A 57671-nucleotide genomic window follows, 5' to 3' on the forward strand; every position below is an offset into this window, starting at 1 on the left:
ATGGCCATCTATCGCTTCAGTGCTCAAATCATTTCACGCTCACAGGGACGAAGTATTGTTGCTGCCAGCGCCTACCGAGCGGGTGAGGAATTGGTTGATGAGCGCACGGGCGTTATCTACGATTTTACCGATAAAAATGAAGTCGTTCATAAAGAAATTTTATTACCTACCAACGCACCTCTTTGGATGAGCGCTCGCTCGCAATTATGGAATGCCATAGAGCAGCATGAAAAACGAAAGGATGCACAACTTGCTCGCGAAGTCCAACTTGCTCTTCCCCGTGAATTAAGTATTACGCAGAATATTGAACTAGTGCGTGAGTTTGTTAACACTGAATTTGTTGCACGCGGCATGGTGGTAGATGTGTGCTTTCATAACCCTACAGGGGAAGATGGGCTTACTCAACCCCATGCGCATATTCTTTTAACATTACGTGAAGTAAATGAAGCAGGATTTGGTCTTAAAGAAAGGACCTGGAACGATAATGCCTTACTCGAACATTGGCGCGAAGAATGGGCTAACTTGGAAAATCGCCATTTAGCATTGCATGGCGTTGACCAACGGGTAGACCACCGTAGCTATAAAGAGCAAGGCATACCCTTAGAGCCTCAATACAAAATAGGACCTAAGCGTGCTAAAGAGCGTATGGCGCGCCTAGCTGACCACCAACGAATTGCACGTGAAAATGGACAGTTAATTTTTGAACGTCCTGACATTGCTTTAGATGCAATAACCCGAAACCAATCTACCTTTACTCATCAAGATTTAGCCTGTTTTATTAACCGCCATACGGAAGATGCTAACCAATTTAAATTGGTGTTTGAGCGGGTTAAGTCCTGTGATGAAATGGTGCTTTTAGGTCAGGATGGTCAAGGAAGACAGCGCTTTTCAACGCGCACTATGTTGGCTATTGAAGCGTCCCTGATGAACCATGCCGATAGACTCCATCATCATATGGGACATGACGTCAATGACAGCGCAATCCGCAATGCCAAACTAAATCGTACATTATCCCAAGAACAAGAACTGGCACTGGATTATGTAACATCAGCTGGCAATATGAAGTCGCTTTTAGGTTACGCAGGTACTGGGAAAAGCTACCTTCTAGGCGCTGCGCGTGAGGTTTGGGAGCAATCAGGGTATCGCGTACAAGGGGCCGCCCTTTCAGGCATTTCAGCACTTAATTTAAGAGATAGCTCAGGTATTGAATCAAGAACCATTGCTAGCCTTTTTTATCGTTTGGACAACGGCATGCTCACGCTTAATTCACGCGATATTTTAGTGGTAGATGAGGCAGGCATGCTGGGCTCGCGCACCATGGAACGTCTGACCCGTGAAGTCGATAACGCTCGTGCAAAACTCGTGTTAGTCGGTGATTGGCAGCAACTGCAAGCCATCGAAGCAGGTGCTGCATTCCGCGCAATTGCAGAAAACTATCAATATACAGAACTTAATCAAATCAGACGGCAAACAACACCCTGGCAAGTTGACGCCTCACTTCACTTAGCGCAAGGCCAAGTAGAGCAGGCATTGCATGCTTATGATTCCTATGACCATATCCATCGGTTTAAAACCACAATAGAAGCCAAACAGGCCTTAATTGAGCAGTGGAATGATGTCCGTATTGCCTCGCCTTCCGACTCGCAAATTATCCTCGCCTACACCCGAAATGATGTGAAAGAGCTCAATGACATGGCGCGCCTCGTGAAGCGAAAAGATGGTGAATTAGGTGAAGAGGTCGTCTTTAATATGGCACGTGGAGAACGCGCCTTTGCAATCAATGACCGCGTTTATTTCTTACAAAGAGAAGACCGTCTAGGTGTTATTAATGGCACGTTAGGCACCATTGAAGGGATTAATGCCAAATCGGGTATGATCACTGTCGCACTAGACTGTGATAATTTAAAGAAGACGCCTCCACGCGTTAACGTCAATACCCATGACTACAAACATTTAGAACATGGCTATGCAGCGACCGTGTATAAAGCGCAAGGGGTAACGGTTGACCGAGCCTATGTGTTACCCACAACCCATTATGATGCCCACTCAACGTATGTCGCGATGACCCGTCATCGTAAAAGTTGCGAACTCTTTGTCAGTCGGGAGGTATTTGCCGAGGATAAGGTATTGGCTCAGGTGCTTAAGCGCAACCGTGCCAAAGACGTAACATGCGACTACACTCAAATGACAGGTGAATTTGCAAGACAGCGCGGGGTTGCTAGTGAAAAAATACCGGCGCGGCCGCCAGCGTTGGATGAGCCGTGGAGAACATCAGAACACGCACTTGAATCTCTGATGAATCACGTCATGGGACGAGATATTCAGTTAGAGCAGAAAAAGCTCGAGGCGTTTGAGCGCGAGTTTACCAAAGAAAATCCAGATATTGCACGTCACCTTGCTAATAGTCTTCTTTCAAATGCAGATTACCAAGCCAAATCATTAGCAGCGTTGCTCTCGCCATACAGCAAAGCGCTTGCAGGTAATCAACTTACCTCACAACAACATGCAGAATTAATCAGTTTAATTGATAAATTACCCCTTGATTCGCAGAGTATGAATGCATTTAAAAAGGACTATCCTGAACTTGCCAAGCAGGCAGAGCAGTTTTTAAAAAACAATATTCAACAACGCGTGCGCATAAAAACGATTGATAAAGAATTAGAACGATAAAAGGTAACCTATGTTAGACAGAGATGACGATGACGTGCTACACGCGCCCCAATTACCTATGTCCCTTGTAAACCCCATAGAAAGTGATTTTCATGAAACGCTGCAACACCTTAAATCAGTGGTCATGTTACTCAAAGGGCTTTATGGGCAACTGAATGAAGAACGTGAAATAATTACGCTTGCTTCAGGTCAAATGGCGCATTCTGTCAAACAATTTGAGCAATATCTCAAGCAGTTTGAGTTATTTGAAAAGTCATGCAAGCACGCGATTGTTGAACGAGTTAAAACCGAATTAAAGCAATCGATTCAGGAAAACGCCCAGACGATAGCCAGCCAAGTAAGGGATATGACTTATGAGCCTATTAGCCACAGCATTAACGCGTTGTGCCAGTTGAGTTCAGACTTATCTAATCACCGTGCGCACCTTGATCGCTCAAGATTTTGGGGTGCAGGATTGTTTTTTGCCGCGGCATTATTAGGTGGCGTTGTCAGTGGATTAACACTTCATTATTTAACAGCGCCGTCTCAAGAGATAAAAGTGAAGTTAGCCGCCGGAGAAGCGTTAATGCGCTCATGGAGCAAATTAACGAAAGCTGAGCGAGAAAAGATATTCCCATCAAAAAGCTAAATGAAACGTCTGTCTTCCTGCCTATCCAATAAAGTTTTAGAGCTGGGTAGGATAACTTAGCGATCTGAAGCTTACCTTCTGATGCATAACCTACAAAGGCTCAAGATTAAGTTCCTCGATGTTTTGATACTCGGCATCTATTTTGTTTTTTGTTAGTGTTTTGCTCCCCATATAGTCGCCTACTTCGGATTCTAAATTGTCCTCAAATGGGGCTAATTGAGAGAAATTAAAGGCTGCTGGCATGCTGCGTTCAATAAAACCCTTATCTTTTGTTGCTCTAAAGCCTAAATCAAGTGATAACGCCGTAATTGGATAGTGTCCTGGTAAACGCACAAAGCAGTGTAGGTCTTTAAGTTCCATAATTTGCGGATAGGACACGATTGGGCGTGTCACCCGCTGGCTCCCAAGCGAAATGCCATCCCTAATACTGTTAGCGCCATAAGAATAGTTTTCGCGTGATTCTTCGATCTCCTCTTCTCCAAGTTCTGAAGCCACGAGACGCGCCATCTCTGCGCTGGGGCTTCGAAAGAAAAAGCGCGTATTTAATAAATCGAAAATTTCTTTAGCACCTGCCTGGCCGTAAACTTTGGTAAGCTGTGAAAAACTTTGCATGCCTAAAAGAAAGCAACCACCAAATTTGCGTACCTCAGCAATCGTCTCACCAAGGAGAGGCAATTTATGGAGGCTTGGTAATTCATCACAGATAAACCAGATTCGTCTGCTTCTATCAGGTGCTAGGCTCAACAGGGCAAGGGATGCTTGGGCTAACCACATCGAAATTAAAGGTTTGAGTGACTTATGCGTTTCACCATTGGATGAAATAAAAAGCCAGCCTTTTTGTTGTTCATCAAGAATGTAATCCCGAATAGAGAAAGGCTTCTTCCCCTCTTGATTAAGTTCTGCCAATGCCGAGAAAGATTTCAAATAGGTTGTAAGCGTTGCACGAATAGAAATAGCGGTTTTTTCAATTTTACCACTGACAAGAGTGGCTGCTGGGGTTCCTTGTAAATGCTCTTCGAGTGCCGAAAACTCATCGGTTAAAATCAATTTCAAGAATTTTTCAAGTGAGCGCTCAGGGTGATGGCGCATCACTGCGCTTAAGCATGAAAAAACGGTTCGTGACGCATTGACCCAAAAGGGATCTGATTCTCCATGCATAGGAATTGCGCTTTCAGCCATGTTTTCAAAATCAGAATCGCGGGGTGCCTCTAGCCACATATCCCAATTAGCACAACGCTTATCAAAAGGATTTAAAATGACATCCAATTCGTTTTGATAATAGTGCGGAATAAACGAACAACCCTTATCATAGACAATCACCCGATCGCCTCTTTTTCGAAGGCAATCCATTATTTTCATGATGAGCTGGCTTTTTCCAGTGCCTACAGTGCCATGTACTAGCACATGCTGGACTTCACTGTCTTTGATAAGGGGAAATTTATCAATCGTAATATCTGAATGTGCTTTATCACAAAAGATTTTCTTTTTTACTTCAGTGGCATTTTGAAGTTGACTGCCACGAACAAATTGGCTTGCGCTTTGTGTTTTTCCCCGTTTAATAAAATAAGAAGCTAAACCTAATCCCAAAATAAAAGAGAAACAAAAAGCCCAAAAAGCAGACTTGCCAAGACTATTAATCACCTGGTTTGCAGTATCTTGATAGTAAGGATAGTGTAAAATTGAATCAACCGTTTGTTTATACGTTTTACCATGGAATGACAGTTCAAAAATATGATTTTGGCCTACAACTCTTAAAAAGTGGGCATAATAAAACGCTGCTGTATGCGTTATTTTTTCTAAAGGAATAAAAAGCCAGGTGAGAAAAGCCGTAAAAATAATCCAAAGAAAAAGACAAATTAGACTCAATGTTTTGGTAATTTGATCCCACATGCGAAGATTGTGGAAACTGATTTGTCCGCCACGCGTGTAGTGTTTGAAATTAGGCTCTTTGCTCATCAGACACGCTCTTTTTCTTTATAAAAGAAGTTAGAAATGGCTTTTGACAGCACACTCACCCCAATTCGGCTTACCTCCATATTAACTGCTATGCTGGTTGCAATGGCTGCTATAATCAAGCAGGGAATACTTGAGAAAAATACAACATCCTGTTCAAAGAGCGGGATAAAAACAAATGTAAACACGCCAAAAATTAAAAAGAATCCAGTGAAAGCCCATTTCGTTTTTTTAATAAGGTATGCACCAGTTCGAAGCTTTGGGCTGATTTGAAGTTTGAAAATGATGTAATTTTTAATAAAGCCTAAGCCAAACAGCGACATCAGTAAGGATGAAAAGAACACACCAAATACCATTTTTGCTGTTAGCAAAGCATGCTCATCAAGGCGGGCCTCTTTGTATGTAAGTTCACGTTCTTTCTTGCGTTTAACAAACCCCTCTTCCCATCTGCGCTCTTTTTCTTTTTGAATTAGTTTAAGTTCCTCTTCACTGGCATCAGGAAATTTCCATCTTAGATCATGCAGGGTAGCGAAGCTATGACGACTTAAATCTTCCCTATTCTCATGCTCCATACTGGATTTTTCCCATCGCTCAGCATGAGGTGCATAATCCCACGCCTGTATCGTGATAGCAAAAAAACAGGCTGCAGATTGAATTGCAAGAAGTAGCGCAAATAAAAAGAGCCAACCACTCAACAAGCGTCCGTAGTACGCGCTAGCGGAAATAATGCTTAAGTCCAGATGCTTTAGCGCCTCCAAATCTGTGGCGAGAACCTTTTCTAAATCGCCCATCATGTCATTTTCCTCCTTTAAAAAACTCACTTATTGTCTCTTTTCCTTTATCCACGGCATGCCCTGGAATAACGCCGGTTGTGGCATCATATTTCCAAACTGGTTCTTTTTCTTTGTATTCGTTCATGCGCATGGCTTTCGTTTCCAAAATATGTTCAGACGAACTTAGTTTTTCATTCGTTTTATGGTGCCTATAAATCTCATTTACTTGGGCATCGACCTGGTTCACTAAGTTATTTTTCCTGTTATCATCAATACCGATTCCCAGTGTTTTAATACTATTAGCTAACGAATCATTCTTTTTTTGATAATTCGTTTCCATGTTATTACTTTTCAGGTTTAAAGCGTTGCTTTCATTCTGATAAAATACGTCCAGCGCATGAGATGATTCTTGCGGGTTATATTCTGCGATTAATTGCTCACGCTTAGAATTAACAAATGCGCTCGCCAATCCTTCTAATTCCTGTATTGACCTCATATCTCCGGGACGCGCAAACAAGTGATCGCGATGAGCCTTACCCACCTTGGATGCAACAAACGATGGAAACGCTTGATTGAGATCGGACGTAATTTGCTCGGATTTTGATTCCACATAGTGTTTAGCCTCTGCAATTCGCATAGCCCGAGCATGAGATACATCATAGTTATGACTTCTATTTTCAGCCTCTCTTATATCAACGCCTATTTGATTAGATAGCGAGGCGGCTTCTGAATGAGAGTCATCAAAATGATGGGTTTTAGCGAACTGTGAAACATACTGGCTTGCTTTATTAAAATCTTCGGCCTCCTGTGCAGAAACGACCTTGTCATAACCCTCTTGTGCTCGATAAGCATTAGTTGAACTGCGATTGTAGTTAAGGTGCACATCCCCGCCCCCTTTAATACCAAATATTCTTCCAGCAATACTTTTTTGAAGGTCAATGCCAGTTGAAATACCATGGCCACCACTAGTCATGGCGGCAAAAGCATCTTCTTTGCTTATGCCATGACGATTAGCAACATCCTCGGCAATCCGTGACATTTGAGAGAGCGCACTGGAATATTGAGCGGAATCAGAAGAACTAATTCCATCGCCAAGACGCATATCGTGCCCAGATAATTGAGACAGGGCGAGTGCGCGATGAGCAAAATTACTTAAAGCGGATTGATAGGCTTTACCCTCATTAGCAGCTGCCTGCGTTGATTGCTCATAGGCCTGGTTCAATGAGCCTGTTAATGCTTTGGAGTCGGCAATATGAATATGACTTTTAGTCATGCCGGAACTCACATCAAAAACAGCATCACCACCGCCGGTAATAGTTTTTAATACCCCACTTCCTAATTGTTCTGTGTACATACCGTGCATGTGTGTCCAATTGGAATCATGTTTATTAGCTGAGAAATTATTAGCAGTCGTGTTATAAAAACTGGTTTGCCCAAGCCCAAATGAGGCACTGGCCGCTTCCCCTGCTACCGACATGCTGGAGCCTTGCATATGACTCATCATACTGGTTGCTAAATTACTAAACGCACCCCCCAAATTAGACACCAAACCATGCGATAAGAAGGGAATGAGCATCATCAAATACCCGCAAGCACCTGAAATATCGGCATGGAGCTCATCGATTTTATCAAGATTGACCATTGTAAATTGACCATACTCACTGGAAGAGGTTGCACCATAAATCGTCATACCGGCATTGAGAATTGCAAAGAGTACCGGCCAAAATTGCAAGGACATAAAAAACTGCAGGTAGCCGTAGATAATTCTTACGCCACCTGGTAAGGTAGCTAAGGCAATAATCAAGGGAAACACGCCAAATAACAAAAGGGTCAAACAGGTATGGGTAATGGGCAAAATCCAAAGTGCTTTTTGGCCTAGCACTTCCCAACTCCACCTGTGCTGAACTTGAGACTTGGTAAATTGCTGATTAACGACACCGGCCGTGGCATCGGTAAACGCCTGATAATGCGCCACCCCATCGGTCATCGCATTAATCATCATGCTTTGTAAAAAAATGTTGCTCGTTGTGTCTGTTAACCCTTGGTAGTAATCAAATGCGGATTTTAAATGGGTATTAAAAAGTGCTTCATAGGTTGTTTTTTTAGGTTTGCCAAACAAATTAATCCCAAAAAAGCGGTAAGCTTTTTTAATCTCATCGTCTAGTTTCTTACGTAAACTGTAGCGGCCAGTAGGCTTTGAAGCAAGTTCGCAAGTAACCAGTTTGTTATTGACATTAACCATGCGAAGCGGGGAGGGTTTTGCGCTAATGAGTTTCCAGATATCAGGAGCGTGAGTTAAATCACCCACACTGTATTTGCGATTGATGCGAATATCGCCTACGACACAATTTCTGAAATAGTTATTCATTTCTTCTTTGAGCATGGGATCTTTAATACGAAAAGCGCTCGAGGCTTGAATTAAGCGCGAACCAAAAAGGGCGCCTGTTTGTGTATATTTTAAATCATTAGGCATCGAAAGCAGCGCATCATAGCTTTGTGCCAGACCATAACCGATGGTGGTGAAAAGACTTGCACTTAGTGCAAACACGACAGGCACATTGCCTACCAGCTTTGGTGTTTGTGACGAAATATCATCAATCAGCACGGAAGTTTTAGGTAGCAGCACGAGATTAACAAAAAGCACATAGCCTAAAAACCAACGCGCAAATGCCATTGGGTCACGGGTTTTAAGAAAGCCTGCGGTTGCCATCACAATGCCTATTAAGGCCGTGACGCGCAGTAACCCTAAAAAGCTATCCTGCTTCATAAAGGTGCTCATGGCATTAAGCACGTGTTGGAATAATTCACCGCCTGCTAAGACATGAATCGTTATCATTTGCCACACTCCTTATGTCACGGTATTGCTCATGTTTGCAGCCACCTGTTTTTCAACTTGCGCCATCCTTTCAACGAGCGCGAGCTTCTCTTTCAATTTTCGACCTACTTTTGAGTCAAGCGAGGAAACACGCGTGGTGGCAATAGTGATTCGTTTTTGAATTTCTTTGACCAAATCAGTATTTAATTCAGAGCCTGCCGTTGCCATCTTCACTTCAGTAAGTAAGCTCGTTAAATAATTAGTGAGTAAATCCTGCGCAATCAGCGTCGAATATTCTTCAATGTCCACCGCACTACTGCCCATGTGCATGCCGTTTAAAACAGCTAAAAATTTCATCACCGGCAGGGAGGTTAAGCTCAAAAAATTAAGCTCGCGTTTGCCTGGCTTTTCATCGTCAATGAGCTTGGTGTTAATGGTGCGAATAATCTCTCGAACCTTGTAAGTAAGTGTTGATGCTTCAGGAATGGTGATGTCTTGCAAACTGACTTGCAGGCACAGGCTTTCCGCACTCACATCCTTACAGCGCCAAATTTTTGCAGTCGGGGCACCAAGTCCAGTTCCAATCAACGCATGAATTAACTCGGCATTCCCTGCCAACGAGGGCACTTGTGTCACTTTACCTTCTTTATCAATAATCAACGTGCCGGTTAAACTCATCACCATTTCGGCAAGCTCTCGGTCACTGTTTAAAAAGGATTTCGTCTTTAAGAGTGACCACACCAGGTTTTTGTTTAATACCACTTGCTTCTTACGGATTGGATCAGCGGCTGCTTTCTTCATGACATTATCAAAGTTACTCCCAGAACACGCCATGCGTGCTTGCACGTAATCACTGAACAGCCCTTCCTTTCCCATCGCAGCCTGGTCTTTACATATTTTTTGTTGGCTCTCAGCAGTCTTTGGCCAAATCCCGCCCACCATGTTTTGCGACAGCTGACAAGAATTAATACTTGCGTGATTTGCCATTTGCTCAAGCTGCTGTAAATAATCACGCACTTGCTTAAGCTCAGGCACGGTGGAGGCAAGCATCACATCCACGGCATACGCACCGGCATTGGTCATGACAGACTTTCCCAAATCCACTAATTTTTGATGACTCAAAAAACTCATGCTGCCGGTAAATAAATCAATCCCACCACAACCTGCCCGGTAACTCGGTAAATCTAACTGCACCAGCTGGTATTGACGCACTTGATTGCGCGCATACAACGAGCCGCCACCAAAAAAACCGGCCGCTTGTGCTTCGAAGGCTTGGGGGCTTGTGAGGTTAGCCGAATAGCCTAAGCCATTAAAAAACTTATCTAAGTCAAGGCTCACGGAAGCGTTTACGTTAAAGGACAGGCAACATAAACCAAAAGCTAAAATAAAATAGTTCACGGCCGACTCTCCCCACGCTCATGGGCAATTATTTTAGGCATCAGACTTGCCATACGCGCGTTAAGCTCGCTCTCAGTCATGGCGCCAAAACCCACGGGGTACAACGTTTGCGTTTTAAAATTTAAAATAAATAACGCCGGGTACTGAATGGCAAGGCCTTGAAAGGCAGCATTGACCCACTCGGTTGTGGCACTTGAGAAGTCAGGAAAGTCAGGCAACGCGTGATTATCAAATGAAAGCGGTAAAACTTGAGCGTGGTGACGCTCGCACCAACGCTTAAGGACTGGCGCAAATTGATGGCAATGGGGGCACGTGCTTGCATAAAATAAAATAAAGCCATGCGCGCTAAAAAAGCCGTTCTTTTTATCAGCTGCTTTTACCCTTAAGCCAACTGCCGCCCCTTCGCGCGTAGCAATTAGGTTAGTTAACCAGTGCGCATTTGCTGAATAAACAAAACCCGTGCTAAACAATAAGGCAAATACCACGCCTGTATACCCTTTCATACTTGCGCTCCTTTAAATTGAGTGGCGGCTAACACTAAACGCGCCATCAAGACATCTTGGGTGGTCAGCCCATAAGCCACTGGGGTGACCGATTGGCGCTTAGGATGTACTAATAAAATGGCTGGAAAATAACGCACGCCTAAGCGGTTTGCCTGCCCTTTATCAACGCGAGAACTTGTGAGCTCTGTGGCAATGACGCCATCGACACTAACGGGAATGAGTACGAAATGAAATCGCTGACAAAAATCAGCAAGAATAGGTATTTGTTTTAAGTCATAGGGACTTTTGCCGCGATAAAAGAGCAACAGCCCATGGGATTTGGATAAGCGGTTTACAATCTCTATGATTTGAGACTCTCGCACTTCATCGGTGATTTTGGCGCCAAGATTGGAGATTGGATGCGTCACTGCATAATCATATTCCGGATGCAGCAACATCGTTTGCTGAAAGAGCGCTTTAAACCGTGAAGACTCTTTAAGCCAGTAATCTTGGAGACCCAAAAAGATGCGCATGTCCTCTACTTTTTTGGTGTATCGTGCTTTATGAAGCGCCTCCATGGTGTAGAAGCGCAAAACAGCATCACGCTCGGTATAGCTTAAGCGCTCAAAAGGAATGCTTAAGGGTTTGGTCTTATCAATTTCTTTCCTTTCTTTTTCAATGTTGTACCAGAGAAATCCAGCCGGTTCCTTCTCAGCTGCTGCCCAAGCCTGTGTCATGAATAGACAAAGTAGCAATAGAATTTTAATCATGCGCCTTCCCCTCCTGATAAAAACGCCTAACCTTGGCTTCATGGACCAAGCTTGCTCCAGGTGCGTTAGGTAAGGTTTGCCGATGAATAAAATCGTCAGTGAGCGCTGACAAATCAAGTACGTCAAACTGAATACGCTCTAATTCTTCTGGCGTAAGTCCACGACAATCAGGCGACTTAGGCTTGCCAAAATCAATATGAAGTTGCTTAAAGCGTCCTTGAATTTGCACAATGCCTGCAAGTTTTGAGGGAAACACACAATACACATAGTGTTTATTACCACTGTCATTATAATGGCCAATTTTTTTTACTCGCTTATCCCGCTTTGCTTGGAGCAATGCTTTTAAATCCTTAGGACAATGGATAACCCATTTACCCCATCCTTTATCGTGACAGCAATCATGAGCACCAAAGAAATAAGACTCACAATCCTTCGCTTCGCCTTTAAAAATGGAAGGCTCGCCACTATTGACTTGATTGGTAGCCACATCACTCGCCGTATCCGCTAATGTTCCTAAGCGAGTTACTCCTTCCGGCATGTCGTCACTGGCTTCATCTAGCGTTTCAGCACACTCACCTTCTGCGCAATTTATCTTTGGTTGGCAAATGGTTTGTTTTGGAAAACACTGATTAACAGGACAGCGAAAGGTTTGTAAAAACCTATCACAATGCCTGTCGGTGGCGAGCGTACAGGTAGATTCGACGTGCGCGCACCCTTCAGAGAGCAAAGGCTCACACGTGCTCGTTAACCCATCAATGCACTGATAAACGGTATATTTTCCCCAACAAGGACGCGTAATCGGCACCCCATCTATCACGCGCGTGGCATAGGGCTCCAAACATAAATCAGAGGCAGCGACTACACAGGTCCCTTCTTTGATTTTCTCATCATATTGACTGCAATTGGCAGGCAGCCAATCGTCTTCAAATTGGCTTTCAATGACCGTTAACGTGACCGTGCCACCAAAGGCTCTCTCATCCCACAACAAATCAAAGGTAAGCGTTGGGTCTTGGCAACTGGGCGTTTTTAGCACAGCTAAAGGGATAGCGCCTTGCGTCACCGAGACTTCTAATTTCATACATTGTGAACTGACGCTGATAAGATTAGTCGCAGAACACAAGGGTGCCGGTGTCTCACCATCACACACACTTAGGTGAATTGTTTTGCGAAGTGCCTCATTGCCTGACTTATTCTCATAAAAGAGATAACGATTCACCGATTGAGTTGCCGTTTTATAACCAATGCTTAACGTGCTGCCACAGGTCTCCATGCGATAGCTCGTCTTGTCTTCACACGTTTTGGTCATAAAGTCCATTTGGCAGTGAGCAGGTTGTTCATAACACACCCCCTCTAACACGGAATCTGCGTGTGAGAGTAGGGCTTCGGCATATTGCATTTCTAAGGCCTTGGGGTTTGCTTTAAGATGGGGATGCGACGCTTGTGCAAGCACAGAGGCGGCTGTGTCATTCACGGCGGCCTGACTATGACCTAACTCGGGCAAAGGGTTTGTGCCTTCGGTAACGGGTATGCTTGCCTCCGGTGGGTTATCTGTATAGCCTCTCAACACCGTTTCTGGCTTAAACTGTTTTAAGGCATTGAGTGCTTGCTCGCGCGCACGCAAGGCATCCAACTCACTGGCATTGCCTGCAAACGCACTGTACAAGTAAAGGCAGCATACTAAAACCCAAGTTAGCTTACTCAAAAGACACCTCTTGCTTCGGTGACAGAAAAGCCACTGTCTCCCCTTCCTGCCATGCGCGCCAAGCCTTCTTTTAAAGGCAGATTGCCGTAAATCACATCAAACGCCTCACCGTTGGCAACGACTAAGGCAGGTACTTGCTGGATACCAAACTGCTCAAATAAGGTGGGATCAATTTGCAGCGTTAAGTTTGGAACACGCGCACTTAATGCCATTATTTTTAAGGCGGTTTCTGGCATTGAATCCTGGTACAGTCCGTTTAAATACACAGGAATGTGCAAAAGGCTACTTTCTTTTAGCGTCTCTTCTAAAAGCATCTCCGGCATGGAAAAACTCACAAAGACTGACACCGTGCTCGCACACAGTGAGGTCATGGCAAGACACCCAACAAGCACCCCCATTCCTTTGCTTAACATCATTTACTCCTGGTTAAAGAAACGTGCAATTACGTTTTCGCCACACCAAAAACCCGTACTGGTCAGGGGTATGCGGTTTAATTTTTCCAGCTTCCCAGGTAAGCGTACTGTGTCCTGATGGGTAGCAGTGCTTCCCGTCAGCCACCTGATTAACTAGCTCATAGCGGTAGCGCGATTTAGGCGTCATGGCATAATAGTGTTCCGTGCAAATCGCATTTGCATTTGGGCTTGAATCGGCAATCAACCACTCACGATGCATTTTGTAATTTAAGCGCTCCGTTAAGAGAAGTGCGGTTTGCACCGGAGATAGGGCAGCATTGACGTGTCCTGTCATTGGGTAATGGGTGCCTTGGCTGCCAGCACACCAAAACAGGCTATCCTTAGGCTTATTGGCTAAGGTTGATGACAGGGCATCAGCGCCGCATGAAACGGCTGCAATGGGGTTACCAAACAACATCGATTCGGGGCTTAACACAAAGCTCATTTCTGAATCTTGCCACGTGGGGTCAAGTTCCGTGAGGTAGGCCATGTCAAAATCGCCTTGCTGTAAGCAGCCAACAGACGTAATGAGATTTAACCAGTTAATGAGTGGGTATTTATACCAATGCACATGAAAAAAAGCGCGTTGCTGCCCATTGCCTACTGTGTGACGGCCGCCACGGCCTTGCTTTAAGCCTAAGTTTAAGCGCGTGCCGCCAAGATTTACGAGACAATACGGCGTATCGGTCACATCGGTGAGCGCCATAGGCTCCCAAAAGCCAATGTTTAACCCAAGTCGCATTCCTAGGGCCGTGGGGCAAACACCGATGGGACTGGCAGCATTGGGCGAGTCCGGCAGTGATGCGTGCACGGCGGTCGTGTTACTAATAGACAAAGGAAACAAGCAACGCCAGCACACATCGGCAATGGGATTGACAAAATGACCGGTGCATTGCTTGCCTTCGGCCAAACAAGACAGTGAAAGGCAAAGCATCAATAACAGGAATCTAGAGCACATCGCCATTTTCCTTAATTGCTTGTTCCACAACCGTTAAGCGATTGCCTGCTCGCTTGACAAGGGCCGGCACATGTAAAATGGCGAGCTTAGTGGTTATGCGCCCTGCTTGGTCGAAATAAATGACCGCTTGCAGCTTCTGTTCAGCAGCCTGAACGCTACCGCCTGTTAAAATGAATTTTGGATTGTTACAGGTTACTTTTTGCTGCGCTGCCCAATGAAGCTGCGCCTCATCTTCACTATTAAAAAATAACCAGCAGGGTTGATAGGCAGGCAGACGTTCAAGTGCATTTATTTGCGTTCCTTTAGCATACAAAAGGCGCCCACGGTCATCTAAGATGTCTGCACTTAATGTCACCTCAGGATAATAATCATGAGTGATTGAGCGGTCAGTTCGTTTAAGGCCTAAGGCAGTTGGCCTGTTTGCATGAAAAGCCACTGTTTGCACCCAACGCTGGTTAAGTGCGTCCAGTTCACCACTTGCCGTCAATGCCTGCAAACGCTCATAAATCAGCACTAAGAAACTTTTCTCTGCAACCGGAAACACCTCACCTACGACACCAAAAGATTTTGCAGACACCGACCCGCCCCACAGCATCATTATTAAGGACAAGAATCGCTTCATGATGCCTTCCTCATGGCCTGACTTAATTCAGCCGTAACTTCTGTAGTGACATCAAGGCCACCCGCCAGCACCAGTTTTTGGTCTAAAATCACTACCTGATGACGTTTGGTGTAGTGCGCTAAGGTTTGGCTTAAAACCGCGTGAAACCGCCGGGTTGTTTGCGCCACTTGGGCCTCGGTGGCTTTACGCTCTGCTAATTGTCGAATCAATTGGCCATAGACCGCCTCTTTGTTAAAAAACGCAATGCGCTCAGAAGGCTTAAGCGTATAAAGCGTCATGCTTACCAAAAGGACGACCAAAACTAACACTATCGCAGGAAGTATTAATCGCATAATTCCTCCCCATAGTAGTGGTGTGCCACCTGTTGTATGGTCTCATGAAGGGGTAGCCCTTGATTGACCAAGGTTTCAATGGCACTGACTTCTTCACCGGAGGTTGAAAAAAGCACGCGTAAAAAGGGGTCACAAAAATAACGATGAAACGTGGTGACGTTGCCAAACTGAATCATTAAATTAGAAAACCCTTGGGTTTTCGCCTCACCAAACGACTCAATGACTTCTGCCTCTAGCGGGCTAAAGTGGGTGGGGTGCTCTTCCAAATACTGCTTAAAGGCGCCCTGACGCATGATGATTTTGGTATCACTGCTGGCCGCAATGGCACGCCCTTGCAGGGTATTCATGGTGTCTAGTAAGTTTTGGGTGATGACTGCAAAGCCGCCTCGGTGTTTTCGTGCTGTCCTAAAACCTTGCTCGATGAATGCTGCACAAATTGGATTAGAGCCATTGGCCAAAAACCGCCAAGCTTCGTCAATGATGCAGCGCTTTTCGCGTTTTCGGTCAGCGTGATAAAATTGCCCTTGGATAATGACAATCATCACAAACATGACAATGGTCAAAAGCTCAGGATTGGTTTCTAACTCACCCATTTCAAGCACCACAAAATTGGAACTATTTAATAGCGGGGTGTCGCTGTTAAACATCTTGCCGTAAAGCCCCCTACTGCCATACTTTTCAAGCAAAATCAGCAAATCTTTAAGTCGGCGGTCATCCCTTGATTCAGGCTTTTGTAACAAGTCATTTAAGGTGTTTAAGACATCATCCATTTTGGCCTGCCTGCCGTGTGCTTGCCAACAGGCCATCACAGCGTCTAATAACCACGCTTTTTGCACCTCACCTAGCGCTTCTGAGGGGCTTGCCATGATGGCTAGCAAATCCCTAATTTGAATGTAATCATTAAGCCGCGCGCCGTCTATCTCCGTGACGCCATCAAAATCAAAGAGCGTAAACGGATTTAATGTTAACGTGGAGGCATCAAGGTAGCTGCCACCGACCATGTCACATAAATGCTTGTACGAGCCCCCTAAATCAATGACAAAAATTTGCTGCCCACGTGATAAGCCATCTAAAATTTGTGCTTGCTCGAAAAACGATTTACCTGCCCCAGTGCTAGCTACCGTTAAGCGATTAAAATTGGTGATGGGCAACACCCGGTCATCAAAGGTATTTAAATAAAAAAGCTGATGGCGATAAGTAGGCACCAGAAGACCCTGGCCTGCCCCTTTAAAATCAGCGACCACGGGGAGTAAATTAGCCACATTCAAATGCGTTAATTTTTTAATCATGCCTAAAAGCGCGAGACTTGAAAAAAGCCCTTCGGTGGGCATGAAAGGCAAACTACCTAAAAACCTCAACCACTGCTTGCAGCGGCTCACATGAAGCGTAAACCCCATCTGTCTAAAGCTTGCAATCGCTTTAGCCACCTGCTCACGCGCGTTATTTTCCGTGGTATACAACAACACATTGTAAAACGTCGGCAAAAGGGATAAGTCGCCCCGAGAGGCATGGTCATGCACCAGCTGCCACTCGGCGGCCTCCTCTCTAATGCTTGGGTTAATAAACGCCTGCACCGCGTTGTTGTTCGCATTTAAGGATTTGGCACGCGCCTTAGCATGCGCTTTCATCTTTTCTTGATTGACACCACGCACAGTGAAGGAAATCAAAAAGGGGCAATCAATGCCTTGCTCGGGCTGCAATAAATTGGCAAACAAATCGGGTGTTTGCCAGAGTGCAAACGGTGTGTTTGGGTAATGGGTGATTTCACAATTAATCAGTTTGGTACGCTGAAGTACCCCGTCACCATCGGCAATAGACACCTCAATTGCTTCATCACCGATTTCATACACCGCCGTTGGATTGGGTACCACATCACTCATCAATAATGAATCCCCGTGAACCACAGGCCATGAAAAATCATTAAAGTTAGGAGAGACTAAGGTGCGCAAAAGTACTTTAAACTCATCTGCTTCACACTCTTTTAAACTAAATCCTGCGACCTTAAATTCAGAGACAAAATCCTCTCTTAAATCGCATAGTTGCTTATCGACCCCAGACTGCATGGGCCTTGAAATAAAGAGGTAGCAGCAATAATCACTTAAGCCTGCAGGAATATTACGACCATTTTTATACCCCTTTTTAATGGCATTTAAATGGTATTTAAGGCTTAGGCGTGCAAGTTCTGCATAAATTCCGCCTTGATTTAAAATAGGTTGATAGTTTTGGGCAAGGCTTGTTTCAAGCCAGGGGTGTTTATACAAAAGCACCGTGCAATCGGTGCCAGGCGTTAATTTGTTTTTAAACGTTTGCGCAAGGCTTTTCATGAGCGACTCATCAGCCCCACTAGCAGGCATTAGCCGCAAACCAAACCCCATCGAGCTTCGATTGACAAAAAACCCCGCATCAGTCACGGTTTCATACGGTAAAAGTCCCTTAAGCGCGGGCAAATCCATCCTTAACGAATCGCGTGCTTGTTGCTGATGATGAAGCGATTCGGGCTTAATGCCGGCGGTTTCGCCAAGGCGCTGGCTTGCGCTGTATAAAAGCGTGCGTGCTTTATCGCGCCACTGCGTGACGTTTAACCCCATGCTGTCTCCTTCACGTGTTTCGTCACCCAGACTGATTGGCCATGAGGCAGTACAATCCGCTGCCCTTGCGGGTAAGCGCTGCCTTTCTTAGTCTGAAGCACATTTTTTCTGGATGAGGCCGGCCGCGCCTCATCAGCAAAACGCGTCATGGCATCGACTTGCTCAATCGTTAAACAAGAATCCCCTGCCGTTGCCTGGCAACTGAAGTTGGCATTCATCGTGCCACAGCCACTCAAGCAGGTGGCAAGCAATATCAACAAAAACAAAGAAGCATTACGCATTAAAACCCTCCCACGTCCTGACGACTTAATGTATTTGACCTATCAATTTTCCCTAATACTTGAGGCGGCACGGTAAAATTCATCGCCGACGGGTCTTCATTATCGCGAGCAATCAGGGCGCGTGTTTCTTCTGCACTAACCCGGGTTTTGGCGTGCTGACTCTTATCTTCATCAGGCTCTAAATAAAACCCGTCTTTAAAGACAATAGTCACCACATTGCCACTGCCTACTTGAATGACCGGATGGTATTGCTCGGCGCGTTTCACATAATAAGCAGATAAGGTATCAGCGGCTTTTGAGGCCCCACCGTAAGCGGCAAACGGTGCAATTTGACTGGAAGGCATCACAGAGCTTGCCCCATAAGGGCCAATGTTTTGAATGCTTTGCGCATATTGCGCGGCAGAGGCGATGCCTGATAACGCCCCACTAATGCCTGCCCAAGTCATGACTTTATTATCTCGCATCAAAGGCTGCCCCTTAATCCCTACTTTGCCATTGAAAAACACCCAACCGGTGACTTCTTTATCAATGATGGGCGCCCCAGGATGCGCGCACGACAAACGATACAACGTGGCAAAGGCACGTTCGCTCGAAATATCGCCATACGAGTTGGCACTTACTCGACACCCTTTAAGACGTGAGCGCTGGCCATTGGGTAACGTGCCGTCTTCTAAGAACTTAAAGAGCATGACGCCATTATTTTTTGATTGACCGTTTACCGAGGCATCGGCATCAGCACCACCCAAAACAATGGCCCGCACCGAGGTATTTGAAGGGACGTAATGTGCAGGATTTAAATAAGAGTCAGGCGTTACCTGAGCAAATCGCCGTTTCGGTTTAAAGGACACCAAGTTAATTCGTAAGCTCGCATCAGATAAGGTGTTGCTGCTCTTTATCATCGAGTTCATCGCATACGTATTAGGGTTATGCCAAAGCTTTGGGTTTTGCACGTCTGTCAATTCGGAAGGCACGTTTTGCTGCGTTTTAGAAGCGCTCTTTTTTTCTTGACTCGCTAAAATTAACGTCTTAACCTGGGATGCGAGTTCGTCTTTTTGCGCTTGTAATTGGCGCTCATGCGCCTTTCCCATCGCTTTAAGATGCGCCGTTAAGACGCTTACTTGTTTTTTAAGGGTTTCCAATTCCGTTTGCTGGGCAGTGAGTGCGTTATCTGTTGCCCCGTCCGTAAAGGGTTCATCAATGATGCCTGTTAAATCGACGGTGTTTTTTGCTAAGGGTGTTTTTTGAGACCCACCATCGACCAAAAGAATAGCCATTACAGCAACCAGAAAAAAGAGTCCGCCGCCTGCTAGCAACAAGGTGCGTACCTGGCTCCTTAACACCCGTGTATTCAATTGCCAATTAGCCATGAGAAACCTCTTCTACTTGGTAGAGCATGGCGCGTTCTTGCGGGCGAATGCTAGGCTTTGAAAATTTAATCGCTAGCGTCCCTGCCTTGGCAAACCACGCTTCAGCCAAGGTCAACGTTTCTTTGCCGCCGTTATACAGTTCAATGGCCTCCCCTTTTAGGAGCGGGCTTACCCAAGACTCTTTGGGCAACAGGGTTAATCCTTTTGACCAACGCAACGCCTTACCAACGTGGCGTGTGATGCGCACATCCGCAAAAGGTTTTTGTTGTTCCATGTGATTAAGCATCGCAAGAATAGCCTCCGGCACCGCGAGATTAGCCGCACGTTTAAAAGGCGTGGTTCCAACAGGCTGAGCGGTTTTCGTGAAAGGTTGCGCCTGCGGGACAAGCTCAATGGTTTTCCCTAAGGACGCCTCGCCATTTAGGGTCACTGAGAAATGCCGTCCAGATTCGGTGGATAAAAACAAGGTAAAGGGCGTTGGTGAAGCCAACATCACATACACCGAGCCATCTTGCTCATCGCGTTTGATAGCCATGCTTCCTGGGGGAAAGACGGCTTCGATGATTTTGTCCTGTTGCACCACAATGCGGTTATAGTTGTTGCTTGCAAGCGTTAAGGCAACGTCACTGTTGTCTTTAATGGGTATGCTGCTACTCAGGGCAGCCGTTGTTAATAAGGTTAAGGCAACACTTAAAAGTTTACGCATGTTCCCGCTCCTTGCAGGTACTAAATGTAAGAATGGACAGTCGGTTGTTTTTATATTGAAACGCCAGTCGGTAGGCTTTACGTTCTTCACTTAATGCCTGCAGGCCCACATAGCGCTTCAACACACCTGACACCACAGCAGTCAGTTGATGAGAGTTTGATTTAATGTGGGTGATAACAAAGGTGGATGACATTTTTTTGGCTTTAATCACTTGCGCCTCTTGGGTTAACAATTTTAATAAGCTTGGATAGCGTTGGTAATTGACAAACGAAAGTAAGCGCTTGTGATTGGCATCAACGGTTTCAGGGGTGACGTTTAAACGCTCATTGATAAAATTCTCAGCCATTAAACTTAAATAATGGCTATCGACATGGGATGCTGATTTAAAGTAGCCAGGGTTTCCTGAAAAGGGCGTGATTTCAACGGTGTGATGAGCCCACGTGTGGTAAAGAAAGCACGATAACAAGACATTAGACACCAACAAGCCAAAAACAAGCACCACCATCAAATTAAATCGGGCTGACAAGTGGCTTAATCGACTTTGGTGCTGTTTAAAATCCATTTCTCTCTCCTTAAGCCACATAAAGGCGATGATGGGAAAAAGGCAGTTTAGGCAGGAAAAACTGCATCAAGGGACTGGGTAAATACCAATAGGTAAGAACAAGCAATGCTTTAGGCCCCTCCCCTTTTTTCAAATACCGCAAGCCACTTAATAAGCCCAACCCAACCAATGACACCAATACTTTTTGATTACTCATGACCAGCAACATAAAGCCTAAAATTGCTACAATAAGCTCATCCAGCGTTAACGTTAAAACGCGCTTAGGCGCATCAATATGACTTAAGAATTGATAGCTTATGTTGCTTGCCATTTATTCTCTCCGCTTAAAACACAAATGTTTTCAAAAGGAAGGCTGGAATAAAAGCAACCGCGGTGACACCCACAAACACCATGGGGTTTTTACTTTTAACGGCCATGGCAGTGGCTAAAATAATGTCTATCAAAATAAACACTTTCCAAAACATCGAACCACTGCCTAAGGAATCTTTCACATCACCTTCAAGCGCTTTAGCCAATAAGTCATTAGCTAAGACGGCCTTTGTTAACAACATCAGAGGTAACACCAAACTTCCTTTTTTAAGCAAATTGCCTGCTTTTTTAACCATTCTCATTATCTTTCTCCATTTTTAGATTGTAAAAATCCCTTAAGCGCTTAAGGCTCAATTTTTAATCACGCATTGCTGTGGTTTATTTACGAATTAAATAGCTAGGTTACGTGTCTAATCAGTTTAACTACCGCACACCCAGCCACTCTTTTTTATCCCCTGATTCGCCATGCTCTTCATTCCCTGATTCTTTTGTTTTTAACAAATGGTTGTCGCGCCTCTAAATTAATTTTTAACTGGCCCTTACCTCTTGTCCGGGCGAGTTCTTACAAATTTCTTGTTTAAGTAGGCTCATTTTCAGATTAGCTTTCGTTAAAATGTCTTCAAATTGAGTTCTTGTGATGGCTGGTAATTTCGCATCAGAGAGAAGTCGTTGAAAGTGCAATGCTTCAGCATGCGTCTCTTGAAGCTCTCTTTCCAAGTGCTCTAGCGCAATGTTGGTTTTCTCTTTTGCTTTGAGTACTAGTTCAACGGGCCGCTGCCAATCACCACGTAAAATAACGGCACGTATGGCATTGAGCTTTCGCGCAAAATCTTGACCACAAGCCTTGAAGTGTTTTTGGCTTACTAAGCAATAGGTCACTTCTTCAATAAGTACTTGTTCATTAGCTACCTTAAGTGTTTGAACGAAATTTCTAATACGTTGCACTTGATTATCGGTAAGCATGCACCCTACGAGAGAATCTTCTTCAGATAAACTAGGAATATCCCTTACTGCAAGCTCATTTGTTTCTTTGTTTGAAATAAGTTTATTTTTATCAAGAAAAGCAGCAGCAGCTTTATTAGGCTTAAAGGGTGCTTCTCTTCTTTGCTCATTGCTTGCTGCTGCTTTCTTAGTTAATAAATTATTATTATTCTTATTATTTAATAGCGTCGGATTAGCCGTCGTCGGATTTCCAGGCGCCGGGGTTTCAGGGCTTGGATACACCGAAGACGTGTTTTCAGGCGCTGGTGTTTCGTCTTCATGTTTGGGTTGAGGAATTTCATAAACAACATACTCGATTCCTGCAAATCTGCCGCTTATAGTATTTCTACACTCTGATTTAGAAATATACCCTGCTTGTTCTAACTCTGCGAGGAGGCTACGAACCGAATCACGGCCATTGGTAGCTCGAGTCTGCAAGTCATCCACTCTTACCCGCCAATCATCCGGTAAAGACATCAAGTAAGCGTGAAGACCTTTAGCACCCCAAGAGAGATGATTATCTTGCAAACAGGTTTTATCTAGAATGACAAAGTTTTGTTGCTTTTTATGTATTCGAAGTACAGCCATCTTGAATTTCCATTTCTAATTTTTCAGAATTTTCATACGGCACTGTTTGCTTTAATTCGGAGATAGAGCGAAATTGAGATAGGTGATCTTCTAGTCGCAATGCTGCCTCTGGAATCTTTTTACGACCTGAACGTTGACAAGACTCTGTCAATAACTGATTTGCTTTTTCAGATAATTGAAAAGAGATATAGACTTTGGGATATTTTTTATTGCTTTTCGATTCCAATTTAATTCCCTTAAATAAAAGATTTGCGAATTAAAACATTTTTAGATAACGATTAAACCCCTTACATTTCAGGGTTGACATTGAATGATATTTAGGATTTCATTCTCGATTTGCTATAATTTGAAGAAATCAAATGGATATTCCTTACATTTTAAGCCTCGGAAACAAAAATAAAATTAATACAATCTGTGAAAAATTAAATAAATGTAATATGGAATATTTTGTTTGTTATATTGTGTTTAATAATAACCAAAAATTCGTTTTATCTAATATGTATCACCTACTAAAACCTTATTATGGTGAGAATTTTTATAAAGAAGATTTTAGTTATAGTGATAAGGTAATTACTGGTAAAGATTTTTATATTTGTGATAAAACCAATTCGGTTACTTTAAATTTAAAAAGAGAACTTGAAGAACGGTTTTCAATATATAGAGGCTATTATATAGTTCGACGATGCCCTGAATGTATATTTATATTTGGTGCGATAAGAAATAAAATAATTAATGATTATGAAATTTTCTATAAAAATACTCATACTAATTTTAATGAATTTTGTCTTTATTTTGTTGATGAATTTGAGGATTTAATTAAATTTAATCATCCAGCTTATAAAAACTCTCTCATTTTAAATGATAAGTACTACAGAAAAAGTGTTATATTAAATAAATTACATAATGTAAATTCACTTACACAACGTGAAGTGGATATTTTATTCTGGGCAGCAAATGGTAAAACTTCTAGTGAAACTGCATTAATACTAAATATTTCTAATGCTACCGTAAATGATTACAGAAAATCATCTATAAAAAAATTAGATTGCTCCAATATTACCCATGCAGTTTTTGAAGCAATTAAATTAGGATATCTAGGCTCATTTAATAAACTTGGCAGCGCCCTAGAAATTCCTAATCTTAATTTAATTTTAGAAAAAAATGGATTTACTACAACTAATATACATTTGATTAATTCATACATGATTTAAATTTATAAAATCAAGGCTTATAGGTTTTTTTTTACTATTTAATGCAGTTACAAAAAATACACCCTTAGTGTAAATAGCATCATTTACCATTATTTTTTGATGAAATGTTCCTCTTAAATTCGATATACGTTTAAATTCTACATTAACTTTAAATATGTCTTTATAAGTCAAAGGTACAAGATAATCAATCTCTGTTCTATATATAACTAAATATATTTCTTTCTGGGTAATTTCGAAAAAATTTATATCCATTGTGCTTAGAAAGGTATGTCTTGCATGCTCAAAATAATGAAGATAGTTTGCATTATTTACAATACCTTGAAAGTCGCACTCATAATCTCTTACTTGTAACTCAATTTGAAACAAAATCTAATTCCACCTTAAAATTTAATTAATATTACTTCGTTTAGGCAAAAGAAAAGCGAAATATAAATAAATCCAATTTGCTTATGTGAAAAACAACCACCAATTAAATATAGTCGGTTATTGAGATTTATCTATCGAGCTTAGTAAAGTGACTTTGCTATAAAATAACTCCCTAAGGAGGATTGAATGGTTCCTCTTGTGTATGTTCTTCTTACCTCATCACGAACTATAGCATTATAATCCTTGCCAGCTCAATTTCATCACCAGTTCAGAAATTTAATTTCCACCAATTCCTTTATCATTACTTCTTGTCTATCTTTTTTTAAACAAAGCTTCTTTTAACCGCCTAAAAACTAATATATGCCACTTTCTGCATGTTTAAATAAGGTATGTCTTAATGCCTGGATGTATTATCAATAATCCCATTTTCTATTCTTGGTCTAACTAACGTTTTTTCTTAACTTAATATTCAAAGAAGGCGTAAAATTTTTTATTTTGATTCATAAAGTAAATTTGAAATAATTTAAATGTCCTTAAAGGAACAAGGAGCAATAATTATAATTAATATTTATTAATTCTCATGTTTCTTTAAATATTCCTCTAAAGCAACTCTAACTATATCTTTTATTGCTCTTTTTTCCTTATAGGAATTAAATTTTAATTTATCCTTTAACTCATAAGGAATATCAACACTTAAGGTTACTATTTCATTATTTGTTTCTGTGTTAGTTTTGTTAGACATATAATCCTCATTTGAGATTAAATATTAACTGAATTAGGCTATATAGCTTTTTAATAACTCGCTTAACTTTTCTTGCAAAGTCTCTAAATCTTTACTCTTAATTTTTCTTGCTGTTAAGGTAAGTGAGTCTTTCTTTACCTCAATAAATATATTTTTAGAGAATGCCACGCGCGTAGCACTTTTAGCTAATCTACCCTTTTCATTAAGTATTTTATCAACAAGAGCAGTAATTTTTTTTTCGCCGATCCCTAAAGCAATTTTATCTGCAATGGAAATAATGGCATTTTTTTCTTTTTCCCCTTTTTGACAGATAGATTTAATAGTAGCTGAGGATCTAGCTGAAACATTTCTCATATCCTTCACTGCTTCCCACACTTCTTTAGGCACTTCAGCAAATGAAAGAAAGTTATCAAATACACTTCGATTAATCCCCAATCTTTCATATAGTGTTTTTTTTGTTACACGCTCTTTTTGGAGAAGGCTATAATAAAACATTCCTTTGGAATAGTCTGATACCTTTTCCTTTTCATTTTCAGAAACTAAACAAGAGATAGCTTGTTCAAAATTTAATTTACGGATAATCGAATCTATTGGAATATTTTTTAATTTACATGCCAGCCATCTTCTATAGCCAGCTATAACCACATATTTTACAGCAGTATTATCTTTAGCTCTAAATATATCATTTACTTCTACTATAATAATAGGCTGTGCCTGCCCCTTAGATTTAATACTTGTAGATAATGCCTCAATATCTCCAAGTTCAAACTCTTGTCTATCTCTAAACTCCCAATTTCCAATCTCATGAGGATCCTTTTTTACTACTCTTTCGGCTGACTCCGTTTTTTTTGTTATCAAATCTAGATCAGCTTGGGTTTGTTGCATTTTGCTAACAATATTACTTAAAAAATCGGTACTCATTCTGCCACCTCGTATAATCTATTTTTTTCTTTAATTCCTGTCCAAGAAATCACTTCTCTTGCTAATTCAAGGAATTGTTCATGGCTATCGCTTCCTTTAGCAAACTGACCAATCCATTGGCTACTTCGAGGGCATTGTGCAATGACATTTCTATCAGTAACTATTACTTTGAAGCTTACATCTTGCTTATAAATAGTTTCTTGTATCTCTTTCCCTTCTTTTGTCCCTTTCTTCACTTTACTCATCAATATTTTAAAAGGTTTTTTTGCTAACATAGGTACAGATATTGCGTCTTTAGCATTTTCTTGATCTAGATAATTAATGGAAGTAGGGATGATGACAAAATCAGAAGCCATAATTGCTTTAAAAGCATTCTGCTCATAATTTGGGGGCGTATCAAAAATAAGAAAATCGTAATTTGATTTAGCTTCTTCAATATCTTTTACTGGATTATCTTTATTAATTGATTTAATCCACTTTATATATTGTTCATCACCTTTCCATTTAACTGCATCAGGTTTACTAATATCCCAGTCAAAAAGAAATGTCGAGTATCCAATTTCATTTAAGGCTCCTGCTAAATTAACTGACGTGGTAGTCTTTGCAGCCCCTCCTTTGCCTTGTGAAACAGCTATAACTATTGCAACCATAATACCCCCATTATTTTTTACTTTTTATGCTACGCGCGTAGCATTTACTTTTTAACAAACCGGATACATGATTCGTCGTTCACCTTAATTTCAGATACACTCCAAGGTAAATCATGAAAAGACTTCACTTCGTTTTTAAATTTAGCTATGGACCAATTATTTGCACACAAGCACTGCAGTTCTTCAACTGAAATAATCCAGATACCTTCAAAGGACACTTTTAGTGCAACTAATTCAAGTAATCTTTTTTTAAGACCGGATGTTTCTTCTAATACACGCTCATTTATTGTGACTAAAGAGTTCGAATTTCTTAATGATGAAACTAGTCTTTCATCTAATGAAATAGATATTTTGTCAATACCTCGAGCTGTTTCCACATACTCATATTTCACTAAGGTGAAACCTGTTACATGCTTCCCTTCATCTTTAAATATATTCCCTTTATAAGTTGTACTCGCCAGCCTATCGAGAGCTTCTTTCAACCAGTTAACATTTTTTCCGGCCTTAGGATTTCTACCTAGAAATTTTAAACATTCATAGGCTGAAAAGGTAACAGAGGAGGGGTGATGACCAGTTCTATTTGCAATAGTATCAATTTTAGAAAATACGAATCGTAGAATATCAAAATCCCAGATTTTTACCATTCCATATTCATTATTTGCGGTCACCTCAAGTGAAAATTTATTATCTTTAGATGTATATTTAATAGTTTTAAAACGTAATGCCTTAGAAGTAGAGCAAAAAGGAAAAAGCATTAAATTTCTTTCATTCTTTAATGAATCTATACCAATTGACTCATTAGCTAACCGTTCGCCACGGTCGACATCAATTATTGACTGCTCCATTCCATTTAACCTTATCCCAAAATTTAAAATCTAGTATAAAGCAAACCTTGGAAACTTGGAAGCTTGGAATGGCGAACCATCAATTTTTTTTAGGCTCCAATTGAGCTTATTTATTCCCTAATTATTAATATTTTTAAGGTAACTAAGGTTAATAATTTTCTATTTAAACTACTTTTATGCTCATTAATTCAGAATTTTCTTATTATTAACTTAGAATGGCGAACTATCTGGTATGAAATATTAAGCCATCTGGCAAAAAAATGGCGAACCATCAAGAATTCAGTTAAATATAATAGAGAAAAAGGGGGGATTATTTCAATCCAACGAATAATTTTCTTAAGAACCGAGGCGAACTATCAGGAATAATTTGGCGAACCATCAGGAATAGTTTGGCGGACTATCAAGAATAATTTGGCGAACTATCAGGAATATCACGGCGAACCATCAGGAAAATCTTTTTTTTTCAATCGATTACATAATTTGACGATTAAAAGAAAAAAACTAAGAATATTAATAAACTTATAAAAAATTAATTATTTATATTCTAAAGAGACGAAAAATGAAGAATTAGGATAAGCACTGTAGTTATGAAGAGCTGCAACTCTTCATAACTACAAAACATAGCTAGGAATGAAGCTAAAACTCAAAATATTTAAAACTTTCAAAGTTACAAATATTTTAGATATCTCCAATAAAAATATTAGCTTCGTTCCCTTAAAAAAACAACAAAGATAAGGAAATTATCTATGGGGAACGTTTGTGCAATTTTCCATGAAAGGTTCGATTTGCTGCGGACATTAACCAGCTGCCCTAAAAAAGCTTATTTGCTCGACCAATTTATTTTCTGGTGGCAAAACTCCAAATACAGACTAAAAGACTCTGATGCTATTTGGTTTATGCGACCTTATGAAGACATAGCCTTAGCAGTAGGGATTGGCTTAAGCACGTTAAAAAAATACATCAAAGAATTTACTGACCTAGGCTTAATTGAACGACGCAGTACATTTTGTGCTAAAAATAAAAATAACAATCCTAACGAGTTTGAAGTCAAGAAAAGAACCTACATTCGAATTACCGATAAACTGCTTGGACTTATCAAGCAAAATTCAAACGCCAAAACGTTAACAAGTCAGCCTGCACAAGAGGGCGATTCTTTATCATCAAGCTCACAATTAAATCAAATCGAGACGATCGAAAAGTCAAAATCGATACCTTCCATATATAAAGATAAAAATTATAATGCTTTTACTAATATTATTAGTGAAGCGGATAATGTTAATTTTGGTAAAGAAAGCCGTAATAAAAAACCGAATAAAAATTTTATCAACGATTTTAAATACGAAAAAGAATTAGAAGGCATCATTACTGACGAGGCTAAAAATCAAATTAAAGGCATGCTGTTTAATATTCAACACCAACATCAACTTTTAATCTCAGATCCTGAACAGCTTTTTGCCGAGGTCGTTTTTGCAGCAACTGATCCCAAGCAATTTAAGAATTGTGAAAGTTTTAAGCATAAGCTAAATGCCATCTCACTTATTTTGCGAAGTAAACGGTGGTCTACACCGAAAGGATTTTATAATCATTCTCACATCGGACAACTTTTTAAAGAGAAAAAAGAGGTCAAAGCACGCAAGATACAAGCAGAAAAGTTGGAACGTGAAATTTTAGGTATTACCAATCCCCAAAAAATAGCTGAAATTAGAGCACGGCTTGAATTCAGTGATGAACATGAAAATCGATTTCATGCGCCAGAAAACGCTATAAATAGGCGCTCAACGCCTAAAGCCCATGACCTTGTCGATAAATTAAGACAAATAAATCACGACATTCATTCCGAAGGTTGTTATCTGCAGATGATGGAAAAAGATTATCATGCCGGGTTACCACATGCCAATAAAGAGCTTATAGATAATAGCGCGATTAAACTGGCTTGTCTTTATGATGAACAAGCGGCGCTTGAAAAGAAATTGGCAACCTATAATCAAAACAGGGATTTATGTGCTTAACCTGCAGATGCCTGATGGCCAATCACTGCCGTTAATGCTTTATACGGATAGAATGCTATTTGGACAGCGTACCCTTGCATCGGTTGCCAAGGATAGAAGGTATTTTACTTATGATAATGAGCAGTTATTAATCCAACTGAATGTGACTGATATCTACTTGCCTCATCGAAGACGAGCATTTAAGCGCCCAAAGAAGCTCCCGCTCTTGCAACCTCCCTTGTTTTACACAATCGGCGAGTCGAAGTCAGATGAAATCTGATAATACAATCTCACGTGCTGGTTATGCTGCTGTTTTTGGCTTCAATCTCGGGCAACTAACATGCTATTTGATAGATAAGATACGTCCAAAATACATAAAATTGCTCGAAAATAAAATAAAAAGTGATATTTTAGACAACACAATAACAAATCCGTTAGCTGCTTAGTAAAAAAGAAGAGTAGTCTGTTTAATGTATTTAAGATAGCGTTAAAGATAGCTCTTATTGGTGATTGTTTGGGTCAAGCATTTCACAACACTGATGCCTTATCCACAAAAACGGTGGATAAGCATGTGGAGAAGGGGAGAGAACGCCTTTATTTTAAAGGCATTGAGCAGTTGCTTAGATTTTATATTGTTGTTTAACAGTAGAGCAACAGGTATAGATGGTTATTTAGCACATTAACTTAAAACAAGCATTAACCTACTCACATTCAAAGCCAAACCAAGATAATTAGTTATGTTGGCCTGTTTACTCATCGTGCTCACGCACATACTGATACAAGGTTGGCTTAGAAATACCCATTATCCGACAAATTTCTTGGACGGTATGTTCACGGTCTTTATAGAGTTTAACGACAAGTTTACGTTTGCTCGGTTCTAATTGCTTGGGTCTGCCGCCTAAGCGACCACGTGCATAGGCTGCGGCAAGACCTGCTTTGGTGCGTTCCCGAATCAGGTTACGTTCAAACTCAGCCAAGGCACCAAAGATGTGAAAAATGAGCTGGCCTGTTGAGGTGGTCGTATTAATCGATTCTTGCAAACTTTCAAAGCCTACACCTTGGGCTTGTAGCTCATTTATCCATTCAATCAAATGTTTAAGCGTTCGACCTAATCTATCTAATCGCCAAACGACGAGCGTGTCACCTTCACGTAATAATTCTTTAACTTTTTTAAGTCCAGGTCTGTCGGCAACCGAACCACTCATTTCATCGGTAATAATTTTTGTGCAACCAGCTTGCTTTAACGCATCGAGTTGTAAATCTAAGTTTTGTTCTAAGGTTGAGACCCGAGCATAGCCAATTTTCATAGTTAAGTTCTTAAAAAGTAAAGGAAGTCTTGTGTTTACAGTATATTCTTTACTTTGATTGTTTTCCAGCGTTTCTTTACGAAAGATGTCTTTTAAATTGGGTTTAGTTAGTGTGTTGTGGAAAGAGTAAAGGAAACGACCGTTTTGTTTACCAGAGTGAATAGAAGTTTGTAAATGGATATGCACACGGCAGTGCCTCTAATATTTACGAAACATTTAGGCGATAAATACGGAATAGGGTGATTTGTCGCAAAACTTCTAAGTTTTGCAATATTTAGTTTAAGCAAGAGGCATACTGTAATTAAACTCTTAAAAATATTTACTTTATTAGGTGCTGTTGCAAAAATAAGAAGGTAGTATATTAATTGCCTTTAACTAGTTATTTCGGTCGTGTTGCAAAGACTATTAAAGCTAAGAAAAGTTAAATTTCAGGTAGATCTCAACTGTAAATGCCGAATTGTTCATTGATGAAGGACTTCTCATTGCGAGTACCATACATCCACGCATTGAATTGTCCTTTTTTGAACATGCGCATGATTTCAAAGCCTTTAATGCTAGCGAGAGCTATTTTCATCGATTGAAAACCAAGGTAAGATTAATGAGCCGTTTAAGTTTGCCATGGTCTGATTCCAAGCGATTATTACGGTATTTGATTTGTTGATGATTAACGTGTTTAGAAAGACTGCCATCTTGTTTTAATTCCCGAATAGCCTGATTGTAGGCGGGATTTTTATCGGTATTAATGACACTCACGTCGCAGGTAGGATTGTTCTTTATTAGTTTTTTCAGAAATCGAATAGCTGCTTTGGCATTGCGCCGATGCGATAGATAAAAATCAATGGTGTTACCTCCTTCATCAATGGCTCGATACAAGTATTTCCATTCGCCTTTCACTCTGATATAGGTCTCATCCAAGTGCCAACGGCTAGAATAGCGTTTTTTATAACAATTTAATCGTTTCTTTAGCTCAGGTGCATAATACTGAACCCAGCGATAAACGGTGGTGTGGTCAACTGTTAAAGCACGCTCCGCCATCATTTCTTCTAAATCGCGATAACTGATACCATATTTGCACTACCAACGGACACATTGCAAAATCACTTCACCATGAAGTGGCGCCATTTAAAATCTACCAGATTTTTAGACGTTGGTTGCTCTGTAAAAAAATGGGCATTATATCTCAATCTTTATTTTTGTAACGCAGCCCGGTTTTGAACTTCAGTAACTTTTAATGTTCGTCCATACCACTGCTGGCCATGCATCTCCAAAGAATTGGTAGCCTCCTTTTGAGAAGAAAAAGTGATTAAGCCCATTCCTCTACAATAACCTGTGAAACGATCTTTAATTAGATAAAGCTCAACAATTTTACCAAACTTACAAAATTCAGTTTCAATTTCGTTTTCCGTGGTGCTAAAGGGTAAATTAGCTATATAAATAGTATATTGACTCATTACTAGATCCTCTACTTTAATCATTAATTATTTACAAATAGAAAACCAGAATTCAGACAACTTATTAAGACTATTAAACACTAATTTCAGTAAAACCACCTTAGCACAGTTAATTTAAGCTGACAATTAGCAGCTAGCAGATTAAATCAGGAATCATGAGTTGAATAGCTAACTATTTCACAACCAAATCAATTTCAATTTTTAGTAAATTAGAAGAGAAAAGGAAACTTGAGGTGAGATTAAGAAATATTTTTGTCTTTAAAAGGTAGTATACTTGCCAATATTTGAGACGTATTTTAATGAGTTTAAAAAATCCTGCTGATTTCAATAGTATATATCGTCTTTATTTTATTAGCTTCATAGCTCAACATCAGGTGATAATGATTCAATGGGGCAACAATCGCATACCCACGTTCAAGGATAAGATGCTCTCTAGCTAAGATACACTTTGCACTAACTTTAACTTCGAAAGCCACTATGTTCTCCATCACTTCATTTATAAAATGAGTATAGTTGATCAAATTTAAATCAACTAGTGACGAATGTTATTAGATTAACTTCTATTATTTTTACCGGCTCTTTCTCTTTTAGCCAAAAAACTGAATTGATTTAAATTTCGTTATTACCTACCTAATTGCAATATTTGTAAAATCTAGGCGGTAAAATTTATTATCTTCTATACTCCTATTGTTAAGAGGAGCTTTTATGGATATTTTGGCGTATATAAAGCAATGTCAAATTAGAGTGAATAATGCATTAAAGCTGTATTTACCTAACCCTAAAGATGAAGCAGAATTACTACATGATGCGATGTATTATGCTGTACTTAATGGAAGAAAGCGCCTACGTGCAAGCTTTATTTATAGCTTAGGTGATAATTTAGCTGCTGATGCACTAACCCTTGACAGGGTCGCTTGTTGTAATGAAATAATTCACAAGGCCAGGAAGTATATTAATAATTTTGAATTTAATTCTGCACAATTAAAAGTATTAGTTTCATTTATTATCAGTCGTAATCATTAAGTAAACTTATGCAAAGTAAATTCAGAGATAATTTGTATCACTTAGTCAAATTGCTGCGAATTAATCAATGGGTAAAAAATATCTTTGTCCTATTACCATTGGGTTTTTTAAAATCGAGTCCTTCAGTCGAATCGCTGGGATCACTTTTCTTGGCGTTATTTTTATTTATAATTGCTTCATCTACAGTTTATATCGTTAATGATATCCATGACATAGAAACAGATAAAAATCATGCAATAAAATGCAAAAACAGGCCGTTGGCTTCTGGAGATATATTGCCTCGAAAGGCGATGTATTACTTATGTGTATTGTATGGGATTCTCTTTTATTTTTTCCTTATACAATTTCAAGTAATGTGTGTTATTAGTTGCTATATTATTTTAAATTATGCGTATACTTTCAAATTAAAGAGCATACCAATTATTGATGCCTTATGTATTGCCCTAGGGTTTGTCCTGCGTTTTTGCGTGGGGGTTATTGCTTTGCAATCGAGCGTTTTCTTTTGGTCATATGGTATCGTATTTTTTTTATCCTTTTCTATTATTCTTATGAAAAGGGAACGAGAAATGGCCAATAACAGTTATCTGTCTCGAAAAGTTTTAAGTAATTATAATAGAAAGATTACAGCTAAATTATCATTAATTTCAGCTTGGGCTTCTATTCTTTGTTTCCTTTTTTATGCGTTCACTATCCATAATAATTATTTTATTTTTCTTCTTCTTTTTTTGTTTATTTTTTGGATATTTTGGTTTCGCCATATAAATCAAGCAAGTATGGATAATGATTGCCCCGTAAATATATTTTCAAGTAACATTATCCTTATATTATTATTTTTAATAATATTTTTTTTATCTATTATAATCAAAGGAATTAGCATAAATTAAGATGGCAGAGTCTTTCTAAAGTTATTTTCTACCTTTAAATCATTGGTACGCTGTTAAGTAACATTTAAAAAAATATAAGTTAGCTTAAAGTGAATTAAGAGTAAAATTTAAGGTTGCGTTGCAAAGACTAGCAAAGCTAAGAAAAGTTAAATTTCAGGTAGATCTCAACTGTAAATACCGAATTGTTCATTGATGAAGGATACCTCATTGCGAGTACCGGCGGATTCAACAAGCTAATGCAACCACCTTTTCTTCATCAGCTGTCTGCGGTAAAAATAACATAGCTGGTGATTTAAAGCCTAATGTTTTTCTAGGTCTGTCATTCAATTTTTCCATAATTGCTTTTAAGTGTTCATCAGTTATGGATTCAAAGCTTGCGCCTTTTTTTAAGTATTGTCGTACCAATCCATTGGTATTTTCATTAAGTCCACGTTCCCAAGATGAATAAGGATGAGCGAAGAAAAAATCGGAATTTAACTGCTCGGTTATCTTCTCATGATAAGCAAATTCAGAGCCGTTATCAGCTGTAATGGATAAAACCGAGTTGGTATATGGTTTTAAAGCATCTATCGTGGCTAAGCTTACGTTTTCAGCGGTTTTCTGGTTAACCTTTTTAAGGATAGTAAACTTAGTCTTTCGTTCAACGATTGAAACGACAGCATGCTTACGATTCTTGCCAATAAGGGTATCAATCTCCCAATCACCAATTCGCGCTTTTTCATCAACGATTTTAGGTCTTTCATCAATGAATCGCCTGTTTCTAATTGGCCCTTGACGTTTAGGGCCACCATAGCGCTTACGATACTTCTTTTGTTGATGCCTTAAGTGTTTAAATAAGCTACCGCCGTGCTTTTTATCCGTTAAAATAAACTGATAAATCCACTCATGACTTAAGCTAAATAACTGCTTGCGTTTAGCATAGCCGCTAATTTGTTCAGGACTCCAGTCCTGGCTTATCTTTTCCCTAATAAACTGCTTAATCTCCTCATTGACTTTGATGTACTTGGGCTTATCTCGTTGCCTATCATCCGCATACTTCTGCGCGTAATTTGCCTTATAGGTCCAATATCCTAAGCGCGTGCGAATAAAGGTTAGATTACGATTAAGCTCCCTACTAATCGTTGACTTATGGACCCCTAGCTCATCGGCTATTTGTTGCTGCGTATAACCTGCATGCACAAACGCTTGAATTTTACACCGCTTGAGATAATCCAAATGCTTGTAACTCATTTACAACTCCTGTACTAAAACAGCAGGAAGTTTACTCTCTTATCCTGCCTCTTTTATATACAAAAGTTGCACTAATCTGTTGAATCCAAGACCATACATCCACGCATTGAATTGTCCTTTTTTAGGCTCTGTTGCAAAAATTTAATTTCGTAAAAATCAAAAAAATATTTTCCACTTGCAGGTCTGAAGAAAGGTAAAGTAATAAATTTAATTCCCACTTAAAGAGAAAAAAAGGGAATATTTAACTTAAAAATCTCACTTTCAAAAAGTGGAAATTTTTTTGCAACAGAGCCATAATTGGAAGGTACGAAAAGTAGCGCTTAAATGTTTAGCAGTGCTTATCCCTTGCCTGTCACCCAATGAAGTGAGTCAGCTGCTGCAAATAGCTCAGTTGAAACTAGTAGATAATGAGTGGTTTGTACGAGCAATGGTGCTCAATTGTTTAGGGTTCTGTCGAAAATAGATGATGTATTTTATAATGACTGTCTGAAGTTAGTAGAGAAGGGCATAAGATGATCAGTTTTAAAGGACGTCATTTTCCAAAAGACATAATATTAATGTCTGTCAGATGGAAGATTGCTCTGCCATTGAGCTATCGTGCTATTGAAGAAATGATGGAAGAGCGAGGAACTAAAGTGGATCATTCCACGGTACAAAAGTGGGTTGTTCACTATGCGCCTCAGTTAGAGCAGGTTTTTAGAAAAAGGAAAAAACCGGTAGGTAAAAGTTGGCGAATGGATGAAACTTACATCCAGGTGAATAGTAAGTGGGTTTATCTTTATTGCGCTGTTGATAAAGAGGGAAAAACCATTGATTTTATGCTTTCAGAACGTCGCGACCGCCCTGCTGTATTGAAGTTTTTCGAAAAAGCTATAGGCTCTAGTGGCATGCCTGAGAAGGTCAACATTGATAAATCAGGCTCAAATACCGCCGCCTTGGAGCGAATCAATTCACTTCTTTTTATCCATGGATTATGGCACTTATTTATTGAGGTGAGGCGGATAAAATATCTCAATAACCTGATTGAGCAAGATCACCGCGGCATTAAAAAAATAACAAAATATACTCTCGGATTTAAATCCTTTGCCTCGGCAGAAGCTACCATTGCAGGAATAGAGCTTCATCGAATGTTGAAAAAAGGACAAATGGTTAGCGCACAAGATACTCCAGCCTGGATGCAATTTTATGAGCTTGCGGCCTAATTACGTCTTAATTAAGCCCCTTTTCAACTTCGTATACAATTTTCGACAGAACCACCTATGTGGGTATTGCTGATGGTGCACGAGTGAATTGGGATTTTTAGACCGCCATACCCAATATCAAGCCCTTGATTTTTTTCATGCAACCCAATATCTTGCAGAAGCTTCTCATGCCATGCATCCAATCGATACATCAACACGGAAACTTTGGCTTGATTTAGCCTGTCACCGCTTAAAACATGGTCTTAATGTAGCCTCTGAATTGCTTAATGAAATGAGCAACATGCTACCCAATAGACAAAAACAAGGGCTTGTTGACAAACTAAAAAGTGCGATTACCTATTTTAAAAATCAAAGACAACGCATGGATTATAACTTCTATCAGATAAAAAATCTGCCCATTGGCTCGGGAGTGACCGAAGCAGCTTGCAAAACTCTCATTAAACAACGTCTCTGCCAATCAGGAATGAAGTGGAAAAATCAGGGTATTTCAATGGTTCTGCATTTAAGAGCATTGATTTCAACCAAAGGTCGCTGGAAACAATTTTTAGAGCGTATTAATCAAGCAGGTTTGATCAGTCTGGCGGAAATTTGCTAGTTATTTATAAGAAGCAAAGAGTACATTAATTGGAGGTCATACCCAAAATTAATGGCATACTTTATTAAATAAACACCTAAATGCCATAATTATATCCATTTAAATTTTTTGAAGATTATAATCTATATTCCGGTTACTATTGTTTAACGAGAAGGCTAATTTGACAATCTTTATTAGTAGACTACATTTATAGTTAAATATTTATTTAATTGTTTAATTAAAAATGTTAACTCAAGACCAAATTACCACCTTAAGCGACATTCTTCATTTAATGGGTGAGCCTAACCGGTTACGTCTTCTTTTGATATGTTTGGAAGAAGGACCCAAAGCCGTATCTGAATTAGCAATTCAACTAGATCTATCTGTACCGTTAACCAGTCATCATTTAAGTTTATTACGCTCTGCTCGTTTAATGATTTCACATAGGCAGGGCAAACATATTTATTATCGTATTTTTGATACACACATACGTTGTATTTTACAAGATATGCTGCAACATTTTACTGAGGATAATGATGAGGAGGTTTAATATGAGTTTTTTGAAAGGATTACTTGATAATTATCTAAATGGCCATCATGGAAGAAATTATAAGGTCTCTCATAATAAACATGGAAAATCTCATCAAAGATGAAAAAATAAATACGGCAATTATGGTCATCAAGGTCAATAAAACGTACCATGTCAAAGCTGTCAAGCTTTAATATGCTTGATGCACAATTTTGTAGCCAATGTGGACAAAGTTTACCGAATACATAATAGGCCTCTTTCGAAACTGACGTCAAATCAATTCTATGTTATAAACGGCGGAAATCTAGTTAAAACACAACCAATACTGCGCGTCATGGAAGACTGAAAACGGAGGCGTAGAGACCGCGATAGGCTGCGATTTTTCAATCAGTGTACAGGAAAATTTAAAAATCTTTCTGTAGCCGTAGAGTCATTGTGGGAGGCAGACGCTTGCCCGTCCAGGGAAACGTGCCGGACGCAGATACCGTGCTCAAACATACTGTCAAGGTATTAGATTAATGCAGGGTTAAAAGGCAATCTTGATTTTAAAACACCATAAATGATATGTAGTAATTTTCGCATAGCAGCAAAAATAATGGTTTTTCCATTTTTATCTCGTTGAGTAAGTTGAGCACAAAATTGATGAATGATTGGGTTATGCCGTTTAGCTGATAAAGCTGGCATATAGAATGCTTTTCTCAATGAGGCGCTTCCTTTTTTTGAAAGCAATGTTCATTCCCGATTAGAGGAGCCTGAGACTTTTTGTTTTGGATTTAAGCCCACGAAGGGAGCAAGTTGCTTAGCATTTTTAAAACGAGAAACATCACCTATAAAAGCTAAAAATTGGCTTCACCTAACGCGGGAATAGAGTTTAATAGCGTCTGTTGTTCTTTCAAATTAGGATCTTTCTCAATATATTTATTAATTATCTTTTTATGGAGAACTTGATTATGTAAAGAAATAGAACTAACGCCTGTAACTCACAAAGCTCAGGGACTGTAGGATGCCAATGAAGGCGGTTCAAATGTAAGGCTAAATTGAGCAATTAAATTGGCATCTGCTTTATTAGCTTTTTTTCGTAATGTTAAAAGTCTTAATTCGAGCTGGATTGATCATACTGATTGTAAATCCTGCCTGAAATAGATGAAGAGCAAGAGCCTCACCATAAGTGCTTAGCTTCCATACACGCCTGAAGCGTACAGATATTTTTTATTTACCACTCAAATATATAAGTTCGGAAAATCCTTTTAAATTTTTAGTAAATACTCAATATTTAACTTTATTTTCGGGCAATAGTGCTACATTAAATTTGCTTTTAAATATATCAATCCCGAGAATAGAGCCTGCCATTGTAATGTCCCGTTTTGTTATCGTGTATTTGAGACAGAGCAACCTTGTGAGTACAGGATTATCTTAGGACGGTTGCAGCTAAAATACCTCGTGCATTGGCGAGTCGATTTCGGGGATTAGGAGGTCCTGAAATCTTTCACAAGATAGCGCGACTATCGAAAGTATTTATCATAGGTATATCTTAAGTAATTATAATAAAATTTTTAGTAATATGAGCTATTTAATTTTATTTATGATAAATCGAAAGTTAATACCCCTTCCTCGTGATTTGGCGGTATAAAAATTTCGGGATACTGTAAGGTTTTCATAGTATCTACATAACCTGCTTTCCAATGTTCTCTCATCATAGCAAGAGAAAATTCGTAATCTTTAGCATGTCCTTCGTAGTATTTTGGACGATGAATTAATTGCACTATATTATATACTTTATGGTCCGCTATTTTCTCTAGAAATTTTGCTTCTTTGCTTTTGGATAAATGAGGTGGTAATTTAGAAAGAAGCTCTACAAGCACACAACGAATACTTTGCAACCGTTGGAAGTTGGTTGTACTAGCACGTGTTCTACTAGAATACTGGATTTCTTTTTGCCGAGTCATTGTTTCAGCAATATTACGCGGTAAAGACCCTTGCGCGTTCCAAAGATCGACTTGAAAAGCAAGGGTATCTTGACGTGTTTCACCTTCAACTACCCACTCAAGCGGAGTATTAGAAATTAATCCTCCGTCCCAATAGAACTCGCCATTAATCTCGGTCGCTGAAAAACCTGGCGGGAGTGAAGCACTTGCTATGATATGCTCTAGACAAATCTTATGTGTAGTATTATCAAAATAGGTGAAATTACCTGAAGTTACATTGACTGCGCCAACACTAAAGCGAATAGGTTCATTGTTAATTCTATTAAAATCTACAAACTGCTCTAATGTTGCCTTCAAAGGAGTTAAATCATAAAAACTTGTTGCCTCAATAGCCCCATCAGGATAGAAAAAAGGCGCTGGGTTGCGAGGCATAAAAAAATTAGGAACACCATTGATTATACTAGCCCATGCGCTAGCTTGATTGAACAAGCTAAACTCAAAATTATAGGCTGTTGAAGTAAATAAATTTGACCAATCAATTAAAGAGTTGGTACAAATAGTTTCCCAAAAAAGTTTAAGTTGTGCCACCCTGTTTTGAACTGGATTTCCTGCTATAATTGCCGCATTAACTGCACCTATCGAAATACCAGCTACCCAATCAGGATAAAGTCCTACCTCATCCAGAGCTTCATAGACTCCAGCTTGATAGGAACCTAATGCTCCTCCACCTTGTAATACAAGAGCAACACACTCAAAAGGCGGTCTCTTTATTTTATATATAGATTTTTTTGTTCTTACAGACCTATATTTTTTTTTATTCAAATAAGGCTCCAGACTATATTTACAACTTTACGACTTAAGTAGAGTATGTTAGATATTAAGATACCTTCCTAAGGCATTGACAAATTATTCGCAATAATAACAATATCACTGTTTACTTAAATACTTACCTTTATCAATAACAATAATGTTCTCACAACATGTTTTCTATTTCTAATACTATAGATATTAACACTTAATGAAAAATAAAAAGGAAAGTTAATTTTCGTCTATTGCGACTAAATATATATAGCCGATATTATTTAAGCTAATATTGTTATTTGTAATTAACTACTCTTATCTATTCAATAGTATCGAAATTGCAAAGTAAAACGGCATTACTTTATTACTGTCAATAAAAATTAATGATTTTCACAATGAGAAGTTTTCGTACGCTCTGTCTGCAATGTTGAGTGCGCAATATTAAATTCAGATAACAACATAGATTGAACTTTATCTCTTACATCATCCTCTTTCGCTGTGGGCGCGATTAGAAGATGAGCTGTTAAGCTTATTCTATCTGTAGTAATAGCCCAAATATGTAAATCATGTATATCTATTACATTTGGAATTGATTGCAAAGCAATTTTTATTTTCGTAATATCAATCCCGGCAGGAACACCTTCTAAAAGAATATTGACAGTTTCTTTTAAGAGTATCCAAGTACGAGGCAAAACCCATATGCCAATAAGCACAGCTAGAAAAGAATCTATCCAATTTAAATTTGTTAAGCGAATTAATATAGCAGCGATAATCACGCCTAAAGAACCAAGCATATCACTCCATACTTCCAAGTAAGCACTTTTAAGATTTAAGCTTTTTTCTTTATCATCTGCTAATAAACGCATCGAAATTAAATTTACAAGCAACCCTAGGATTGCAATAATTAGCATGCCTGTTGAGTAAATTTCAGGTGGATTTTTTAAACGTTGATACGCCTCAAAAAGGATATACAATGCCACCAAAAAAAGAAGAACAGCATTAAACGCCGCTGCTAAAATTTCGAATCGATAATAGCCAAATGTTCGTAGGGTGTCTGCAGGTTTTCTTCCTACATAAATAGCTGTTAAAGAAATAATAAGCGCTGTCACATCGGTTAACATATGCGCTGCATCAGAAAGTAGGGCAAGACTTCCTGTCACAATTCCACCAATGACTTCGGCAACAAGAAAACTACCGGTCAATAATAAAGCTAATAATAAAGAGCCCTCCTTAGAAACAGGTTGCTTTTTAGCTATAGAATTACTCTTCATTCTTTGTTGTTTCCTTAGAGGTAGCCTTATCTGTAAAATATTAAATAACCTAAACAGCCAAAAAATTTTTAATTAATGTCCACCACCATAGCCGCCATGACCCCCACCCCCATACCCTGAATTGTTTGCTTTATCCTCTGGTTCTGAAGTATAGTTATCTTGAGAACATCCTACCAATAGCGTTAACGAAAAAATTATTATTAATACTCGGATCATCACTATTCTCCTTAAACGAATAATCCATTATAAACCTTTATACTTTAATGCAATTTGAGAGAAATACCCTGTAAAAAAGCTATAATCCCTGCTTGAGCTTCCATACTTATTATTTATTTCGATGGATATGCCCGCCATCCCCCCCATAACTACCATCATTTACCACAGGTTCAAAATTATTTTCAGGGGAGCAAGCCACTAATAAAAAAAATATTGGAATAATTGAGATATTTTTAATTATCTGCCCTAACATCCTTTTCTCCTATTGCTAAAATAAATAGATTTAAAAACTTAACTACTCTTATCATAGCAAGTTCATGTAAAACTATATATTCCTTGGTCTTATATAATTAAGATTTAAGGTTAATCTGCTTTATTTTTGATATTAAATTTTAAAACATCAAGTTATGTACTGGCTATAGCTGCATTTGATGCAACGTTACAAATCTTATTAAAGATAATAAATATTAAATTTTAGGTGGATCTTACTTGTAAATACTGAACTGTTCATTGATAAAAGGTACTTCATACGAACTCCAAACATCCATTTATTGGCTTATTCTTCCTTAAGCAATATGCATTAATGAACTGATAAAGAAGTTCACGAAATTCAGTCTGGGTTAAAATCGAGCAATTTTTATCTAAAAATTCTTTTTGAGCCACATAAGGTAGGTAAGGCACTAAACTGACTAACATGTGACAAGCGGCTTGGCGAAAGTCTCTGTCGAAAGATGTTAACCTCGTAATTAAGGGGTTAATAAACTTAGCTAAATTACCCACCATGAAATAAGGTGCTAAATGAAATAACCAATTTAAGGCAAGGCAAATGATTTTGCTAATTAGCTTCAAAACGGGTAACTTGCTTTCCTGCATGGCGCGTGTTTTGATGACAGGGTAAGCCACTTATCCACCCTTTTTACATCGCGTTGGTAAGCTTGCTTAATCGGCTTTTGTGAGGAAAAGCCTAATCGTTTCAACAAGCCCCTTATGCCGTGCGCTGTCTTAAAACAACCCAACTCTTTTGTTGTTAACGTCCTTTTGCTCATCTCTTAGGCTCTGTTCACTACAACGGTAACACATAATTAATTTATTCATTAATTTAAAGCTAAGGTAATAATACATCGGCTATTTTTGTTCCTTTCAAAAACGCCCCGGGAGGTTTCTCAAAAACAAGCAACACTATCTTTCTTAAATATAAAAATGAAAAAATTCATAGAAAAAATTCATAAAAACATTATAATGCCCTCTTTGATTATTTAAAGAACATTATGCTCTCTTCGTTTAACTTTTTTGCAAACGTATCTCCTGATGTATTGCTTTTAATGTATTCAACGCTTCCTGCTCAAGAGTTATACTTGAAGTGCCGCCTGCTGGATAAGCAACAATCGTTTCTAGGGACGATTGCTTTACTAGAAAAGCAAGAACAAGCGGCAGTTGCTTATCAACAACGATTAATAGTTGATTTATTAAATTCGCAAACGCACCCGGCCCTGACTATTATCACTGTCTCAGAAGCCCATCATCATCGTCTATCAAACACTTTATTTCGGCTTATTAAAAATCCGTTATGGGAACTAACAAGTAAATTAGGTGTAATACGACTACTAGGCAACCTAAAAGGTCAAGCACTAATATTAACGGATGCTACACTAGATAAGATTGAAAATAAATTAAAGAGTACACAGTGTATAGAAGTTTATCAAGGACTTGAATTATTAACTGTCTTAATACCTGGATTTATCACAACTGCCAAATTTGGGGCGCTGCTGCAAGCAGTTCAGTCGAACCTGGCGGATGATGACAGGGAGGTACGAGCAGCGGCGCTCCAATGTTTAGCTAGACTGATGCCTCACATCTCACTCGATGCAGTCGAGGTCAGTGCACTGCTGCAAGTAGTACAGTCGAACCTAGTGGATAATGACTGGAGGATGCGAGCAGTGGCGCGTGAGTGTTTAGTCGTGCTTATCCCGTACGTATTACCCGGTGAGGTCAGTGTGCTACTGCAAGCTGCTCAGTCGAACTTGGCGGATAATAACTGGATAGTACGAGCAGCGGCGCTCCAATGCTTGGCCGTACTCATGCCTCACATATCACCCGGTGAGGTCAGTGCATTGCTGCAAGCAATTCAGTTAAAATTGGCGGATGATGATAGGAGGGTGATAGCAGCGGCGCTCGATTGTTTAGTTGGATTCATGCCTCATCACGTCTCACTCAGTGATGCCAGTGTGCTGCTGCAAGCAATTCAGTTGAGCCTGGCCAATGATGATAGGGATATACGAGCAGCGGCGCTTACGTCTTTAGCTGTACTGATACCTCACGTCTCACCCGGTGAGGCCAGTGCGTTGCTGCAAGCAGTTCTGTTGAACCTGGCGGATAATGACAGGGAGGTACAAGAAGTGGCTGGCCGGTGTTTAATTACGATGGTTTCTAAGCTCACAGATGCGGAGCAAAATAAATTTATACAAGAGAATGGTACGTCTTTAGTTGATGCCCATTCTAAGCTATTTTATCAATTAATTAATGCCTTACTTAGTCAAGCTGAGAAAAAAGATGATCTGAAACTATTGCAACAGGCGTCAGAAAGTGACTTGCTTCTACAAATCTTTATAACAAACTATAAGGTGTTGTTAAATGAACAACAATTGCCTTCTGATAGCTTACAGCCTAATCTTTAAGTATTATTTTAAATATAGCTTATGTCCTAAATAATAAAAATATATCAATAAACTAATACTTAAATTTAACTTAATACGCAATACCTAGTATCCAGTAAAGCATCTGAACACATGAGCGTTTATTTTAACTATAGTTGAAGTGTAAACAGAATTAAGCTTAGCTTTATTATCTCATAAAACCGTCTTATTTAAAATTGAGTGCTTAACCATTACAAAGCTTAGTTTGAGATATTAGATGCAAAATTATTTTTAACTGAACTGCTTGCAGCAGCGCCCCAAATTTGGCAGTTGTGATAAATCCAGGTATTAAGACAGTTAATAATTCAAGTCCTTGATAAACTTCTATACACTGTGTACTCTTTAATTTATTTTCAATCTTATCTAGTGTAGCATCCGTTAATATTAGTGCTTGACCTTTTAGGTTGCCTAGTAGTCGTATTACACCTAATTTACTTGTTAGTTCCCATAACGGATTTTTAATAAGCCGAAATAAAGTGTTTGATAGACGATGATGATGGGCTTCTGAGACAGTGATAATAGTCAGGGCCGGGTGCGTTTGCGAATTTAATAAATCAACTATTAATCGTTGTTGATAAGCAACTGCCGCTTGTTCTTGCTTTTCTAGTAAAGCAATCGTCCCTAGAAACGATTGTTGCTTATCCAGCAGGCGGCACTTCAAGTATAACTCTTGAGCAGGAAGCGTTGAATACATTAAAAGCAATACATCAGGAGATACGTATTGAACTTAGGGCTCTAAGGAAACAAAACTAGCATTCCCCGCGTCTTGCCGCGGTTCCTTAGTAGGAAAGTTTGAAAACCATAGGTTTTGGAGTCAAACTACTGCACGAGCAAGCCACTGCGTGTACCAGACGCATTATCATATTGTATTTCCAGTGAAATGTCGGAAATCTTTACTGAGTGATGAGATTACATCAACTATAAAATTTATTGCGAGTCAGATAGGTAAGCGATATGAGATGGAATTTGAGCAGCTGGGCTGTGATAAAAATCATATCCACATTCTATGTTCATTCCTTCCAAAATATAGCCTAGGTGAAGTTGTTAGGAAATTTAAAAGTATAACAGCACGTGAATTATTTAAGAAATTTCTCTCACTTAAAAAGGAGTTGTAGGGTGGAGAGTTTTGGTCTGATAAATATTATGTTTCGATAGTAGATGAACCCAGAGACTGAAAGGTGGTTGAGCGATATGTAAAAAATTAGGGTAAAGACTTAGACCGGTTTATTTGGTAAGGACATTATATCATTATAATATTTTAATTATTGGTTAGAAGGTCAAGAGCGCCTCGGTAATAATTCTAGTCAATTTTCCCAAATATTGTTTCGTCCAGATGTTAGCAAAAAACACTGGTTTTTGGATTGGCTATACTTGGATTAAGACTGGCATTCTATTTACTATGCAGCCTTTTGTTGAAGAGAGATTATGGGAGCAGTTACTATGGACTAAGGACATAATAAGATGAACTTATACTAGTCAAACCCTTTTAGAGCAAGGCTTTATAAATGACTTCAAGACAGAGTATCGAGCAAGACAATTTTAATATTTAGAAGAATGGCTCTTAAAAATAGCTTTTTTTCGTCCAAAAATCCGCGCTTACATCGTTACTGCCTTGACAACCGCCTTCTGAAGTCTATATTTATAATTAAACACTTGTTTAACTATTTAATTAATGTGCTTACTCAACAGCAAATTATTATACTAAGTGACACACTTTTAAGCTTGCTGCGTTCAGCTCGCCTTCTGAGTGCTGAAAGGCAAGGTAAGAAGATGTATTACAAAATTTTTGACGAACATGTTAGATGCATCTTAGATATGATCAAGCACTTTACTGAAGAGAAGGAGGGGTAACATGAGTTTTTTAAAGAGAATTTTTAATAATTACCTTAGTGGCCATCATGGAGATTACAGTAAAAATAGTAACCATCCTGGGGGCTATAAAAGTGGACATCATGGTAGATCACGTGAAAATTATTTCAATTCAAACGACGCCCCATCCACTAAAAAATGCCCTTTTTGTCAGGCTAACATAGATTCACAGGCGAGATTTTGTGGGCAGTGTGGTAAAGATACAGCGCCTGCTTCTTGTCGTTGCGGCGCCTCAATTTCACCTGGCGCTAAATTTTGCGGGCAATGTGGGGCTTCATTATGACTCCTTTAACTAAAACTACTTTTTTTGTTGCGGGGCTTGATTGCCCTTCAGAAGAAAAGATCATTAGAAAGCAGTTTAAAGACATGTCCGAAGTAGAGTATTTGGATTTCAATTTTATTGCTGAAGAAGTCACTATTCGCCATCACTCGGTCAACATTGATGCGCTACAACAACGTATCGAATCTTTAGGCATGAGAGTTCGAATTAAAGGTAACTCATCTTTTGGTAAGTCCACAGAAAGTACTTCAGATTACTCCTGGACTCGATTAAGTCTCGCCGGTATTTTTGCATTAGGCTCCGAATTAGCTACTTATTTTTTATCGAATAACTTAGCCTTTTTAAGCGTTATTGCAGCACTCATTGCCATTGGATTAAGTGGATTAAATCTCTTCAAAAAAGGCTTTATTGCCTTTCGTACTAAAGCTATGAATATCAACAGCCTCATGCTTATTGCTGTCATTGGTGCTTTTTTCATTGGTGCCTGGCCTGAAGCTGCAATGGTAACTGTGCTATTTGCTTTGGCTGAACGGATTGAACGCTACTCTTTAGATAAAGCACGCCTTGCCATTCGAAGCCTTATGCAAATTGCGCCAGAAACGGCTTCAGTTAAGCAAGCTAATGGCACCTGGAAAGCTTGTCCTGTAGAGCAAGTTATGATTGGCGCAATTGTTAGAGTGAAGCCTGGAGAACGTATTCCTTTAGATGGAGAAGTTAGCTCAGGCCAAAGCACCGTGAACCAAGCCCCTGTTACAGGTGAATCCATGCCGGTCAGCAAGCAAGTAGGCGATGAGGTTTTTGCGGGTACTCTAAATGAGCATGGCAGCTTTGAAATCAAAATCACTAAAGCCTCAGGCGACACATTGCTTGCTAAAATAGGAAAAGCCATTGAGCAAGCACAATCAGAACGTGCACCAACTGAACGTTTTGTTGACCAATTCTCTAAATACTATACCCCCATTATGGTAATAATTGCGATCCTCATTGCCTTTGTTCCCCCACTGGCTTTCAATTATCCTTTTTATGATTGGATTTATAAAGCATTAACTCTATTAGTCATAGCCTGCCCTTGTGCGCTTGTTATTTCTACGCCAGTTACTGTGGTTAGTGGACTTGCGGCAGCAGCTAAAAGAGGATTGCTCATAAAAGGAGGCAATTATCTGGAAACAGGTTATAAGCTACAAATGATTGCTTTAGATAAAACAGGGACGCTCACCGAAGGAAAGCCCCAAGTTACTGATTTCATCGCTTACGATTCAAGCATGAATGAAGCGCAGTTACTACTGCTTACGGCAAGTCTTGATAGTCATTCAGAACACCCTGTAGCCCATGCCTTAGTGACCTATTGGGCATTTCAACAGCCTCAGGCAGCATTACTTGAGGTAGAACAATTTTCTGCCCTTCCTGGTCGCGGCGTTAAAGGGATTGTAAATAAAGAATTATATTATGTAGGAAACCATCAACTTGCAGAAGACAACAAGGTATGTAGCCCTGATATTGAACAGCTACTGAAGCGCTTAGAAGAGGAATGTAAAACAACCGTCATTTTAAGTAACTCTACGCAAGTACTGGCTATTTTTGCCGTAGCAGATACCTTACGTGCAACCAGTAAAGAAGCTATTAAGCGTCTGGATCAACAGGGCATAAAAACGACCATGCTCACAGGCGATAATGCCGTCACAGCGCACGCTATTGCCAAACAAGTAGGTATTGATGAGGTAAAAGCCAATGTACTGCCTACGGATAAAATGCAAGCTATTGATGCCTTGTTACAGCGCTATAAGGTTGTTGGCATGGTCGGTGATGGCATTAATGATGCGCCAGCCCTTGCCAAAGCATCCATCAGCTTTGCAATGGGCAAAGGAACTGATACCGCTCTTGAAACGGCCGATGTGGCATTAATGAATGATAACCTCGACATGCTGCCCTTTTACGTTGATTTAAGCCATAAGACGGCGCGCATTCTCCGCCAAAACATCAGTTTATCGATTGCAATCAAAGGAGTGTTTTTTGTTTTAGCTCTTACTGGCATTGCTACGCTTTGGATGGCCGTTTTTGCAGATATGGGAGCGAGCTTAATTGTTGTGGCTAATGGGCTTCGTTTATTACGCTTCCAGCCCAAGTTATAAAGAGACCAAAAATTGAATGATTTACGAGATAATTTGGAAAAACACCAAATTTTGATTTATTTTGTCACGATTATTACCGCTGCAGCGATTGCGTTTTTGACGCCACGAAGTTCTGTATTAACAGCGGCAATTAATCCAGCGCTTGCTTTAATGCTTTTTGTGACATTTTTACAAGTACCACTTATTGACTTAGGTCGCTCATTCACCAAAATTCGTTTTTTAAGTGCATTATTGGTTGCTAATTTTTTTATAGTGCCTGTGCTAGTTGGAGTTCTATTGCAGTTTATACATTTAGAACCTATGATAAAGCTCGGAGTGTTATTTGTCCTGATGACACCTTGTATTGATTATGTAGTAACCTTTTCACATATCAGACAAGCTGACTCTAAACTCTTGTTAGCCTATACTCCAATACTTCTCATGATACAAATGTTACTGCTTCCTTTTTATCTTTATATATTTTTAAATGCTGAATCTGCTAAATTAGTACATATCGAACCATTTATTCATGCATTTTTATGGCTCATTATTATTCCACTGCTTATGGCTGCTTTAGTTCAATTTTGGGCGGCAAGAAAAGTAGTGGGCAAGCAGGTTATGACCGCTCTTTGCTTACTACCCGTTTTAGCGGCAGCTTTGGTTTTATTTATTGTTGTGGCCGCAATGGTTCCTCGGCTCGGGTCAACCAGTGAGACTATTTTTCAAGTAGCTCCGCTATATGTAATATTTGCAACCGTTTCCCCAATTCTTGGCTGGATGGTATCTCGTCTATTTTCTCTTGATAACTTATCAGGGCGAGCCGCGGCATTTAGTACTGGAACGCGCAACTCCCTGGTAGTGCTTCCATTAGCTTTGACAGTACCTGGGGCTATACCTGTACTACCTTCCGTTATCGTAGTACAAACCATGATTGAACTGGTTAGTTCAGTTTTTTATATGCGGCTAATTCCAAAACTAAAGTTTTAAAAAACCTGGCACAATTGTTTTAAAAGTAATTCATCATAAATAGTCGCTGGCGCGAAATAACCAATTTCAAAGCTTAATTAATGCGCAATTATATCATTTTGTGATATATTTCACCCTTTTTATATAGTCAAGTAAGGTGAAACAATGTATTCAAAAGCAAAGCAAACAGTAAAAAATGATTTGGACATGAAGGAAGCACGTAGTTCAAGTGATAATACTACTGATGAACTCGCTTTAGCAGAACAAGTATTTAGCAAATTGCAAATCTACTCAGAAGAATTTAACCCGCTTTTTTTTACAAACGAGGATTTAGCTAATCTTAGTTTAACCTCCAAGACATTGAATGGTGTTGTATCTTCCGAGTTGAATCAACGAGAAGCTCAAAAACTCTTAACCCACGTAGTTAAGGGTGAGCAAGATAAAGCCAAAGCTATGATAGAAAAAAAACCAGAGTTACTATTAATTCGAACACAAACCGTAGATTACTCTGGAAGAAAGATTATAGGAACAGCCTTTCAAGCAGCGATTGGTTCAGGAGATAAACCCATGTGGGAGATGATGCTACCTTTTTTTGAGCGCTTAGAATTAAGGTGAAGCCTTAAGACAGTTTAATGAACAGTTTCCTAATGGGATTGAAGAAACTTCTGCCTCTGCGCTAAAAACCTATTACAATGCCATTGCATTAGCCACTATCAATGATGAAGACAATGGTCTTTCCGTGATAGAAGGATTTAGAAAAAAAATAACCTGCCAAAAAGAAATTACGCAAGGCAAGCATTTTAATCTGCAGCACTTAATCGCAGCGTATCAGGCCTACATTGATAACTTTCATGCTTTTGAAACATGGCATAACTGTGACTTATTTTGGCAAAACGTGGTTGGTTATGTACAAAGACAGATGACAGCTTATGATGCCCAAATTCACTGCTCGGGTATACAGAAAGTCTTGGGGGATGAGAAGTCATTTGCTCGACGGCTTGAATTTGCTAATGGCGGGGCTGTCTTCCCTTTAAATATTGATTCTGGTCTTGGTTTTGATTTCGCGATTCATAGTTATTATGCGGTCGGCGGGGAGGACTGTTTGCTGGCGCTGGCGGCGTGCTGGGGGTTGCCGGCGGTGACCGCGCTGAAAAATTATGTGGAGCAAAAACAAACGCACTTGCTGGACTTAGAGAGTCACTTGAGCAAGGAATGTATTATCAGCCAAGTTAATTGCACTTAATTGTTCAAACCGTTCATCAAGCAGTGCTTTAGCCAAAATTCTAAGACTTGATTGATGGGTGGTTTGAATAAACTCGATTAATAGCTGCTGATAAGACCATTGAGCATTTGTTTTTGCCCACCAGGAACACCATCGAGACAGGTAGTTTTTGATCGCTTGGGTAGCAAACCCATGGGTGACCATTGACTTAACGGTCTCACGTGCTTTTCGAAATGTTCTAGGGTGTGGGGTGGTTGGGCTGGGCATTGGTGCGTTCGGTAGGCACTTCCCCCACTATAAATAGTATTTGAACAATTATCAGAAGCACATGCATTCCTGGTATTATCTTGAGGTTGCGTCTCAAGATAGTTGACGCCGAGAAAATGATACTCTCGTGAGACTAATCCGATACGAGATTTTTTACGTGAAAGGGAAAGTTTTCTTTCCTTTAAGATACCCATGACTTTTTGTTTACATCGGTTGAGCTGCCGTTTGGACTTGCATAACACAATTAGATCATCCTGGTAGCGCAAATAGAAGACTTCAGTCTGAGTCAATGCGTCATCCAAGGGCTTTAGATAAAGGGCACTAAACAATTGAGACAAGGGACCACGTAATGAAATACCATTATCCGGATTGATAGTTCCCCAAGGAGTATCAATAGGATTTTTTATAATATTCGTGAGCATGAATTGTACTTTGGGGTCATCAAAATAATGCTCAATGTCTTTCAAAAGTAAACAATGTGAAATCGATTTATAATAAGATTTGATATCAAGACGCATCACAAAGGGATATTGTTTGCTCTTTAATACCTCTTGAAGACGCGAAGTGGCCAATTTGACACCGTTTGGCCCGTGCAAATGCAGACAATTTGGATTGGTGATGTAGGGAAAAGTCGGTTTTAACTGTTTCAGCAATAGATGTTGTAAAATACGATCGGTGAGATGCAGTTGATCCACCCGTTCGTCTTTAAAGTAATAACGCTTTAAATGATGGGGATTATAGGTTCCACGAACCAGTGTGCAAATAGCTTCTAAAAGCCAACTATCTAGGTCACGTGCCAGAAAATGAATATCATGGTTGTGGTTTAGATGTTGTTTTTGGCGATAAATGCTTGTAAAAAGAGCCTTCCCACGAGTGCTCATATCCCCAATATTCCACCGCTTGATACTGTTGTCTTTGGGTAGGGCACTCAGGCGGATTCAACAAGCTAATGCAACCACCTTTTCTTCATCAGCTGTCTGCGGTAAAAATAACATAGCTGGTGATTTAAAGCCTAATGTTTTTCTAGGTCTGTCATTCAATTTTTCCATAATTGCTTTTAAGTGTTCATCAGTTATGGATTCAAAGCTTGCGCCTTTTTTTAAGTATTGTCGTACCAATCCATTGGTATTTTCATTAAGTCCACGTTCCCAAGATGAATAAGGATGAGCGAAGAAAAAATCGGAATTTAACTGCTCGGTTATCTTCTCATGATAAGCAAATTCAGAGCCGTTATCAGCTGTAATGGATAAAACCGAGTTGGTATATGGTTTTAAAGCATCTATCGTGGCTAAGCTTACGTTTTCAGCGGTTTTCTGGTTAACCTTTTTAAGGATAGTAAACTTAGTCTTTCGTTCAACGATTGAAACGACAGCATGCTTACGATTCTTGCCAATAAGGGTATCAATCTCCCAATCACCAATTCGCGCTTTTTCATCAACGATTTTAGGTCTTTCATCAATGAATCGCCTGTTTCTAATTGGCCCTTGACGTTTAGGGCCACCATAGCGCTTACGATACTTCTTTTGTTGATGCCTTAAGTGTTTAAATAAGCTACCGCCGTGCTTTTTATCCGTTAAAATAAACTGATAAATCCACTCATGACTTAAGCTAAATAACTGCTTGCGTTTAGCATAGCCGCTAATTTGTTCAGGACTCCAGTCCTGGCTTATCTTTTCCCTAATAAACTGCTTAATCTCCTCATTGACTTTGATGTACTTGGGCTTATCTCGTTGCCTATCATCCGCATACTTCTGCGCGTAATTTGCCTTATAGGTCCAATATCCTAAGCGCGTGCGAATAAAGGTTAGATTACGATTAAGCTCCCTACTAATCGTTGACTTATGGACCCCTAGCTCATCGGCTATTTGTTGCTGCGTATAACCTGCATGCACAAACGCTTGAATTTTACACCGCTTGAGATAATCCAAATGCTTGTAACTCATTTACAACTCCTGTACTAAAACAGCAGGAAGTTTACTCTCTTATCCTGCCTCTTTTATATACAAAAGTTGCACTAATCTGTTGAATCCAAGTCATAAGAAATCATCCATGTCTTCTTTTTACACTACAAACAAATAGTTAATGGATAAGTGTTATGTTACTCTTATTTTTGAATTAAATCATTGATTCAATCCGGTTAAATGATTAATGTTATTTGCTCTAAACACTATGTTTTGCAAGGAGCTATAAGAATGAGCCTCTGTTTTTCTGGAGTGGATGGTATAACGCAAGCAGGGAGCTTGTTAATTGATGTGACAAAGCAGCACCCACTTATTCTCTTATCCCAGTCCTTACCTTGGAACATACTGGTAAAAACGATTCTTCCTGATTTAAAGAAGACGAAAGGAGGATGGGCAGAAAACTAAGAGTTCGCATTCATTTGGGTGTTTATTTATTGCAGCAGCTGTTTAATAAGACTGATCGGCAAATTGAATATGATGTAAAAGATAACGCGGTATGCCAACTTTTTTGTGGAGTAGGGATTGTTGAACAATGGCATGTGCTTGATCATACAAAAATTGAAGAGTTTCGATCGCGATTAAGTGAAGAAACTCAAAAAACCTTGGCAAATCTGATGGCAAAGCAAGCGGTTTTTCTTGGTTTTGCCGATCCCAGTAATGTTGATATTGATTCGACAATACAAGAAGCCAATATGCATTACCCAGCGGATAGTTGTCTATTAAAAATAGCTTGGGGCGATGTCACACAAAGTTGCATCTTTTTTAAATGGCACTTGGGAAGACTGCATTAAAGCACCGTTGCAAGTGAATATGAAGAAAGTGAGTGCGGCAGCGCGAGCGTATTTTTTCTTGCCAAAAAACTCAACCAAAGAAGTCAAATCCAATAAAATTACTGAATGTTGTTGTCGAGGAAACACAAGCCGTTATTGACTATTGTAAGACGTTAGGTGCTGATTTTATTGCCAAAGTACCTTGGGGTATTCAACGTACAATGGAACAAATCAATGCATTGACAGAACAATATATTAAAGACGTTCGCTATTTTCTGACCGAAAAAATAATAGCCCCAGCAAAAGCACTTTCATTTCATTTAAAGGACGTTGCTTGTTTTACAAAAGGGAAACTTGGGAAAAAGTATCAATTTGGGCGATGTATTCAGCTCGGACTTATTGATGGGAATTTTTTGTTTATCACCAAATCAACGTCTATTCATATGGTAGATAAGACATCTTTTCCCGCCATTATTGAATGCCACCAGGAGCTTTTTAATGGTGCACCAATAAATTCTGTTGGAACTGATAAGGGATATTACAGTGCTGCCAATGAAAAATATTTGCTGGCAAAAGGCGTCAATGAAATTGCGATTCAGAGACTAAAAAATATTAAAAAACAAACGATTAAATCTCTGTTAAAAAAACGTGAAGAGGAATTAGTGAATCGGCGATCAGGCATTGAGCCTTTGATTGGGCATGCCAAGCATGGCGGTCAACTTGGACGAAGTCGCATGAAATCAGATAAAGGAATTGAATCTTCTGGATATACTGCGGTGCTCGGGTTTAACATAAGACAACTCATTAAGTGGCAAAAACCACCCAGCAGAAAAAAAATCGCATGAATCAGTTTCGCGCCAGCGACTTATTAAAATAATGAAAACAACCTTGCCTTAATTTTTATCGCTTATATAATCACTTCCTATAAGTTACATTCTCGGAAGTAAAAATAAGAGTGTTAAGAGATGTCTAATCGCTGTAAAAATGAATTGGTAGTAATGAGCAACAACCAAGAACTAATCGCAAAGGAATATGCGAAGCTAGATGAACTGATAAGGGATTATATGAAACAGGCATTATCACCTAGTACCGTTAAGTTTTAGGGTATTGATTTGCGCATCTTTTCTGAATGGTGCGAATCAATGGCATTAGACGCATTACCTGCCATACCCGATACGGTGGCGCGTTTTCTTGCGCAACAAGCAAGCTCAGGCATTAAACCCGCCACATTAACACGAAGACTTGCAGCTATTCGTATGGCTCATGAAGCGAATGGTTTCGCGAACCCTACGCAACACAAAGGTGTTAAAGCGGTGTTCAAAGGTATCAAGCGCGAAAAAGGTGTCGCTCAAGAGAAGAAAGCACCTTTAACCGCCTAGCGTATGAAAGCCATCATCTCTCATTGTCCAGGTACGTTAACAGGCATTAGAGATAAAGCCTTACTGTTACTTTGATCTTGCCCCGTTTTAATAGACACAACTATGCGACTTTTCTTAAATGATTTTCAAATAATTGTGGCGCAGAAGCTGGTGCAGACCTGTTTAAGTTAATGGAGGTTTGGCGACATACTCACCCCAAAACAGTTATGGGCTATGTTCGTAATGCGCACCTATTTGATAACCATGCTGGAGAAAAATTTCTTTAATGCTATTTAGACTAATTAGTGCTTTCCTTACTTTGACTTTATAATAAAAGAGATACTGCCGGTTCTTTCTAAAATTGCAGAGTCAACTAAAGAATAATTTTCAGTATTTAACTTTTGACGCAATTGCGCCAATATATCATTTTCACTGATGCTAAAACGACGCATATTTTTATAATTTATTTCGCCATGCTCTATTAAGTAATAAGAACACCCTTTAAATAAGAAGCCTATTCTATTAAAGAAAAAGCATAACTTAGACAGTATAAGATGAAGAATGACGAGAGTTAATAAAGCCTCTACCGTAAGCCATAGTGAGTTTGCACCGGCAATACCCCTACTGATTAGCCCTCCTGAAATAGCAATGATTAAAAAATCTAAAGGTGTGCTTATATTAAAACGGTGATTAGTAAATCTGAATAGGAGAACACTTAAACAAAATAAAATAATACAGCGAATCCAGGCGCAAAAATATCCAGGGTCACTGTTAATCCAATGAATGTAGTCCATAAACCTTCCTTAAATAATTACAATGCAGCAGACATGCCATGCAGAAAAAAAGCGAATATGATGAGCAATATTATTAAAGCGGCTATCCAAGTCAACGTTTTCTTTTTTCTCATGTTTTTCCTAATACTGGTAGTGTTGAATAAAAAAATAGCGCAAAATATTAATGCAATTCGATGCTCTATTTTTTTCTATTTGTAGCATGGTATGAGTAATACTAAACTGCTCCGCGAGAATTTTTTGAACTTCAGCCTCGATGTTCTCTTCATTTCCTGTTGGGGTAACTAGGTGTGCGGTTAAACTTATTTTGTCATTGGTAATAGCCCAGATATGCAAGTCATGAACCTCTAAAATGCCATCTACCGAGAACATAGTTATTTCAATATTTTTTATATCCACGCCTTCTGGAACGCCTTCCAAAAGGATGTTAATTGCCTCCTTCAAAAGAACCCATGTTCGCGGTAGAACCCATAAGCCAATAAGCACCGCCACCAATGAGTCTATCCAGGTAATATGGGTGTAGTAAATAATTAACGCGGCAATAATAACCCCTAAAGAACTCAGCATGTTACTCCATACCTCTAAGTAAGCATTTTTGAAATTTAGGTTGCCTTCTTTGCTTCATTATAATGATATTGATGGCCAGGCCTAAAATCGCAATAACCAACATACCCATTAAGTAAATTTCTGGCAGGTTTTTTAAGCGCTGATACGCTTCATAAAGGATAAAAAAAGCAATGATGAAAAGAAGCACCGCATTAAAAGGAGCCGCTAAAATCTCAAATCGATAATAACCAAAAGTTCGAGCTGTATCGGCAGGGCGTCTGCCTACATAAATGGCCACTAAAGAAATAATAAGCGCCGTGACATCCGTCATCATGTGAGCTGCATCAGAAAGTAATGCAAGGCTTCCAGTTAAAATGCCACCAAGTACCTCAGCAATTAGAAAGCCCCCTGTAAGCATCAGGGCAAACCACAATGAACTTTCTTCAGAGATGTTTTTAGCGTGCCTATGACTGGAATGGTCTTTCATTTTATCGTCCTTTGATTTTATTATTTAACCATCTAAATATTATTTAATGATTTTTTTCCTTCGTTCATGAAATACATAATACAGTCCTGGTAAGACAAGCAGCGTTAGAAAGGTAGATGAGATAATACCACCAATAACTACCGTGGCTAATGGGCGTTGTACCTCAGACCCCGTACCGGTCGCTAATGCCATGGGAACAAAGCCAAGCGAGGCTACAAGTGCCGTCATAAGCACAGGACGAAGACGCGCCAAAGAGCCCTGTAGTACAGCATCTTTTAAA

Annotated in this window: 59 protein-coding genes and 5 pseudogenes (1 of these 64 running past the window's edge); 22 read left to right on the forward strand and 42 right to left on the reverse strand. The window is 39.5% G+C overall.

What is annotated here, in order from left to right:
- Positions 1-2670, forward strand: a 2670-nt coding sequence (traA, locus tag DYE47_RS15170) for a Ti-type conjugative transfer relaxase TraA (RefSeq protein WP_115304292.1), incomplete at its 5' end; no start/stop codon positions are given.
- Positions 2671-2680: 10 nt separating this feature from the next.
- Entirely contained in the window at positions 2681-3298 is a 618-nt protein-coding gene (locus tag DYE47_RS15175; protein ID WP_115304293.1) for a hypothetical protein, read from the forward strand.
- 90 nt (positions 3299-3388) lie between these two features.
- Here the strand turns inward: DYE47_RS15175 and traD are convergent, their stop codons facing one another.
- The 20 genes from traD to DYE47_RS15275 all read right to left on the reverse strand — a co-directional run bounded on the left by traD (position 3389) and on the right by DYE47_RS15275 (position 23163).
- The gene (traD, locus tag DYE47_RS15180; protein ID WP_115304294.1) at positions 3389-5254 is read right to left on the reverse strand and encodes a type IV conjugative transfer system coupling protein TraD; all 1866 of its coding nucleotides are present in this window, start codon (positions 5252-5254) and stop codon (positions 3389-3391) included.
- On the reverse strand, positions 5254-6045 hold the full coding sequence (locus tag DYE47_RS15185) for a hypothetical protein (RefSeq protein ID WP_115304295.1): 792 nt from the start codon (positions 6043-6045) through the stop codon (positions 5254-5256). The genes traD and DYE47_RS15185 overlap by 1 nt, the downstream gene beginning before the upstream one ends.
- A gap of 1 nt (position 6046) precedes the next feature.
- Complete coding sequence (gene traG / locus DYE47_RS15190) at positions 6047-8860, reverse strand: conjugal transfer mating-pair stabilization protein TraG (protein ID WP_115304296.1); 2814 nt, start codon at positions 8858-8860, stop codon at positions 6047-6049.
- 12 nt (positions 8861-8872) lie between these two features.
- Positions 8873-10237: a conjugal transfer protein TraH gene (locus tag DYE47_RS15195; RefSeq protein WP_115304297.1), complete on the reverse strand. Its 1365-nt coding sequence runs from the start codon at positions 10235-10237 to the stop codon at positions 8873-8875.
- Positions 10234-10740, reverse strand: coding sequence for a type-F conjugative transfer system pilin assembly thiol-disulfide isomerase TrbB (gene trbB / locus DYE47_RS15200; protein WP_115304298.1), 507 nt, complete (start codon positions 10738-10740; stop codon positions 10234-10236). The genes DYE47_RS15195 and trbB overlap by 4 nt, the downstream gene beginning before the upstream one ends.
- Entirely contained in the window at positions 10737-11531 is a 795-nt protein-coding gene (traF, locus tag DYE47_RS15205; protein WP_242604267.1) for a type-F conjugative transfer system pilin assembly protein TraF, read from the reverse strand. Before traF ends, trbB begins: the two co-directional genes overlap by 4 nt.
- Entirely contained in the window at positions 11482-13191 is a 1710-nt protein-coding gene (gene traN / locus DYE47_RS15210) for a conjugal transfer protein TraN (protein WP_115304300.1), read from the reverse strand. Before traN ends, traF begins: the two co-directional genes overlap by 50 nt.
- Positions 13188-13607, reverse strand: coding sequence for a type-F conjugative transfer system pilin assembly protein TrbC (gene trbC, locus DYE47_RS15215; RefSeq protein WP_341273408.1), 420 nt, complete (start codon positions 13605-13607; stop codon positions 13188-13190). Before trbC ends, traN begins: the two co-directional genes overlap by 4 nt.
- 10 nt (positions 13608-13617) lie before the next feature.
- Positions 13618-14601 carry a conjugal transfer pilus assembly protein TraU gene (traU, locus tag DYE47_RS15220; RefSeq protein WP_115304302.1) on the reverse strand — a complete coding sequence of 328 codons (984 nt, stop codon included), beginning with the start codon at positions 14599-14601 and terminating at the stop codon, positions 13618-13620.
- Positions 14591-15223: a type-F conjugative transfer system protein TraW gene (gene traW / locus DYE47_RS15225; RefSeq protein ID WP_165482085.1), complete on the reverse strand. Its 633-nt coding sequence runs from the start codon at positions 15221-15223 to the stop codon at positions 14591-14593. Before traW ends, traU begins: the two co-directional genes overlap by 11 nt.
- Positions 15220-15555, reverse strand: a complete 336-nt coding sequence (locus DYE47_RS15230; protein ID WP_115304303.1) for a TrbI F-type domain-containing protein — start codon at positions 15553-15555, stop codon at positions 15220-15222. The genes traW and DYE47_RS15230 overlap by 4 nt, the downstream gene beginning before the upstream one ends.
- Positions 15546-18143 carry a type IV secretion system protein TraC gene (gene traC, locus DYE47_RS15235; protein WP_115304304.1) on the reverse strand — a complete coding sequence of 866 codons (2598 nt, stop codon included), beginning with the start codon at positions 18141-18143 and terminating at the stop codon, positions 15546-15548. The genes DYE47_RS15230 and traC overlap by 10 nt, the downstream gene beginning before the upstream one ends.
- Complete coding sequence (locus DYE47_RS15240; protein WP_115304305.1) at positions 18134-18424, reverse strand: TraV family lipoprotein; 291 nt, start codon at positions 18422-18424, stop codon at positions 18134-18136. Before DYE47_RS15240 ends, traC begins: the two co-directional genes overlap by 10 nt.
- On the reverse strand, positions 18424-19791 hold the full coding sequence (locus DYE47_RS15245) for a TrbI/VirB10 family protein (RefSeq protein WP_115304306.1): 1368 nt from the start codon (positions 19789-19791) through the stop codon (positions 18424-18426). The genes DYE47_RS15240 and DYE47_RS15245 overlap by 1 nt, the downstream gene beginning before the upstream one ends.
- On the reverse strand, positions 19784-20497 hold the full coding sequence (traK, locus tag DYE47_RS15250; protein ID WP_115304307.1) for a type-F conjugative transfer system secretin TraK: 714 nt from the start codon (positions 20495-20497) through the stop codon (positions 19784-19786). Before traK ends, DYE47_RS15245 begins: the two co-directional genes overlap by 8 nt.
- Positions 20490-21059, reverse strand: a complete 570-nt coding sequence (gene traE / locus DYE47_RS15255) for a type IV conjugative transfer system protein TraE (RefSeq protein ID WP_115304308.1) — start codon at positions 21057-21059, stop codon at positions 20490-20492. Before traE ends, traK begins: the two co-directional genes overlap by 8 nt.
- A gap of 10 nt (positions 21060-21069) precedes the next feature.
- Entirely contained in the window at positions 21070-21369 is a 300-nt protein-coding gene (traL, locus tag DYE47_RS15260; RefSeq protein ID WP_115304309.1) for a type IV conjugative transfer system protein TraL, read from the reverse strand.
- A gap of 13 nt (positions 21370-21382) precedes the next feature.
- Entirely contained in the window at positions 21383-21670 is a 288-nt protein-coding gene (locus tag DYE47_RS15265) for a hypothetical protein (RefSeq protein WP_115304310.1), read from the reverse strand.
- Positions 21671-21896: 226 nt separating this feature from the next.
- Complete coding sequence (locus DYE47_RS15270) at positions 21897-22937, reverse strand: helix-turn-helix domain-containing protein (protein WP_115304311.1); 1041 nt, start codon at positions 22935-22937, stop codon at positions 21897-21899.
- Complete coding sequence (locus DYE47_RS15275; protein ID WP_115304312.1) at positions 22915-23163, reverse strand: TraY domain-containing protein; 249 nt, start codon at positions 23161-23163, stop codon at positions 22915-22917. The genes DYE47_RS15270 and DYE47_RS15275 overlap by 23 nt, the downstream gene beginning before the upstream one ends.
- Before the next feature lie 133 nt (positions 23164-23296).
- Between DYE47_RS15275 and DYE47_RS15280 the strand changes: the two genes are divergently transcribed.
- Complete coding sequence (locus tag DYE47_RS15280; protein WP_115304313.1) at positions 23297-24148, forward strand: helix-turn-helix transcriptional regulator; 852 nt, start codon at positions 23297-23299, stop codon at positions 24146-24148.
- Here the strand turns inward: DYE47_RS15280 and DYE47_RS15285 are convergent.
- From DYE47_RS15285 to DYE47_RS15300, 5 genes are all read right to left on the reverse strand, one after another.
- Positions 24134-24514: an acyl-CoA thioesterase gene (locus DYE47_RS15285; protein ID WP_160149921.1), complete on the reverse strand. Its 381-nt coding sequence runs from the start codon at positions 24512-24514 to the stop codon at positions 24134-24136. The two genes, DYE47_RS15280 and DYE47_RS15285, sit on opposite strands and share 15 nt — an antisense overlap.
- A 571-nt stretch (positions 24515-25085) precedes the next feature.
- Positions 25086-25256: a hypothetical protein gene (locus DYE47_RS16130; RefSeq protein WP_160149922.1), complete on the reverse strand. Its 171-nt coding sequence runs from the start codon at positions 25254-25256 to the stop codon at positions 25086-25088.
- A 33-nt stretch (positions 25257-25289) separates the two neighbouring features.
- A complete protein-coding gene (locus DYE47_RS15290) occupies positions 25290-26177 on the reverse strand; it encodes a ParB/RepB/Spo0J family partition protein (protein ID WP_115304315.1) in 888 nt (295 codons plus the stop codon).
- Positions 26174-26827, reverse strand: a complete 654-nt coding sequence (locus DYE47_RS15295) for a ParA family protein (RefSeq protein ID WP_115304316.1) — start codon at positions 26825-26827, stop codon at positions 26174-26176. Before DYE47_RS15295 ends, DYE47_RS15290 begins: the two co-directional genes overlap by 4 nt.
- Before the next feature lie 44 nt (positions 26828-26871).
- Positions 26872-27672, reverse strand: a complete 801-nt coding sequence (locus DYE47_RS15300) for a replication initiator protein A (protein WP_115304317.1) — start codon at positions 27670-27672, stop codon at positions 26872-26874.
- 746 nt (positions 27673-28418) lie between these two features.
- Between DYE47_RS15300 and DYE47_RS15305 the strand changes: the two genes are divergently transcribed.
- Positions 28419-29681: a hypothetical protein gene (locus tag DYE47_RS15305; protein ID WP_115304318.1), complete on the forward strand. Its 1263-nt coding sequence runs from the start codon at positions 28419-28421 to the stop codon at positions 29679-29681.
- Complete coding sequence (locus tag DYE47_RS15310) at positions 29674-29940, forward strand: hypothetical protein (RefSeq protein WP_115304319.1); 267 nt, start codon at positions 29674-29676, stop codon at positions 29938-29940. The genes DYE47_RS15305 and DYE47_RS15310 overlap by 8 nt, the downstream gene beginning before the upstream one ends.
- Positions 29941-30409: 469 nt before the next feature.
- Here DYE47_RS15310 and DYE47_RS15315 read toward each other — a convergent pair whose 3' ends face one another.
- The 3 genes and pseudogenes from DYE47_RS15315 to DYE47_RS15325 all read right to left on the reverse strand — a co-directional run bounded on the left by DYE47_RS15315 (position 30410) and on the right by DYE47_RS15325 (position 32418).
- The gene (locus tag DYE47_RS15315) at positions 30410-30967 is read right to left on the reverse strand and encodes a recombinase family protein (protein ID WP_115304320.1); all 558 of its coding nucleotides are present in this window, start codon (positions 30965-30967) and stop codon (positions 30410-30412) included.
- A 439-nt stretch (positions 30968-31406) separates the two neighbouring features.
- Positions 31407-32103 (reverse strand): annotated as a pseudogene (locus DYE47_RS15320) (IS6 family transposase).
- 51 nt (positions 32104-32154) lie between these two features.
- Positions 32155-32418 carry an RNA recognition motif domain-containing protein gene (locus DYE47_RS15325; RefSeq protein ID WP_115304321.1) on the reverse strand — a complete coding sequence of 88 codons (264 nt, stop codon included), beginning with the start codon at positions 32416-32418 and terminating at the stop codon, positions 32155-32157.
- A 705-nt stretch (positions 32419-33123) separates the two neighbouring features.
- Between DYE47_RS15325 and DYE47_RS15330 the strand changes: the two genes are divergently transcribed.
- Complete coding sequence (locus tag DYE47_RS15330) at positions 33124-33441, forward strand: polyprenyl synthetase family protein (RefSeq protein WP_115304322.1); 318 nt, start codon at positions 33124-33126, stop codon at positions 33439-33441.
- An 8-nt stretch (positions 33442-33449) separates the two neighbouring features.
- Positions 33450-34325 (forward strand): UbiA family prenyltransferase, encoded by an 876-nt coding sequence (locus tag DYE47_RS16655; RefSeq protein WP_115304323.1) that lies wholly within the window; start codon positions 33450-33452, stop codon positions 34323-34325.
- 225 nt (positions 34326-34550) lie between these two features.
- Here the strand turns inward: DYE47_RS16655 and DYE47_RS15340 are convergent, their stop codons facing one another.
- A complete protein-coding gene (locus tag DYE47_RS15340) occupies positions 34551-35555 on the reverse strand; it encodes an IS30 family transposase (protein WP_115302438.1) in 1005 nt (334 codons plus the stop codon).
- Positions 35556-35823: 268 nt separating this feature from the next.
- Between DYE47_RS15340 and DYE47_RS16660 the strand changes: the two genes are divergently transcribed.
- The 4 genes and pseudogenes from DYE47_RS16660 (at position 35824) to DYE47_RS15360 (ending at position 37881) form a co-directional block, all read left to right on the forward strand.
- Entirely contained in the window at positions 35824-36018 is a 195-nt protein-coding gene (locus DYE47_RS16660) for a hypothetical protein (protein WP_115304324.1), read from the forward strand.
- Positions 36019-36067: 49 nt separating this feature from the next.
- On the forward strand, positions 36068-36757 hold the full coding sequence (locus DYE47_RS15350) for an IS6 family transposase (protein WP_115304325.1): 690 nt from the start codon (positions 36068-36070) through the stop codon (positions 36755-36757).
- Positions 36758-36798: 41 nt separating this feature from the next.
- Positions 36799-37352 (forward strand): annotated as a pseudogene (locus tag DYE47_RS15355) (ISKra4 family transposase); the annotation flags it as partial.
- Positions 37353-37575: 223 nt separating this feature from the next.
- The gene (locus DYE47_RS15360) at positions 37576-37881 is read left to right on the forward strand and encodes an ArsR/SmtB family transcription factor (protein WP_115304326.1); all 306 of its coding nucleotides are present in this window, start codon (positions 37576-37578) and stop codon (positions 37879-37881) included.
- A 489-nt stretch (positions 37882-38370) separates the two neighbouring features.
- Here the strand turns inward: DYE47_RS15360 and DYE47_RS16525 are convergent.
- The 7 genes and pseudogenes from DYE47_RS16525 to DYE47_RS16665 all read right to left on the reverse strand — a co-directional run.
- A pseudogene (locus tag DYE47_RS16525) lies at positions 38371-38694 on the reverse strand (transposase); the annotation flags it as partial.
- Positions 38695-39440: 746 nt separating this feature from the next.
- Entirely contained in the window at positions 39441-40607 is a 1167-nt protein-coding gene (locus DYE47_RS15375; RefSeq protein ID WP_115304328.1) for a patatin-like phospholipase family protein, read from the reverse strand.
- Positions 40608-40966: 359 nt separating this feature from the next.
- Positions 40967-41857 carry a cation diffusion facilitator family transporter gene (locus tag DYE47_RS15380; protein WP_115304329.1) on the reverse strand — a complete coding sequence of 297 codons (891 nt, stop codon included), beginning with the start codon at positions 41855-41857 and terminating at the stop codon, positions 40967-40969.
- A gap of 72 nt (positions 41858-41929) precedes the next feature.
- Complete coding sequence (locus DYE47_RS16135; protein ID WP_160149925.1) at positions 41930-42073, reverse strand: hypothetical protein; 144 nt, start codon at positions 42071-42073, stop codon at positions 41930-41932.
- 109 nt (positions 42074-42182) lie between these two features.
- On the reverse strand, positions 42183-42326 hold the full coding sequence (locus DYE47_RS16140) for a hypothetical protein (protein ID WP_160149926.1): 144 nt from the start codon (positions 42324-42326) through the stop codon (positions 42183-42185).
- 272 nt (positions 42327-42598) lie between these two features.
- Positions 42599-42976: a hypothetical protein gene (locus DYE47_RS16145; protein WP_131750120.1), complete on the reverse strand. Its 378-nt coding sequence runs from the start codon at positions 42974-42976 to the stop codon at positions 42599-42601.
- Entirely contained in the window at positions 42919-43119 is a 201-nt protein-coding gene (locus DYE47_RS16665) for a winged helix-turn-helix domain-containing protein (RefSeq protein ID WP_115304331.1), read from the reverse strand. Before DYE47_RS16665 ends, DYE47_RS16145 begins: the two co-directional genes overlap by 58 nt.
- A gap of 222 nt (positions 43120-43341) precedes the next feature.
- Here DYE47_RS16665 and DYE47_RS15395 point away from each other — a divergent pair, with 222 nt between their 5' ends.
- Complete coding sequence (locus DYE47_RS15395; RefSeq protein WP_115304332.1) at positions 43342-44748, forward strand: hypothetical protein; 1407 nt, start codon at positions 43342-43344, stop codon at positions 44746-44748.
- Between the two features lie 202 nt (positions 44749-44950).
- On the opposite strand, the gene DYE47_RS15400 is transcribed toward DYE47_RS15395, so the two are convergent.
- On the reverse strand, positions 44951-45460 hold the full coding sequence (locus DYE47_RS15400; RefSeq protein ID WP_115304333.1) for a hypothetical protein: 510 nt from the start codon (positions 45458-45460) through the stop codon (positions 44951-44953).
- Positions 45461-45605: 145 nt separating this feature from the next.
- Here DYE47_RS15400 and tnpA point away from each other — a divergent pair.
- The 6 genes and pseudogenes from tnpA to DYE47_RS16440 all read left to right on the forward strand — a co-directional run.
- Positions 45606-45881, forward strand: a pseudogene (tnpA, locus tag DYE47_RS16670) (IS200/IS605 family transposase); the annotation flags it as partial.
- 737 nt (positions 45882-46618) lie between these two features.
- Positions 46619-46918 carry a zinc ribbon domain-containing protein gene (locus tag DYE47_RS15415; RefSeq protein WP_115304336.1) on the forward strand — a complete coding sequence of 100 codons (300 nt, stop codon included), beginning with the start codon at positions 46619-46621 and terminating at the stop codon, positions 46916-46918.
- On the forward strand, positions 46912-49044 hold the full coding sequence (locus DYE47_RS15420) for a heavy metal translocating P-type ATPase (protein ID WP_115304354.1): 2133 nt from the start codon (positions 46912-46914) through the stop codon (positions 49042-49044). The genes DYE47_RS15415 and DYE47_RS15420 overlap by 7 nt, the downstream gene beginning before the upstream one ends.
- Positions 49045-49056: 12 nt before the next feature.
- On the forward strand, positions 49057-50010 hold the full coding sequence (locus DYE47_RS15425; protein WP_115304337.1) for an arsenic resistance protein: 954 nt from the start codon (positions 49057-49059) through the stop codon (positions 50008-50010).
- 144 nt (positions 50011-50154) lie between these two features.
- A complete protein-coding gene (locus DYE47_RS16435) occupies positions 50155-50604 on the forward strand; it encodes a hypothetical protein (protein ID WP_242604280.1) in 450 nt (149 codons plus the stop codon).
- A 124-nt stretch (positions 50605-50728) separates the two neighbouring features.
- The gene (locus DYE47_RS16440; protein ID WP_242604279.1) at positions 50729-51232 is read left to right on the forward strand and encodes a hypothetical protein; all 504 of its coding nucleotides are present in this window, start codon (positions 50729-50731) and stop codon (positions 51230-51232) included.
- A 77-nt stretch (positions 51233-51309) separates the two neighbouring features.
- Here the strand turns inward: DYE47_RS16440 and DYE47_RS15440 are convergent, their stop codons facing one another.
- Together DYE47_RS15440 and DYE47_RS15445 are read right to left on the reverse strand one after the other, a co-directional pair.
- On the reverse strand, positions 51310-52359 hold the full coding sequence (locus DYE47_RS15440; protein WP_115304339.1) for a reverse transcriptase domain-containing protein: 1050 nt from the start codon (positions 52357-52359) through the stop codon (positions 51310-51312).
- A 57-nt stretch (positions 52360-52416) separates the two neighbouring features.
- Positions 52417-53421: an IS30 family transposase gene (locus DYE47_RS15445; protein ID WP_115302438.1), complete on the reverse strand. Its 1005-nt coding sequence runs from the start codon at positions 53419-53421 to the stop codon at positions 52417-52419.
- 249 nt (positions 53422-53670) lie between these two features.
- Between DYE47_RS15445 and DYE47_RS16150 the strand changes: the two genes are divergently transcribed.
- The 4 genes from DYE47_RS16150 (at position 53671) to DYE47_RS15460 (ending at position 55588) form a co-directional block, all read left to right on the forward strand.
- A complete protein-coding gene (locus tag DYE47_RS16150) occupies positions 53671-53844 on the forward strand; it encodes a hypothetical protein (protein WP_160149927.1) in 174 nt (57 codons plus the stop codon).
- Positions 53829-54230, forward strand: coding sequence for a transposase (locus DYE47_RS15450; RefSeq protein WP_115304340.1), 402 nt, complete (start codon positions 53829-53831; stop codon positions 54228-54230). The genes DYE47_RS16150 and DYE47_RS15450 overlap by 16 nt, the downstream gene beginning before the upstream one ends.
- A 32-nt stretch (positions 54231-54262) precedes the next feature.
- A complete protein-coding gene (locus DYE47_RS15455; RefSeq protein ID WP_115304341.1) occupies positions 54263-55054 on the forward strand; it encodes a transposase in 792 nt (263 codons plus the stop codon).
- 297 nt (positions 55055-55351) lie between these two features.
- The gene (locus DYE47_RS15460) at positions 55352-55588 is read left to right on the forward strand and encodes a hypothetical protein (RefSeq protein WP_115304342.1); all 237 of its coding nucleotides are present in this window, start codon (positions 55352-55354) and stop codon (positions 55586-55588) included.
- Between the two features lie 293 nt (positions 55589-55881).
- Here DYE47_RS15460 and DYE47_RS15465 read toward each other — a convergent pair whose 3' ends face one another.
- The 3 genes and pseudogenes from DYE47_RS15465 to DYE47_RS15475 all read right to left on the reverse strand — a co-directional run.
- Positions 55882-56361 carry a DUF421 domain-containing protein gene (locus DYE47_RS15465; RefSeq protein WP_115304343.1) on the reverse strand — a complete coding sequence of 160 codons (480 nt, stop codon included), beginning with the start codon at positions 56359-56361 and terminating at the stop codon, positions 55882-55884.
- A 120-nt stretch (positions 56362-56481) separates the two neighbouring features.
- Positions 56482-57286 (reverse strand): annotated as a pseudogene (locus DYE47_RS15470) (cation diffusion facilitator family transporter); the annotation flags it as partial.
- Positions 57287-57430: 144 nt separating this feature from the next.
- Positions 57431-57671: the 3' portion of a CusA/CzcA family heavy metal efflux RND transporter gene (locus DYE47_RS15475; protein WP_165482101.1), read on the reverse strand. Its footprint extends 2891 nt past the window's final position; only the last 241 of its 3132 coding nucleotides appear in the window; its start codon lies off the right edge, out of view; it ends in the stop codon at positions 57431-57433.

It is taken from the genome of Legionella beliardensis, from assembly GCF_900452395.1.
GTDB lineage: Bacteria > Pseudomonadota > Gammaproteobacteria > Legionellales > Legionellaceae > Legionella_C > Legionella_C beliardensis.

What these genes read in the sequence shown, in the direction of transcription:
- DYE47_RS15175 (WP_115304293.1), top strand. Translation starts at nt 2,681, where the DNA reads ATGTTAGACAGAGATGACGATGACGTGCTACACGCGCCCCAATTACCT.
- traD (WP_115304294.1), bottom strand. Translation starts at nt 5,254, where the DNA reads ATGAGCAAAGAGCCTAATTTCAAACACTACACGCGTGGCGGACAAATC.
- DYE47_RS15185 (WP_115304295.1), bottom strand. Translation starts at nt 6,045, where the DNA reads ATGATGGGCGATTTAGAAAAGGTTCTCGCCACAGATTTGGAGGCGCTA.
- traG (WP_115304296.1), bottom strand. Translation starts at nt 8,860, where the DNA reads ATGATAACGATTCATGTCTTAGCAGGCGGTGAATTATTCCAACACGTG.
- trbB (WP_115304298.1), bottom strand. Translation starts at nt 10,740, where the DNA reads ATGAAAGGGTATACAGGCGTGGTATTTGCCTTATTGTTTAGCACGGGT.
- traF (WP_242604267.1), bottom strand. Translation starts at nt 11,531, where the DNA reads ATGAAGCCAAGGTTAGGCGTTTTTATCAGGAGGGGAAGGCGCATGATT.
- trbC (WP_341273408.1), bottom strand. Translation starts at nt 13,607, where the DNA reads ATGATGTTAAGCAAAGGAATGGGGGTGCTTGTTGGGTGTCTTGCCATG.
- traU (WP_115304302.1), bottom strand. Translation starts at nt 14,601, where the DNA reads ATGTGCTCTAGATTCCTGTTATTGATGCTTTGCCTTTCACTGTCTTGT.
- traW (WP_165482085.1), bottom strand. Translation starts at nt 15,223, where the DNA reads ATGAAGCGATTCTTGTCCTTAATAATGATGCTGTGGGGCGGGTCGGTG.
- DYE47_RS15230 (WP_115304303.1), bottom strand. Translation starts at nt 15,555, where the DNA reads ATGCGATTAATACTTCCTGCGATAGTGTTAGTTTTGGTCGTCCTTTTG.
- traC (WP_115304304.1), bottom strand. Translation starts at nt 18,143, where the DNA reads ATGGGGTTAAACGTCACGCAGTGGCGCGATAAAGCACGCACGCTTTTA.
- DYE47_RS15240 (WP_115304305.1), bottom strand. Translation starts at nt 18,424, where the DNA reads ATGCGTAATGCTTCTTTGTTTTTGTTGATATTGCTTGCCACCTGCTTG.
- DYE47_RS15245 (WP_115304306.1), bottom strand. Translation starts at nt 19,791, where the DNA reads ATGGCTAATTGGCAATTGAATACACGGGTGTTAAGGAGCCAGGTACGC.
- traK (WP_115304307.1), bottom strand. Translation starts at nt 20,497, where the DNA reads ATGCGTAAACTTTTAAGTGTTGCCTTAACCTTATTAACAACGGCTGCC.
- traE (WP_115304308.1), bottom strand. Translation starts at nt 21,059, where the DNA reads ATGGATTTTAAACAGCACCAAAGTCGATTAAGCCACTTGTCAGCCCGA.
- traL (WP_115304309.1), bottom strand. Translation starts at nt 21,369, where the DNA reads ATGGCAAGCAACATAAGCTATCAATTCTTAAGTCATATTGATGCGCCT.
- DYE47_RS15265 (WP_115304310.1), bottom strand. Translation starts at nt 21,670, where the DNA reads ATGAGAATGGTTAAAAAAGCAGGCAATTTGCTTAAAAAAGGAAGTTTG.
- DYE47_RS15270 (WP_115304311.1), bottom strand. Translation starts at nt 22,937, where the DNA reads ATGGCTGTACTTCGAATACATAAAAAGCAACAAAACTTTGTCATTCTA.
- DYE47_RS15280 (WP_115304313.1), top strand. Translation starts at nt 23,297, where the DNA reads ATGGATATTCCTTACATTTTAAGCCTCGGAAACAAAAATAAAATTAAT.
- DYE47_RS16130 (WP_160149922.1), bottom strand. Translation starts at nt 25,256, where the DNA reads ATGTCTAACAAAACTAACACAGAAACAAATAATGAAATAGTAACCTTA.
- DYE47_RS15290 (WP_115304315.1), bottom strand. Translation starts at nt 26,177, where the DNA reads ATGAGTACCGATTTTTTAAGTAATATTGTTAGCAAAATGCAACAAACC.
- DYE47_RS15295 (WP_115304316.1), bottom strand. Translation starts at nt 26,827, where the DNA reads ATGGTTGCAATAGTTATAGCTGTTTCACAAGGCAAAGGAGGGGCTGCA.
- DYE47_RS15300 (WP_115304317.1), bottom strand. Translation starts at nt 27,672, where the DNA reads ATGGAGCAGTCAATAATTGATGTCGACCGTGGCGAACGGTTAGCTAAT.
- DYE47_RS15305 (WP_115304318.1), top strand. Translation starts at nt 28,419, where the DNA reads ATGGGGAACGTTTGTGCAATTTTCCATGAAAGGTTCGATTTGCTGCGG.
- DYE47_RS15315 (WP_115304320.1), bottom strand. Translation starts at nt 30,967, where the DNA reads ATGAAAATTGGCTATGCTCGGGTCTCAACCTTAGAACAAAACTTAGAT.
- DYE47_RS15325 (WP_115304321.1), bottom strand. Translation starts at nt 32,418, where the DNA reads ATGAGTCAATATACTATTTATATAGCTAATTTACCCTTTAGCACCACG.
- DYE47_RS15330 (WP_115304322.1), top strand. Translation starts at nt 33,124, where the DNA reads ATGGATATTTTGGCGTATATAAAGCAATGTCAAATTAGAGTGAATAAT.
- DYE47_RS16655 (WP_115304323.1), top strand. Translation starts at nt 33,450, where the DNA reads ATGCAAAGTAAATTCAGAGATAATTTGTATCACTTAGTCAAATTGCTG.
- DYE47_RS15340 (WP_115302438.1), bottom strand. Translation starts at nt 35,555, where the DNA reads ATGAGTTACAAGCATTTGGATTATCTCAAGCGGTGTAAAATTCAAGCG.
- DYE47_RS15350 (WP_115304325.1), top strand. Translation starts at nt 36,068, where the DNA reads ATGATCAGTTTTAAAGGACGTCATTTTCCAAAAGACATAATATTAATG.
- DYE47_RS15360 (WP_115304326.1), top strand. Translation starts at nt 37,576, where the DNA reads ATGTTAACTCAAGACCAAATTACCACCTTAAGCGACATTCTTCATTTA.
- DYE47_RS15380 (WP_115304329.1), bottom strand. Translation starts at nt 41,857, where the DNA reads ATGAAGAGTAATTCTATAGCTAAAAAGCAACCTGTTTCTAAGGAGGGC.
- DYE47_RS16135 (WP_160149925.1), bottom strand. Translation starts at nt 42,073, where the DNA reads ATGATCCGAGTATTAATAATAATTTTTTCGTTAACGCTATTGGTAGGA.
- DYE47_RS16140 (WP_160149926.1), bottom strand. Translation starts at nt 42,326, where the DNA reads ATGTTAGGGCAGATAATTAAAAATATCTCAATTATTCCAATATTTTTT.
- DYE47_RS16665 (WP_115304331.1), bottom strand. Translation starts at nt 43,119, where the DNA reads ATGAGCAAAAGGACGTTAACAACAAAAGAGTTGGGTTGTTTTAAGACA.
- DYE47_RS15395 (WP_115304332.1), top strand. Translation starts at nt 43,342, where the DNA reads ATGCTCTCTTCGTTTAACTTTTTTGCAAACGTATCTCCTGATGTATTG.
- DYE47_RS15400 (WP_115304333.1), bottom strand. Translation starts at nt 45,460, where the DNA reads ATGTATTCAACGCTTCCTGCTCAAGAGTTATACTTGAAGTGCCGCCTG.
- DYE47_RS15415 (WP_115304336.1), top strand. Translation starts at nt 46,619, where the DNA reads ATGAGTTTTTTAAAGAGAATTTTTAATAATTACCTTAGTGGCCATCAT.
- DYE47_RS16435 (WP_242604280.1), top strand. Translation starts at nt 50,155, where the DNA reads ATGTATTCAAAAGCAAAGCAAACAGTAAAAAATGATTTGGACATGAAG.
- DYE47_RS15440 (WP_115304339.1), bottom strand. Translation starts at nt 52,359, where the DNA reads ATGAGCACTCGTGGGAAGGCTCTTTTTACAAGCATTTATCGCCAAAAA.
- DYE47_RS15445 (WP_115302438.1), bottom strand. Translation starts at nt 53,421, where the DNA reads ATGAGTTACAAGCATTTGGATTATCTCAAGCGGTGTAAAATTCAAGCG.
- DYE47_RS16150 (WP_160149927.1), top strand. Translation starts at nt 53,671, where the DNA reads ATGAGCCTCTGTTTTTCTGGAGTGGATGGTATAACGCAAGCAGGGAGC.
- DYE47_RS15450 (WP_115304340.1), top strand. Translation starts at nt 53,829, where the DNA reads ATGGGCAGAAAACTAAGAGTTCGCATTCATTTGGGTGTTTATTTATTG.
- DYE47_RS15460 (WP_115304342.1), top strand. Translation starts at nt 55,352, where the DNA reads ATGGCATTAGACGCATTACCTGCCATACCCGATACGGTGGCGCGTTTT.
- DYE47_RS15465 (WP_115304343.1), bottom strand. Translation starts at nt 56,361, where the DNA reads ATGGACTACATTCATTGGATTAACAGTGACCCTGGATATTTTTGCGCC.